At 69.9% G+C, this 41,793-nt stretch carries 32 protein-coding genes, 1 tRNA gene, 2 pseudogenes and 1 riboswitch (1 of these 36 cut by a window edge); of the genes and pseudogenes, 6 read left to right on the forward strand and 29 right to left on the reverse strand.

Going from position 1 to position 41,793, the window contains the following annotated elements:
* The 24 genes from rfbC to metE form a co-directional block, all read right to left on the reverse strand.
* Positions 1-11, reverse strand: partial view of a dTDP-4-dehydrorhamnose 3,5-epimerase gene (gene rfbC, locus ACWCP6_RS28200; protein WP_450935385.1) — the start only. Its footprint begins 541 nt before the window's first position; the window shows 11 of its 552 coding nt (coding positions 1-11); it begins with the start codon at positions 9-11; its stop codon lies off the left edge, out of view.
* Positions 8-1,288, reverse strand: coding sequence for a polysaccharide pyruvyl transferase family protein (locus tag ACWCP6_RS28205; protein WP_450935386.1), 1,281 nt, complete (start codon positions 1,286-1,288; stop codon positions 8-10). The genes rfbC and ACWCP6_RS28205 overlap by 4 nt, the downstream gene beginning before the upstream one ends.
* Positions 1,285-2,232, reverse strand: coding sequence for a glycosyltransferase family 2 protein (locus ACWCP6_RS28210; RefSeq protein WP_450935387.1), 948 nt, complete (start codon positions 2,230-2,232; stop codon positions 1,285-1,287). Before ACWCP6_RS28210 ends, ACWCP6_RS28205 begins: the two co-directional genes overlap by 4 nt.
* Complete coding sequence (locus ACWCP6_RS28215) at positions 2,229-3,518, reverse strand: hypothetical protein (protein ID WP_450935416.1); 1,290 nt, start codon at positions 3,516-3,518, stop codon at positions 2,229-2,231. Before ACWCP6_RS28215 ends, ACWCP6_RS28210 begins: the two co-directional genes overlap by 4 nt.
* A gap of 5 nt (positions 3,519-3,523) precedes the next feature.
* A complete protein-coding gene (locus tag ACWCP6_RS28220; RefSeq protein ID WP_450935388.1) occupies positions 3,524-4,807 on the reverse strand; it encodes a DUF4910 domain-containing protein in 1,284 nt (427 codons plus the stop codon).
* Positions 4,795-5,820 carry an NAD-dependent epimerase/dehydratase family protein gene (locus ACWCP6_RS28225; RefSeq protein ID WP_450935389.1) on the reverse strand — a complete coding sequence of 342 codons (1,026 nt, stop codon included), beginning with the start codon at positions 5,818-5,820 and terminating at the stop codon, positions 4,795-4,797. Before ACWCP6_RS28225 ends, ACWCP6_RS28220 begins: the two co-directional genes overlap by 13 nt.
* A gap of 3 nt (positions 5,821-5,823) precedes the next feature.
* Positions 5,824-6,471 (reverse strand): PIG-L deacetylase family protein, encoded by a 648-nt coding sequence (locus tag ACWCP6_RS28230; protein WP_450935390.1) that lies wholly within the window; start codon positions 6,469-6,471, stop codon positions 5,824-5,826.
* Positions 6,468-7,298, reverse strand: coding sequence for a glucose-1-phosphate cytidylyltransferase (locus ACWCP6_RS28235; RefSeq protein WP_450935391.1), 831 nt, complete (start codon positions 7,296-7,298; stop codon positions 6,468-6,470). The genes ACWCP6_RS28230 and ACWCP6_RS28235 overlap by 4 nt, the downstream gene beginning before the upstream one ends.
* Positions 7,295-8,530, reverse strand: a complete 1,236-nt coding sequence (locus ACWCP6_RS28240; protein WP_450935392.1) for a class I SAM-dependent methyltransferase — start codon at positions 8,528-8,530, stop codon at positions 7,295-7,297. The genes ACWCP6_RS28235 and ACWCP6_RS28240 overlap by 4 nt, the downstream gene beginning before the upstream one ends.
* Positions 8,527-9,768 (reverse strand): glycosyltransferase, encoded by a 1,242-nt coding sequence (locus ACWCP6_RS28245; protein ID WP_450935393.1) that lies wholly within the window; start codon positions 9,766-9,768, stop codon positions 8,527-8,529. The genes ACWCP6_RS28240 and ACWCP6_RS28245 overlap by 4 nt, the downstream gene beginning before the upstream one ends.
* A 2-nt stretch (positions 9,769-9,770) precedes the next feature.
* Positions 9,771-11,003: an O-antigen ligase domain-containing protein gene (locus ACWCP6_RS28250; RefSeq protein ID WP_450935394.1), complete on the reverse strand. Its 1,233-nt coding sequence runs from the start codon at positions 11,001-11,003 to the stop codon at positions 9,771-9,773.
* Between the two features lies 1 nt (position 11,004).
* Entirely contained in the window at positions 11,005-12,525 is a 1,521-nt protein-coding gene (locus ACWCP6_RS28255; RefSeq protein ID WP_450935395.1) for a right-handed parallel beta-helix repeat-containing protein, read from the reverse strand.
* A gap of 9 nt (positions 12,526-12,534) precedes the next feature.
* Entirely contained in the window at positions 12,535-14,511 is a 1,977-nt protein-coding gene (locus tag ACWCP6_RS28260; RefSeq protein ID WP_450935396.1) for an alginate lyase family protein, read from the reverse strand.
* Positions 14,508-16,688: a bi-domain-containing oxidoreductase gene (locus ACWCP6_RS28265; protein WP_450935397.1), complete on the reverse strand. Its 2,181-nt coding sequence runs from the start codon at positions 16,686-16,688 to the stop codon at positions 14,508-14,510. The genes ACWCP6_RS28260 and ACWCP6_RS28265 overlap by 4 nt, the downstream gene beginning before the upstream one ends.
* Positions 16,689-16,713: 25 nt before the next feature.
* Positions 16,714-18,642 carry an asparagine synthase (glutamine-hydrolyzing) gene (gene asnB / locus ACWCP6_RS28270; RefSeq protein WP_450935398.1) on the reverse strand — a complete coding sequence of 643 codons (1,929 nt, stop codon included), beginning with the start codon at positions 18,640-18,642 and terminating at the stop codon, positions 16,714-16,716.
* Positions 18,643-18,644: 2 nt separating this feature from the next.
* Positions 18,645-20,165, reverse strand: coding sequence for a Wzz/FepE/Etk N-terminal domain-containing protein (locus ACWCP6_RS28275; protein ID WP_450935399.1), 1,521 nt, complete (start codon positions 20,163-20,165; stop codon positions 18,645-18,647).
* A complete protein-coding gene (locus ACWCP6_RS28280) occupies positions 20,162-21,559 on the reverse strand; it encodes a Wzz/FepE/Etk N-terminal domain-containing protein (protein WP_450935400.1) in 1,398 nt (465 codons plus the stop codon). Before ACWCP6_RS28280 ends, ACWCP6_RS28275 begins: the two co-directional genes overlap by 4 nt.
* Positions 21,556-22,818, reverse strand: a complete 1,263-nt coding sequence (locus ACWCP6_RS28285) for a glycosyltransferase family 4 protein (RefSeq protein ID WP_450935401.1) — start codon at positions 22,816-22,818, stop codon at positions 21,556-21,558. Before ACWCP6_RS28285 ends, ACWCP6_RS28280 begins: the two co-directional genes overlap by 4 nt.
* The gene (locus tag ACWCP6_RS28290) at positions 22,808-24,133 is read right to left on the reverse strand and encodes a nucleotide sugar dehydrogenase (RefSeq protein WP_450935402.1); all 1,326 of its coding nucleotides are present in this window, start codon (positions 24,131-24,133) and stop codon (positions 22,808-22,810) included. The genes ACWCP6_RS28285 and ACWCP6_RS28290 overlap by 11 nt, the downstream gene beginning before the upstream one ends.
* Positions 24,134-24,206: 73 nt before the next feature.
* On the reverse strand, positions 24,207-25,685 hold the full coding sequence (locus ACWCP6_RS28295; protein WP_450935403.1) for a sugar transferase: 1,479 nt from the start codon (positions 25,683-25,685) through the stop codon (positions 24,207-24,209).
* A gap of 829 nt (positions 25,686-26,514) precedes the next feature.
* Entirely contained in the window at positions 26,515-27,399 is an 885-nt protein-coding gene (locus tag ACWCP6_RS28300) for a restriction endonuclease (protein ID WP_450935404.1), read from the reverse strand.
* Positions 27,400-27,669: 270 nt separating this feature from the next.
* Positions 27,670-28,104 (reverse strand): hypothetical protein, encoded by a 435-nt coding sequence (locus ACWCP6_RS28305; protein ID WP_450935405.1) that lies wholly within the window; start codon positions 28,102-28,104, stop codon positions 27,670-27,672.
* A gap of 117 nt (positions 28,105-28,221) precedes the next feature.
* Entirely contained in the window at positions 28,222-28,401 is a 180-nt protein-coding gene (locus ACWCP6_RS28310; RefSeq protein ID WP_450935406.1) for a hypothetical protein, read from the reverse strand.
* A gap of 345 nt (positions 28,402-28,746) precedes the next feature.
* On the reverse strand, positions 28,747-31,056 hold the full coding sequence (gene metE / locus ACWCP6_RS28315) for a 5-methyltetrahydropteroyltriglutamate--homocysteine S-methyltransferase (protein ID WP_450935407.1): 2,310 nt from the start codon (positions 31,054-31,056) through the stop codon (positions 28,747-28,749).
* 189 nt (positions 31,057-31,245) lie between these two features.
* A riboswitch (cobalamin riboswitch) is annotated at positions 31,246-31,463 on the reverse strand.
* Positions 31,464-31,901: 438 nt separating this feature from the next.
* Here metE and ACWCP6_RS28320 point away from each other — a divergent pair.
* The 4 genes from ACWCP6_RS28320 to ACWCP6_RS28335 all read left to right on the forward strand — a co-directional run bounded on the left by ACWCP6_RS28320 (position 31,902) and on the right by ACWCP6_RS28335 (position 33,484).
* Positions 31,902-32,123, forward strand: a complete 222-nt coding sequence (locus ACWCP6_RS28320; protein WP_450935408.1) for a CbtB domain-containing protein — start codon at positions 31,902-31,904, stop codon at positions 32,121-32,123.
* A 20-nt stretch (positions 32,124-32,143) separates the two neighbouring features.
* Complete coding sequence (locus ACWCP6_RS28325) at positions 32,144-32,902, forward strand: CbtA family protein (RefSeq protein ID WP_450935409.1); 759 nt, start codon at positions 32,144-32,146, stop codon at positions 32,900-32,902.
* A gap of 143 nt (positions 32,903-33,045) precedes the next feature.
* The gene (locus ACWCP6_RS28330; protein WP_450935410.1) at positions 33,046-33,435 is read left to right on the forward strand and encodes a hypothetical protein; all 390 of its coding nucleotides are present in this window, start codon (positions 33,046-33,048) and stop codon (positions 33,433-33,435) included.
* Positions 33,423-33,484, forward strand: a tRNA-Arg gene (locus ACWCP6_RS28335). Before ACWCP6_RS28330 ends, ACWCP6_RS28335 begins: the two co-directional genes overlap by 13 nt.
* A gap of 459 nt (positions 33,485-33,943) precedes the next feature.
* Here ACWCP6_RS28335 and ACWCP6_RS28340 read toward each other — a convergent pair.
* The 4 genes and pseudogenes from ACWCP6_RS28340 to ACWCP6_RS28355 all read right to left on the reverse strand — a co-directional run bounded on the left by ACWCP6_RS28340 (position 33,944) and on the right by ACWCP6_RS28355 (position 37,297).
* A complete protein-coding gene (locus tag ACWCP6_RS28340; RefSeq protein ID WP_450935411.1) occupies positions 33,944-34,120 on the reverse strand; it encodes a hypothetical protein in 177 nt (58 codons plus the stop codon).
* 389 nt (positions 34,121-34,509) lie between these two features.
* Positions 34,510-34,932, reverse strand: a complete 423-nt coding sequence (locus ACWCP6_RS28345; protein WP_450935412.1) for a hypothetical protein — start codon at positions 34,930-34,932, stop codon at positions 34,510-34,512.
* Positions 34,933-35,440: 508 nt separating this feature from the next.
* A pseudogene (locus tag ACWCP6_RS28350) lies at positions 35,441-35,963 on the reverse strand (transposase).
* A gap of 287 nt (positions 35,964-36,250) precedes the next feature.
* Positions 36,251-37,297: an AraC family transcriptional regulator gene (locus ACWCP6_RS28355; protein WP_450935413.1), complete on the reverse strand. Its 1,047-nt coding sequence runs from the start codon at positions 37,295-37,297 to the stop codon at positions 36,251-36,253.
* Between the two features lie 802 nt (positions 37,298-38,099).
* Between ACWCP6_RS28355 and ACWCP6_RS28360 the strand changes: the two genes are divergently transcribed.
* Positions 38,100-39,242, forward strand: a complete 1,143-nt coding sequence (locus ACWCP6_RS28360; RefSeq protein ID WP_450935414.1) for a hypothetical protein — start codon at positions 38,100-38,102, stop codon at positions 39,240-39,242.
* A gap of 843 nt (positions 39,243-40,085) precedes the next feature.
* Here the strand turns inward: ACWCP6_RS28360 and ACWCP6_RS28365 are convergent.
* Positions 40,086-40,676, reverse strand: a complete 591-nt coding sequence (locus tag ACWCP6_RS28365; RefSeq protein WP_450935417.1) for a histidine phosphatase family protein — start codon at positions 40,674-40,676, stop codon at positions 40,086-40,088.
* A 325-nt stretch (positions 40,677-41,001) separates the two neighbouring features.
* Here ACWCP6_RS28365 and ACWCP6_RS28370 point away from each other — a divergent pair.
* A pseudogene (locus ACWCP6_RS28370) lies at positions 41,002-41,793 on the forward strand (Fe-S oxidoreductase); the annotation flags it as partial.

Consider the following 41,793-nt stretch of genomic DNA (forward strand, 5'->3'; position numbering starts at 1 on the left):
GTCGCCTTCATGGAGCCTTCCGCAAGGTGTGGGCGTGGTCGGCCTCAGGGAACAGGGCCGCGGTCAAGGAGGTGAACTGGTGCTCCAGTCGCCGGGCGGCGGCCAGGTTTCGCTCGGTGAGGGTCCCCCGCAGCTCGGCGGAACACTTCTCCAGCGCACGGAACTGTTCGAGCAGCCGGTCGGCGTCGACCTCGCGCGCCGGGTGGCAGTACGCGCCGAGGCCCATCTCCGCCATGAGCGCCTCGCTCTTCGCCGCATAGCAGAGAGCGAGCACCGGCGTAGCGGTCTTCAGCGCGCAGATCAGGTTGTGGTACCGGATCGCCACCACGGTGTCGGCAGCGGCCATCTCCTTCATCAGGTCGGCCAGTGAGGACGGCTCGGCAGCGGTGACCAGAGGCGAGTCCGCCGCGTCGAGGATCGCGGCGACCACCGACGCGTCGCACCCGTCACCGGTGAGCAGCCGGACAGCCCTGCCCTCCTCGACCAGCGCGCGGACGAACCGGATCGTCCCGTCGAGGTAGCGCCGGTATATCTCATCGGCTCGGGCGCGGTCGTCGTTGCCGCCGTGGAAGTCCATGACGCCGACGCAGACCGGGCCCGGCGGGGCCGACGGGTTCGGGGGCGTTTCCCCAAGCTCTCCGACAAGCTCCGAGCGGGGGATACCCCATTCCTGTGGCGTCGGCAGGGCGAAGGCGAGGTCCGGGTAGACCTCGTCGCGCGCGGTGTCCACGCCCATCGCCCGCATCGCGTCGCGGGACTGCGCGTCCCGGTACGACCGGTAGGCGGCCAGCCGCGCCGACCAGCGCACCAGGGCCCGGGTCGGCCGGTTGCCGATCGTCGCGGCGCCGACGCTGACCAGCGCCACCCGGGTGCGCATCAGCCGGCCACTCGCGCAGAGCAGGAACAGCGAGTACGGGAAGCCCCACGGCCGCAGCGGCAGCGTGGCCTCCAGGACGCCCATGCCCGGGACGATCACCACGTCGTGCCGGCGCACCCAGGCAGCGGTGCGGAAGACGTCGACGAGTTTGCCCAGACCCTTCGCCGCGATCGCGCCCGCACGCGACGCGGTCCGGTACTCCCCGCGGTACCAGTGCAGCCGCGTCGCGGGGATCCCGAACCGGGTCGTCACGGCCTCGGGTCCGCCGCACAGCGCGTCCACGACCGCCTCCGGGTGTTCGGCGCGGAGGTACCCGAGCAGGGCTTCGAGCGATCCGTCGTTGCCGAGGTTGCCGGAGCCGAGCAGGCCGAACACCCCGACGCGCACCGGGGTCCTGTCCGCGGTCGTCATGCCCGCCTCCCCTCACGGCCGGCGACGAGGGCGTCGACGGAGACCGTGAGCAGGCCGGGATCGACCGGGGCGCGGTCCTCGACCCGCTCACCGGCGCCCGGCCGGACCCGGCTGGTCATCCACGCGGCCAGGTGTCGGTAGCACGCGCGTCGGTCGGCCGCGGACAACGGCGCCCGCCGGATCGCCGAGACGAAGCCCCACATGTACTCGGCGAGCAGCCGGGGCGTCGGGTGCAGCGGGCCCGCCCGGCGCGGGTCCAGGTTGACGCACCGGGCGCGCTTGCCGGGATTCGCCCGCTCGGCGCGCGTGGGGTGGTCGCGGCGGAAGTACAGCAGCTCCGGCACCTGATGGAAGGGCCCGTGCAGGGTGATCTCGGCGACGAACGTGCGGTCCGCATGGTGGTAGCTGTCGAGCGGCTTCACCCGGCGCAGCATGTCGGCCCGCATCACCCCGTAGAAGTCGTCGCCGCCCGGCTCGAACAACAGACTGCGGAAGCGCTCCGGTGCGTGCGGGGAGTCGGTGGCGAGGCCGTACTCGTAGGGGACCTTCACCTGGCCGTCGCCGTCGATGACCGCCTGGCCGGTGTGCGCGAGGATCACGTCCGGCCGCTCGTCCAGCGCCTCCACGCAGCGCCGCAGCAGGTCCCGGCCGTACAGGTCGTCGTGCGAGGCCCACTTGAACAGTTCGCCGCGGGACTCGGCGAACACATGGTTGTGGTTCGGCGTGGCGCCGATGTTCCGGGGCAGCCGGAGGTACCGGATGCGCGAGTCCCGCGCGACGTACTTGCGGCAGATCTCCTGGGTCCCGTCGGTCGAGGCGTTGTCGGAGATGACCAGCTCGAAGTCCTCGTAGGTCTGGCCGAGCAGGGCGTCGAGCGACTCGGCCAGGTACTCCTCGCCGTTGTACACGGGCAGGCCGATGCTCAGCCTGGGTCGGTCGGTCATGAGGTCCTCACTTCGGGGGTGGGATTGCGGTGGCGCTCGCGCAGGGCGGACCGCAGTTGCAGCCACCACACAGCCGAGCCGCTGACGGTTGCGGCGGCGACGCCCCAGGCCGAGCCGACCGTGCCGGCCACGGCCGCCCCGCCGAGCCCGCCGCCGACATAGCAGGCGGAGGCGAACAGCTGGCAGCGCAGGCTGCGCCGGGCCGCGCCGAGCGCGCGCAGCCCCGCCGCCGCACCGGTGCCGAGGCCTGCGCCCGCGACGCCGAGGGTGATCTGCACGATGAGCTCCGAGGCGGAGTGCCAGACGCCGCCGAGCACGAGCTCGCCGAGCCGGCCGGGCATCAGCAGCAGCGCCGCGCCCCAGAGCAGCGCGCCGGCGGCCTGCCCCCCGCCGAGGAGGATGCAGAACCTGCCCAGTTGATGCGGGGCCTGCCGTAGCACCCGTGCCGCCTCCGGGACGGTGACCAGCGAAAGCCCCATGAGCACCGCCAGGAACGGGCCGAGCAGGAGCTCGGCGCCCCGCACCGCACCCACCGCACCGACCCCGACGATCGCGCCGAGCCCGTACGCCCGCAGCTGGCTCGCGCCACTGAGGCTGACGTTCTCGACCAGGTACCGGTAGCCGAGATCGCGCTGCACGCGAAGCCACCCGCGGGCCTCGGTCATCCGGGGCCGGATGCCGGACTGGAGGTAGCCGTACCCCGCCGCCACCGTGGCGGACGCGCCCCAGGCGAGCACGAAGGCGGCCACGCTGCCCACACGGGCCGCCACCACCATGGCCGGGACGAGCGCGACACCCCACACGACATCGTTGACGAACGCCTTCCGCCCGGTGCCGGCGGCGAAGAACGAGAACCGCCAGGCGTCCTGGAGCAGCAGCCCCGGCAACATGACACCAAGGGCGGCGAAGGCGGGCCCCAGGCGGCCGCCGAGGCCGAGCCCGGCCACCAGACACGCAGCGCCGATGGCCGCACCGACACCGAGTGCGGTACCCGTCGACCGGGCCACCGCCCCGCGCCAGGACGCGTCCGGCACGCCGCTGAAGCGCACCACGAGCGGATCGGTGGCCAGCCCGCGGGAGACGTTCAGCACCACGCCGTACGTCACCCAGGCGAGGCTGAACACGCCGAACGCGGTCACCCCCAGCGAGCGGGCCACGTAGATGCCCACCACGAAGTTGCTCACGCTGGAGGCCGCCTGGTCGGCCAGTCCCCAGGACAGCCGGCCGACGAGGGCCCGCCGGGCGGATCCGGCCGGTGCCGTCGCCTTCTCCCCCTCGGTGGTCATCGGCGTCATGCCTTGATCAATTCGGCGCCGCACAGGGCGTCGGCCGCGGCGGCGACGGTGTCGAACGGCAGCCCGGACCGCTCGGCGACGTCCAGCAGACTGTGCTCGCCGTCGGAGAGGTTGAGCACCCAGAGCATGGCCATCTGGGCCTGCTTGGTGTCGCTGCGACCGCCGAGCGCGTTGTACAACCCGCGCCGGCCCAGCTGTGGTTCGCCGTAGGGGCTGAGGTTGACGTACCGCCGGTTGCGGTCGAGGACGGCGAATGCCTCGCGGCAGACGGCGAGCGTGTCCGCCATCGCGTCGGGGGAGACGAAGTCCAGGTTGTCCGCCGAGGTGTGGTACTCGGGGTAGCCGGCGTACGGGGTCCGGGTGAGCGAGCCCACGCCGAGATCGAACCCGGGCGAGCAGAACTGCCGCTCGTCGTAGCCGTACGGAGTGAACTCGGTGACGTGGTGCGGGCGTTCGGATGCGGCCAGCACATGGCGCATCACCCGGTCGATCTCCGCGTCACCGCGCCTGCTCTGCTTGTACGTCAGTTGACCCGGGTCGCCGGCGCAGGCCAGTACGAGCCCGTGCATGACCCGTTCGATCCGTTCCGCGTTGCGGGCCAGCCAGGTGATCGCCCCGATGGTGCCGGGCGCGAACAGGAACCGGTAGGTGTAGTACGGCTTCTCCTCCGCCAGCGCCCGGGCCAGTAACGTCGCCACCGCGATGCCGGCCAGGTTGTCGTTGGCCAGCGACGGATGGCAGACGTGGCAGGAGACGATCACCTCGTCGGCCACCTGCCCAGGTACCACGTGCTCGGCGTAGGTGAGATGGCCATCGGTGAGCGTGGAGTCGATGCGCACCTCGTACTCGCCGTCCGGCAGCGCGTCCAAGGTCTCCTGGGCCAGGCAGAACCCCCATTCCGGCTTGTAGTAGCTGGTGCGGTACGGCACCCAGGACGGGTGGTCGGGCAGGGTGTGCAGGTGTCCGCGCAGCTCGGCCAGCGGCATGGTCGCCGACACCGGCACGCTGTAGCCGAGGACGTGCAGGCTGGACGCGGCGAAGTCGACGACCCGCCTGCCGGCGGAGTCGGCGACGTACGCGTCCCGGATGTTCCACTCCTGCGGCACCGTCCAGTCGAGCACCTGAGTCCCCGTCGGCACCTCGTGCACCTGCAGCGGGATGTACTCGCCGACGATGTCCAGGGTGGCGCGCACACCGTCGCCGGTGATGCTCCGGCACAGCGGGTACATCCGCTCCACCAGCGCGTACATCTCCTCGCCGACCGCGGTCACCGGCGCCACCGCAGGGTGTCGTCGACGGCGCCGGCGTCGGACGCCGCGCGCAGCACGGCCAGCCGGGTGAAGCGCCGCTCGAAGTCCTCCCGGGTCAGCCCGTATTTCCGGTAGTTGTCGGCGAGTTCGAGCGCGCCCTGCTTCACCGTCCACTCGCAGTCGAAGCCGGGAATCGCGGCGCGGAACCGGGAGAAGTCCACCCGGTACGACCGCGGATCGGCACCCGTCTCTCCGGTGATCACCACCTTCGAGCCGGACACCGCCTCGGCGACCTGCTCGGCGATCTCGGCGACCGTGACGTTGTTGACCTCGCTGCCGATGTTGAACGCCCGGTCGTGCACCGCCTCGCGTGGCGCGGTCAGCGCGGCCGTGAAGGCCCGTGCGATGTCGGCGGCGTGCACCAGCGGGCGCCAGGGGGTGCCGTCGGAGAGCACCAGGACCTCGCCGGACAGGAGCGCGTGGCCCACCAGGTTGTTCAGCACGATGTCGGCGCGCAGCCGGGGTGAGTAGCCGAAGGCGGTGGCGTTGCGCATGAACACCGGGCCGAAGTCGCCGTCGGCCAGCGCGTGCAGGTCGTCCTCCACCCGTACCTTGGACTCCGCGTACGGCGTCACCGGCCGCAGCGGGGCGTCCTCGGTCACCAGGTCGTCACCGCCGGCGGCGCCGTAGACGGAGCAGGTCGACGCGTACAGGAAGCGCCGCACTCCGGCGTCGCGGGCCAGCCGGGCCAGGTGCACGGAGGCCTGGTGGTTGATGTCGTAGGTGAGCTCCGGCGCCAGCGATCCCAGCGGGTCGTTGGAGAGCGCGGCCAGGTGGATCACGGCGTCCATCCCTGCCACGTGTTCGGCCGTGACGTCGCGCAGGTCCACCCGGTGCCCGGACGGGTCCGCGGGCGGCGGGCCGAGGACGCAGTCGGCGAACAGGCCCGCGTCGAGACCGACGACTTCGTGCCCGGCGGCCGTGAGGACCGGGGCCATCACGGTGCCCAGGTAGCCCTGGTGCCCGGTCAGCAGTACGCGCAAGGTTCATTCCCCCAGGTCGAGAGTGAGTTTGGTGACGGCGAACGCCTCGGCGTAGCGCACGTTGCTTTCGATGCCGCGGATCCGCGCCAGCCCGAGGAAGGCCTCGCGGTCGTACCAGGGCCGGTGCCGCTGCGAGGGATAGTGCTCCTGCAGCAGCCGCACCTTCCGTTCGGCGATCTCCGGCGACAGCGGCTGGTACACCGAGGGACGGCCGAGATCGCCGTCCCACTTGACGATCTCGTAGCCGAGCACCAGGTGGTCGCGGAACGCGGTGGTCATCAGCTTCGCCAGACCGCGGTGGTCCTGGTGCGCGTCGTCGGTGCGCGGGGCCAGCACGAGATCGGGCTCGGTCTGCGCCCGCAGCTCCTCGACCGCGGACTTGGCCTCGTCCCAGTGCGCGGGCAGCCGGCCGTCCGGCAGCTTGTGCACGGTCAGCCGCAGGTCGGCGCCCGGGCAGAAGGCGGCGAGCGCGGCCTGCTCCTCCTGCTCCCGCTCGCTGCCACCGCCGGAGAGGACCAGCACGTCGACGCGGACACCCGGCCGCGCGAGGCACATCGTCAGCAGCGTGCCGCCGGCGCCGATGGCGATGTCGTCGCAGTGCGCGCCCACCGCGACGATCCTGTCCAGGCGCCCGGTCCCGAGCCGGATCACGCGGTCCCCGCCCCGGCGCCGGCCCGGCTTCCGGTCGAGCCGGCCCCCGCGCCGCCGTGTTCCCACACGGCCCACGGGCGGTCGCCCCGGGCGTAGGCGTCGTCGAGCGCGGCCCGCTCCTTCACGGTGTCGGTCGGCTTCCAGAAGCCACGGTGCTGGTACGCCATCAGCCGTCCGCTCTTGGCCAGTTGGGCACATCCGTCGGCGACCAGGTCCCCGTTCTCCGGGATGTGGTCGAAGACCTCCTGGCGGAGCACGAAGTAGCCGCCGTTCTCCCACAGCGGCATGTCGCTCACCGCGGTGATGCCCCCCACCAAGCCGTCATCGCCCAGATCCACGCAGTGGAACGAGGACTGCGGCGGCACCACCATCATCGACGCACCGGCGTCGCGCCGGGCGAACCGGTCGATCATCTCCGGCAGCGGGGCATCGGTGAGCACGTCGGCGTAGTTGGCGAGGAACATCTCGTCGCCGTCCAGGTGGTGCCGCACCCGGCGCAGCCGCTCCCCGATCGGTGACTCGATGCCGGTCTGCGCGAACGTGATCGTCCAGGAGGCGATGTCGGTGGACAGCAGCTCGGTCTTCCCGCCCCGCAGCACGAAGTCGTTGGACGTCGTCTCCTCGTAGTTGAGGAAGAAGTCCTTGATGTGGTGAGCCCCGTACCCGAGACACAGGATGAACTCCGTGTGCCCGAAGTGCGCGTAGTAGCGCATTACGTGCCAGATCAGCGGACGCGGGCCGACCATCGCCATCGGCTTGGGCACGTCGTCTGCGGCGCCGCTCCGCATCCGCATCCCGTAACCGCCGCAGAACAGGACGACCTTCATGCCTTGACCTCGACAATGCTCAGTTCCGGGATGGGAAAGACCAGTCGGCCGCCCCATTCGTGCACGAAGGACAGCTGCTCGACCAGCTCGGCCCGCAGGTTCCACGGGAGGACGAGGACGAAGTCGGGTCTGTCGGCGGCTATCCGCTCGGGCGGCAGGATCGGGATACGGGTGCCCGGGGTGAACCTGCCGTGCTTGTAGGGGTTGCGGTCGACCGTGTACGGGAGCAGGTCGGGCCGGATGCCGCAGTGGTTGAGCAGGGTGTTGCCCTTGCCCGGGGCGCCGTAGCCGACGACCGTCTCGCCGCGCTCGGCCGCGTCGATGAGGAACCGCAGCAGGTCCCGGCGCACCTTGGCCACCCGGGCGGAGAACTCGGCGTACCCGGACAGCTCCTGCAGCCCGGCGGCCTTCTCCCGGTCCAGCACGTCGGCCACCTGCCGTGTGGGCTCGCCGGCCACCTCGGCCGGCCGGGCCCACAGCCGGATGGAGCCGCCGTGCGTGGGCAGCAACTCGACGTCCACGAGCGCGAGTCCGCCGCTCGCCAGCGCCCGGATCGCGGACGCGACCGTGTAGTACTGGAAGTGCTCGTGGTAGATCGTGTCGTACTGGTTCTCCTCGATCAGGGTCAGCAGGTGCTGCACCTCGATGGAGACCCAGCCGTCGTCGGCGACCAGGGCGCGCAGCCCCTGCGTGAACCCGACCACGTCGGGGATGTGCGCGTACACGTTGTTGGCCACGACCAGGTCCGCCGGGCCGTGCTCGGCGCGAACGGCGGCGCCGGTGTCCGGGGACAGGAACTCCGTGAGCGTGGGCACACCCGCGTCCCGCGCCGCGGCGCCGACGTTCACCGACGGCTCGATGCCGAGGCAGCGGATCCCCCGGTCCACCACATGCCTCAGCAGGTACCCGTCGTTGCTCGCGACCTCGACCACGAAGGTGTCGGGGCCGAGCCCCACCCGCTGGACGGCGTCGGCGACGAACGTGCGCGCGTGCTCCACCCAGGAGGTCGAGAAGGAGGAGAAGTACGCGTACTCGCTGAACGTCTCCTCCGGCGTGATCAGCGGAGGGATCTGTGCGAGCCAGCAGTCGGTGCAGACCCGCAGGTGCAGCGGGTACGCCGGTTCCGGCTGGTCCAGTTGGTCCGCGGCGAGAAAGCTCTCACATGGTGGCGTCGCCCCGAGATCGACGACGCTCGCCATCGCTTCCGAGCCGCAGAGTCGGCATCGTGTCATCTACTGTCCCCATCCCCCCTGCTCGCGCGGGTGTCCCCGCCGCGAGCCAGTGCTGACCGACCCGCGATCGCGGTGCGGTACCCCTCCACCAGGCGCTCCAGCCCGACGGCCGGGCTGAAGTCCTGCTCGTAACGGCGCCGGGCCGCCTGGCCCATCTCCCGGTTGCGGTCCGACTCGGCCGTGATCCGGCGCAGGCAGGACGCGAGCGAGGCGGGCTCGCCCGGCCGGTGCAGCAGCCCGGTCACCCCGTCCTCGACGAGTTCGACGAAGGCGCCGTGACCGGCGGCGACGGCCGGGACCCCCGCCGCCATCGCCTCCACGACCACCAGGCCGAACGCCTCCAGCCACGTGGAAGGAGCCACCACGGCGACCGACCGCGCGATGGCCTGCCGGCACTCCGTCTGGTCGTACAGGCCGACGTACCGCACGTCGCCCCGGCCCGCCGCCCAGGCGGCCACCTCTCGCTCCAGTGGCCCCGCGCCGGCGACCACGAGCGGTACACCCACACCGCCGTCGGCGGCGATCTCGTCCCACGCGGCCATGAGCAGCCGCACGCCCTTGGCCTCCGCGAGCCGGCCGAGATAGAGCAGATGCTCGCCGGCGCCCGTTCGGCAGGCCCCCGGCTCTGGCACGAAGTTGTGCTTCACCGCCAGCCGCTCGGCCGGCATGCCGGCCCGCACCAGGACGTCGCGCTGCGCCGCGGAGATGCAGAAGAACCGCTCCACGCCGGACCACCACCGACGCCGGTTGACCGACATGCTGACCGCGAGCGGCACCGTCGCCAGCCGGGAGTTCCGGTAGCAGCCGTGCCGGACGGCGGGCAGCGGTGCGGACCCGACGCACTCGGTGCACGGCCGGCCGTCCCGCTGCAGCGTGCCGGGCGGGCAGACCTGGGTGTAGTTGTGCAGCGTGGCGACGGCGGGCACGCCGGCGTCGGCGCAGGCGGCCAGCACCGACGGCGACAGGAGCGGGAAGACGTTGTGGACGTGCACCACGTCCGGCCGCTCGGTGCGAAGCGTGGCCGCGAGCTCCGCGCGGACCGCCGGGTTCCACGGCACCAGCAGCGGTACCGCGGCCTTGCCCAGCAGGGACCGGGCGGCGATGTCGTCGCTGCGCCGCTCGAACACCCCCACCCGGTGGCCTGCCTCGCGCAGCAGCGCCACCTCCTGGTCGACGACCTTGTTCTCCCCGCTCGGCTGGGCCGAGGCGTAGCGGTTGTGCACCACGAGGACCTGCATGCTCAGGTCACCTCCGATCTCTGGGCCCATCGCGGGATGTGTCGTCGAGGGACTTCCGGCGCCGAGAGGGGAGTGGCCGTGGCAGGTGCCACCAGCAGCGAGGCGGCCACGGCCAGATGCAGCAGATACGGCGAGGCATCGCCCAGCCCGGCCTCGGTGTACGACGCGATCGCGCAGTAGCTGATCAGGAAGATCGCGCAGGCCCTCGACAGCGACGGTGGCCGCAGCAACGCCACGCCGCCCAGCACGATGACGATCGCCGCCACCAGGCCGACGCCGGTCATACCCTGCTCGTTGTAGACGGCCAGCCAGCTGTTGTCGATCGGCAGCCCGCCGAACGACTTGTCGCCCAGGCCCGCGCCGAACAGATACTCCGCGGTCGTCCTGGGTGCTGCCAGCAGGGCGTCCCAGACCTTGGCCCGACCGGTGAGGCTGGCGAAGTTCTCCTGGCTCTGTCCGCGCAGGAACCACGCCTGCAGCGCGGAGGCGAACCCCACCGCGGCCACGGCGGTGCACAGCACCGCCCAGGCGAAGAACCGGCGGGCGGCGGCGCTCGTCAGGATGAGCGAGCCGATCGCCAACGACAGCCCGCTGAGCAGGCCGAGCGTGGCCGTGCGGGTATGGGTCAGCGCGAGCAGGACGAGTGACGGCACGATGACCACCGCCGCGCTGGTCCTGTCGGTCCGGCGGCCCAGAACGAGCAGCACGGTGAGACCGATGATCACCGCGGCGTACTGTCCGATCTGCGGTGGGGTGAGCGGCCACAACGCGCCGACCAGCCGCCCGCCGTAGAGTTCGGGCATGGCCGCGCCCGGTGAGACGGCCAGGCCGGCGGCCACCGACCCGAGGACCACGAAGTACAACCGGATGTGATGCCGGACGAACGTCAGGCCGCCGTCCCACCAGCGGCTGAGCAGCCACAGCGTGCCGACGAAGAGAGCCAGCCGGAAGCAGCGGAACAGCGCGCCGAACCCGGACTCCAGGTTCGCGCTGGAGATCACGCTCTCCACCAGCAGCAGGGTGAGCAGGAACAGGAAGGCGCTGGCCCGGATGCGCAGCCGGAGATTGACCGCGAGTGCCAGCGCGAACGCGGCGACCAGCGCGCCCATGGTGACCATCTGGATGAGGGACCGGGGCAGCGGGACGATGGTCTTCGCCCCGGCGGAGCCGAGCGTGTTGAGGATCAGCAGCCCCCAGACCGTCCCGACGATCTTCGGCGTGTGGTCCGCGCCCATCTCAACCACCGTCCCCTGCACGGAAGGTGCTGCCCGCGTCCTGCTGGTACGGCGCGCCCTGCCACTGCCCGGAGTCGAGTATCCGGCTCGGGTCGTGGGCGACGAATTTCCATGGCCCGACGTAGACGTTGTCGTGCCAGCGGTTGTGCTGCTTACCGGTGATCGCCTCGGCCACCCGCTCGCCCTGGTACGGCGACCAGTCCGGATAGGTGCCGTAGTTGGCCAGCACCGCCATGCGGTCGCACTTCACCGTGCAGTCGACGACGGCCTTGTCCAGCACGAAGCGGTTGCCGTGGATGTCCACCCGCTGGGTCTTCCACCGGCAGTCGGCGTAGAGCGGTGCGGTGGCGATCGCCGGCCGTGCGCAGCGGTGGCTGTTCTTCACCAGCAACGTGCAGTCACCGGACGAGGTGTTGGCCGGGCTGTTGCAGAACCGGTCGGCGTTTTCCCACAGGGTGATCCCGGACCAGTTGTTCTCCAGCACGTTCCGGTAGATCTCGATCCTGTCCGTGCGGGCTCGGATCCGTGGTTCGCCGCCGGACTCGGACAGGTAGATGGTCGCGAACGGGAAGTTGTCGCCGCGGTCGGCGTACTTGCGGCCCTCGACCCAGTTGTTCCGCCGGATCGTGTTCCTCCGGATGACCGCGTTGTAGCTGGTCTCGTAGATCAGCGCGGCACCGTCGTTGGCGTCGAGCACGTTGTCCTCGATGCGGAAGTCGTTGTTGTTGGTGTCCGCCCACAACCCGGCTCCGCGGTTGTCGTGCACCCAGTTGCCGCGTACATCGGCACCGTTGACGGCCCAGAACTTGACGCCCCCGGTGCAGCCGCAGCCCGGCCGCCGCCGCTCCCAGTCGTCCCTGTTGTTGCCCACGATCTCGTTGCCCTCGACCACCAGGCCGCTGATACGGCCGTTGGCCTTGTACGCGTTCATGCCGTACTGACCGTTGCCGCGCAGGCAGCTGGCGCGGACCCGCTGGCGGGCACCGGCCATCAGCCCGGCGCCGGAGTTGTTCCGGATCGTCGCGTGCTCGATCACCCACCCGTCGGCCGAGTCATGGTTGACCACGCCCTCGTCGCGCGGGGCGACGAAACCCTGCACGGTCAGATAGCGGATGGTGACGCTGCGGGCGGTGCCGCCGAACGCGTACTGGTTGGTCTTCCGGCCGTCGAGCACCGCGCCCGGCGCGCCGAGGTAGATGTCGCCCTCCTTGGGGACGACCTGGGCGTAGCGGTCCGGTTCGAGCCTGTGCTTGCCCGGTCGGAGCCAGAACGTGGTGTTCGTGGGGTTGCTCCTGGTCTTCGCAGCCAGATCACCGGTCACCGCAGGGTCGACCGTCACCGCGCCCGCCGGCGCCTTCGCCGGCCCGGCCGCGGGCCTGGCGCACACCCGGGCCACGGACGTGGATGGCGCAGCGGTCGGCTTCGGCCGCGCGTCCGGCGTGCCCTCACAGCCGGTCGCCGCCAGCAGGGCCGGCGCCAGCAGTGCCGCCGGCAACGCCCAGTGCCGCCACTTGATCCGCAAGCGTCCTCCCTAGCCGTGGAACCTGAGTACGGTGGTGAACTCCCCCGACAGCGCAGTGCCGTCGGCGAAGCCGGTGCCGACCAGCGTTGTGGTGGGTTCCTTGCGCCCGAAGCCGGCGGAGTACCAGCCCAGCGGCGGGTCACTCTCGCCGCGATGCGCCCGCCAGCACAGCTGCCCGGGCAGGTCGAGCGCCGCGGAGCGGTCCTCGCCGTCCCGGGTCCAGGTGAGCACTGCCCGGTTCCCCACCAGGTCCGCGGCGATCGCCGGGCCGAGGTGGAACGCCAGGCGCACGGACCGGCGCGGGCCGCGCACCTCGTCGACCACCCTCAGTTCCCGGCTCGCGGCCGTCAGCTCCACCCGGCGGCGGTGCACGGAGGGCTGGTAACCGTCGTGCTCGGCGCACCAGCGGGCCGTCACCCCGTCGGATGTGTCGGCGACCAGGACGCGGCTGCGGGCGTGCCGGGTCCACAGGAACGGGCCACCGGAGACGGACTGGTCACCGCCGTCCAGTTGCAGGGTGTTGTGGCCGAGGGTCGACCGGAAGTACTGCCGCCACTCGGGCTGCCCGTGGTAGCAGAACGTCCCCGGGTCGGCGAGCACGTCGACCCCGTCGTGCCGGACCTCCACGGACAGCGCGTCCGCGTGAGCATGCGCGGCGATGGACAGGAATCCGTGCGGACCACCGTCGCAGCGGCACCAGATCTCCGCCGGACCACGCAGGATGGTCATGCCTGCGTCGGCGAAATGGGCCGGTCGGCCTGCCGGGCGGGGCACGGTCGGTGCAGTTCCGTTCTTCGAGTACGGTCGGATGAGCGCGGCCAGCAGTGGGGTGCGCACATCGGTGCCGGTCACCGCCGGCCACCAGGCGAGCCGGCCGAACACGGCGTCCCCGGTGGACAGCAGCGAGGCCCAGCGGTCGGTGCCCGCGCCGTCCACGACCAGACCGTGCCCGTCGTCCGCGTCCCCCTGGCGCGGCGGCCGTAGCCGGTTGTCCACGATGGCCGCGAGCGCGTCGGTCATCCGGAGCAGCACCAGCCGGATCGACGCGGGGACCGGCACGCCGGCGGTATCGGCCTCGGCCAGCGCGGCCAGGCCGAGCTCCAGCACCAGTCCGTGATACTCGGTGGCCAGCTCACGGTTGAGGCCGGAGTCGAAGGTGTTGCTTCGCAGATGCCGCTCCAGCGACCGCAGCGCGTCGGCCCGCCAACGCGCCGAGGAGGGGAACCACCCGAACGCGCAGGCCGCGGCGAACTGCCCGGCGGCCTCGGCGATGACGTGGTTGTTCGCCGAAGACCCCCGGCTGGGGAAGTGGGCCAGCCAGCGCTGGTGGTGCCAGATCTGGCGGAGTGCCACCGGGTTGCCCTCGAACAGCCCGGCCACGCCCGGCCAGCCGTCGAGCAGCCGGCGGATCCACACCCAGGACAGCAGCCGGATCCCCAGCTCGATGCCGCTGGTCCAGTGCACTCCGCGCAGCGGCGCGTTGGCCGCCCACCACAACCGCAGGTGCGCGGCCACTCGCTCGGCGTACCGCTCGTCCCCGGTGATCGCGAAGGCGGCGGCGAGCACGGTGAGGTACTGATGCCGGGACAGCTCCCAGATCTGCTTGATGTCCCCGACCGTCTCCTCGTTCCGGTACGGCACGTCGAAGGCGTAGCCCCACGGAGCCCGGCGCCCGGTCTTCGGGTCGTACCACCAGTCCGGGTCGGCCAGGTCGTCGCGGACCACCCCGAAGAACTCGGCGTACCCGGCCATCAGCCGGTCCGCCTCGGCGATGAGACGTTTCGCGGCGTCCGGTGGCACCGCGGCGATGGTCCCCGCGGGCAGTACCGCGGTGAACCGGGCGCCGGTCACACTCGGGCCGTCCGGCCGCGCCTTCCGCCATCGCCGCCTGCGCACCGTGTCGCCCACCCGGCCGCCGACCTCCCGCGGTCCCATCCGGGACAGCCGCCGCAGGTACCAGCCCGCACTCCCCGAGCTCACAGTCATCGCGCCCCCGCCAGCGTCACCGGCGCGCCCCCGGCCAGGCCGGCCTGTACGGCGAGGGTGGCCGCCGTGGTGGCGACCAGCGACTCCAGCGGCACCGGCATCGGGCCGCCGGTCCGCACGGCCTTGACGAACGCGGCCAGCTCGGCGGACTGGCCCTTGTCCCGGGCCTTGGGCAGCCGCGAACTGACCCACCGCTTGCGGCCGTAGACCGAGGCACGGACGAAGTCGTCGAGCTTCAGCACCCTGCCGTCCGCGACGAGGTCCAGCGTCTCCTTGGGGAACCCCGGCGCGCCGGTGGTGACATAGCTGATGGTGGCGGTGGACCCGTCCGGGTAGTGCAGTACGACCTGAAGGTCCTCGTTGCCGGACGTGGCGACCGCGTACACCGATACCGGGTCGGCCTCGAGCAGCCAGCTCGCCGTGTCGATGAAGTGTCCGCCCTCGCCGGCGAAGCGCGAGCCCTCGGTGCCCTGTTGGAGGTACCAGCTGCCGTGCTGCAGCCGGCCCGCGTTGACCAGGTAGCGCAGGCTCGCCGGACCGGTCCGGGCGCCGAACCGCGTCCTGGCCTCCTGCAACAGCGGCGCGAACCGACGGTTGAAGCCCACCTGCAGCCGGTCGTTGCCGGATTCCTCCACTGCCGCGAGCACGCCGGCCAGCTCTTCCTCGGTGAGTGCCAACGGCTTCTCCACGAACACCGTCTTGCCGGCCAGCAGCGCCCTCCGGGTCAGTTCGGCGTGCGAGCTGTGGCGGGTGACGACGAACACCGCGTCGATGGACTTGTCGCCGAGCACGGCGTCGAGATCGGTGGTCGCCTCGGCGAAGCCGAACTTCCGCTGTGCGTTGGCCGCGGACAGCGCCGTCGTCGTGACGACCGTGGACAACTCGACGCCGTCGCGCTGTGCCAGGTGCGGCAGCAGCATCGATGTCGCATAGTTCCCCGCGCCGACGAACGCCAGCCGCACCGGCGCCTTGGCGGACCGGGCCGGGGCGGACGCTCCGCCGCTGCGCTTCACCGCGGGCACGGCCACCGCCGGGGTCTCCGCTTCCCCCGCGTGTTCGGGGTACCGGAACAGCACGGCCACGGCCTTCAGGTCGCCGTCCTTCAGGCGCTGGTACGTCTCGGCGGCGTCATCGAAGTCGGCCATGTGGGAGACCAAGGGCTCCACGTCGACGCGGCCGCGTGCGAGGAGATCGAGGAAGCACGCCAGGTTGCGGCGCTCGGTCCAGCGCACGTAGCCGATCGGGTAGTCCCGCCCCTCGAGCTCGTACTCCGGGTCGTAGCGCCCGGGACCGTACGAGCGGGAGAACCGGACGTCGAGCTCCTTCTCGTAGTACGCGTTCCACGGCAGGTCCAGGCGGCACTTGCCGATGTCGACGACCCGGCCGCGGTCCCGGCAGAGCCGCGCGGCCAGCTCGACGGGCTGGTTGCTGCCGCCGCCCGCGGCCAGGTACACCTGGTCCACGCCGTGACCGCCGGTGAGTTCGGCGACGGCGGCTTCCACGGCAGCGGACGCAGGATCGCCGCAGGCCGCGGCGCCCAGGCGCTCGGCGAGCTCGCAGCGCACCGGGTCGGGGTCGACCCCGACGACGCGGACCCCCGAGGCGGCCAGCAGCTGCACCACCAACTGCCCGATCAGCCCGAGGCCGATGACCAGCGCCACCTCGCCGAGCTGCGGCTCGCCCTGGCGGACGCCCTGCATCGCGATCGACCCGACGGTGCCGAAGGCCGCGTGCCGCGGCGCGAGGCCGTCCGGTACGGGGGTGTAGAGGTTCTTCGGCACCCAGTTCAGCTCGGCGTGCAGCGCGTGCTCGTTGCCTGCACAGGCCACGAGGTCACCGACCTTCACGTCGTCGATCCCGCTGCCGACCTGCTCGACGACCCCGCACAGCGAGTAGCCCAGCGGTGTGTAGGAGTCCAGCTTGCCCATCACCTTGCGGTACGTGGCGGGCACCCCGTTGGTGGCCACGCTCTGCATGACCTTGGCCACCTGGTCCGGCCGGGAGCGGGCCTTGCCCAGCATCGACATGCCGGCCTCGGACACCTTCATGAGCTCGGTCCCGGTGGATATCAGCGAGTAGGCGGTCCGGACCAGCACACCGCCCGGCTTGCACCTCGGCACCGGCACGTCGAGCACCGCCAGCTCGCCGCTCTTGTAGTTCTGAACAACCTGTTTCACCCGAGCTCCTCATGTTTCAACGCCTTCAGGCCGCTTGGCTCTGGCCGGAGCCAGAGGTCGCGCCGCGATACCAGTACTCGAGGGTCAGCACATGCCACAGATGCTTGGAGAAGTCCCGCTGCCCGGCGGCGTCCTCGGAGACCATGCGGGCCAGCGCGTCGCGGCGCAGGAACCCGGAATTGACGAGCACGCCGTCATGCACCACCTCGCGCACCAGCGGCGCCAGATCCCGGCTCATCCAGGCGCGCAGCGGGGCGCTGAACAGGCCCTTGGGCCGGTACACGATCTCCCGGGGCAGGATCGAGGTGGCCGCCTCCTTGAGGACGGCCTTGCCCTGGCGTCCGACGATCTTGCGATCGCCGGGCACGGCGAACGCCGCCTTGACCACCTCGACGTCCACGTACGGCACCCGCACCTCGGTCGAGGCGGCCATGCTCGACCGGTCCGTGTAGGCGAGGTTCAGGCCAGGCAGGAACATCCGGGCGTCGCCCAGACACATGCGGTTGACGAAGTCGTCGAGGTCGTTGTCCTGGTAGATGTCCGCATGCTCGGTCAGTACGTCCTCGACCGTCCCGGCCAGGTCCGGATCGACCAGGGCGAGCAGCTCGTCCTGGTCGTACATGGTGTAGCTGCGCCGGAACGCGGTCTCCTCCGGCAGATCGGCGAAGGAGAGGAACCGCTTCGCGAAGCGCACCGACCGGTACCCCCGGCGGGCCGTGGCGACCGGCAGCCGGTCCACGGCCGCGGACAGGCCACGCCGCAGGGGCCGCGGGACGCGCTGGTAGCGCAGCGCGAGCAGGTTGGCCAGGTGCTTGCGGTAACCGGCGAACAGCTCGTCGGCACCCATACCCGAGAGCATCACCTTGACCCCGGCCTCCCGGGCGGCCGAGCAGATCAGGAACGTGTTGATCGCGGCGGGGTCGCCGATCGGCTCGTCCAGGTCGTACGTCATCTGCGGCAGCAGGTCGAGCACATTCGGAGCGATCTCGATCTCATGCAGGTCGACGCCGAACCGCTCGGCCACCCGCCGGGCATGGCGCAGGTCGTCCGGCATCGCCTCGAACCTGGCGTCCTCGGGGCGGAACCCGATCGTGTAAGCGGATATCCCGGGTTGGTGGCGGGCCGCGAGCGCGGTCAGGTAGCTGGAGTCGAGACCCCCGGAGAGGAAGGTCGCCACGGGGACGTCGGAGAGCAGGTGCCGCCGAGTCGACTCCTCGACGATGGCCGCCAGGTCCGGCTGTTCGCCGTTCCGTATCCGCTCCCGGCCCTCGGCGGCGACGTCCCTCAGGTGCCAGAACCGGCCGCGCTCCACCCGGCCGTCGGGCCGGCACCGGAGCCAGCTCCCCGGCGGCAGCTTCTCCGCTTCGCGGAACGCGCACCGTGAGTCCGGCACCCAGTAGTACAGCAGCGAGGCCACCAGCGCCGCATGGTCCACCTGCAACGACCCACCGGTCACGGCGGCGAGCGCCTTGAGCTCGGAGGCGAACACCAGACCCTCGCCGCGCCGGAGCAGGAACAGCGGCTTGATGCCGAGCTGGTCGCGGGCGAGCACCAGTTCACCGGTCCGCTCGTCGAAGATTCCGAACGCGAACATGCCGCGCAGCCGGGGCAGGCAGTCCGTGCCCCAGCGCCGCCAGGCCTCCAGCAGCACCTCGGTGTCGGAGGTACCGCGGAAGCGCACCCCGGCGGCTGCCAGCTCGGCACGCAGCTCGGGCGCGTTGTACAGCTCGCCGTTGTACGTCAGGACGAGGCCGCCCGAGGCCATCGGCTGGGCGCCGGTCTCGGACAGGTCGATGGTGGCCAGCCGGCGGTGCCCGAGGTGCACTTCGCCGTCACCTACGGGGTGGTTGTACCGGCCCGACCCGTCCGGACCGCGGTGGGCGAGGGTATCGGTCAGCCGGTCGGCCACGACCTTCCCGTCCGGCCATCGGTAAGTGCCTGCGATGCCACACATGTCTACCGCGCCTCCTGATCGCTGTCCGGGACGCGTGCCGCCCACATCGGCAGCCGCTCGGCCCGCCGCCGGGCCGTCCCGCTCTGTCGGGCCAGCCGCTCGTTCTGGCCGCGCAGCGCGGTGTGCAGCCCGTCCCACAGCGTGCCGTCGGTCCGGTCACGCGGATCGGGGTCGATCAGCACCACACCGATCACCTCAATGCGCTGGTCCGCGAGCTGCCGCGCCACGGTGTGCAGCCATGCGGCGCTGCCGTGCCCGGCACGCACGACGAGCACGGTCCGAGTGCCGAGGTACTGGAGGTCGGTCCACGCCGCGCCGGGCGCCACCGAGCCGACGCCGAGCCGGCGACCCTGATGCGACACGGCCGCGGCACGCTCGCCGCTGACCACGGTCGGATCTCCTGGCCTCGGCCGGCGGTCGGCGAGCTGCAGGCCGGGCAGACCGTCGATGACGACCACTGGCCCCTCCGCCGCCAGTGCCCTGGCGAGGTCCATGGCGATCACGCTCGTGCTGCGCGCACAGCCCAGCTCCAGCAGTGACACCGGTTCCGCGGAGCTGCGCACGGTGCGGACCAGGGAAGCGGTGAGCCGTTCGCGTGCCGCCCGGATCCGTCGGCGCCGCCACAGCCTGCCCGACCGGCGGGGCAGCTCCGCGATGACCGAGGCGCCGAGGTTCGCCGCGATCTCCCGGCGCAGCACGGGGCGGTCCGCCACCACCGTGCCGACCGCGGCCACCGCGAGCCCGAGGACGAGCCCGAGGGCGAGCCCGATCGCGGCGTCGGTGGCAGCGGTCCTGGGCAGGGAGTGCCGCACCGCGCGCGGTGCGTCCACCATCTGTGTGCCGGCGATGAGCCGGGGCGTGCCGATGCGCGCCTCCGCGGCGCGCTGGCCGAAATCGGTGATTCGCGAGGTGAGTTCGGCCCGGCGGGCGAAGAGCGACTCCAGGTCCGCCGACGCCTTGCGCCCGCCCTCCGGCGATCCGCTTCCGATCGCCTTGTTGACCTTGGCGAGTTCGCCCCGCATTCGGTCACGCTGGTCGAGCAGGGCCTTGGACTCGGCGTTCGCGGCTTCCTGTATCCGCCTCACATGGTCCGCGACGAACGCATCGGCCAGCGCCTTGGCGCGGGCCACCGCTTCCGCGTCGCTGTCACCTGTCACAGTGATCTGCAGCAGGTTGTTGGTCAAGCCGATACCCCCGTAGTCCCGCATGAAGTCCTCCGGTTTCTCGGAGGAGTCGAGGGACTTCAGGGCCTTATCGGCGATCCGCGTGGTTTGCAGCAGCCCGACGTCGGTGCGGATCAGCGTTCCGGGGTCGTTCGGCTGGTCCTCCTGATGCGCGACCAGCACCTTGGTCACCGCGGTCGGCGGCGGTGGCAGCAGGACCGCCACCGCCGCGCCGAGGAGCAGCCCCAGCAGCGCCATGGAGCACCAGAGGCGCCGCCGCCTCCGCACCGCCACCACCAGCGCCTGCAGGTCCAGCAGCGGAGCGGCGGCCGACGACTCCGAAGTCGTACTCGTCGTCACCTCGAACCTCCCGTCGCCTCGTCGCCAACCGCGAGCGCCGGCGTGGCGGCATCCCGAGGACGGCCGGCAGACCGCGTCGGACGGGCCCGGACCGTGCCGGCGATGACGATGCCGACGACCTCGTGCTTGGCGTCCGCACACGCCTCGGCGATGCCGGCGAGCTCCCCTGCGGTCCAGCTGCCCGCGCTGAGCACGACCAGGGCACCGGACTCGTCGTCGCGGTCCGGCACCATCGGCTGGGACACCGAAACCCCCACCACCCGCAGCTTGAGGTATCCCCGGCTCGAAGAGCTCGGGGAAGGATCGCTCTCGGCCTCGGCGACGAGCTGCCCGGCGGCCCGGCGGGCGATCTCGTCGCCGTCCGGGACGACAACCAGCAGCCGCCGGGGGGCCGGCAGCTGATCCCGGAGGCGGGCGCACACCCGCCGGTAGCGGATCTGCCTGCCGGCCTCGTCGCCGGACGTCCGCGGGGTCGGTAGGTCCCACCGGATGTCGACGCCCAGCAGCCGGCGGATCCGGGCCCACGGGCCACGGCCTTCCGGCCGGTACGCGGGCCGTTCACCAGGTACGTCGACGGTGCCAAGCAGCGCCGAGCCCAGCGCCGCGGCGATTTCCGGTTGGGTGCGCAGCCGGCGACTCATCCGTGCGGCGGTGAGATGGCCGATGACCGCGAGCAGGAAGAACAGCAGCGCCCCGCCGACGATGAGCTGCATCCTCGTCGGCGGTGCCTCGCCGGTCGGCCGGGACGCCGGTCCCATGACGACCAAGTTGGCCTTCTTGGCAGCCGGGTCGGCCTGGTCCAGCTTGTTCATGGCCTCCTGCAGCGAGGTGCGCAGCTTCTCGAGCTCGGTGCGGGCCTGCACGCTCTCCACGGTCTGCCCCGGATCGGCCGCATCGGCCAGCTCGGTGATGTGGCGGTTGGTCTGCACCACCATCTGCTGCAGTTCCTCGAGCTGCGCCGCCGCTTCGGGGTCGGTGTTGTCGTCCACGATCCGCGCGGCGAATGTGACGAACTGCTGGGCCACCTGGTCGGAGAGTTGCTGTGCGCGCTCCGGGGTTTCGGCCGTGCCCGAGATCTTGATGATGTTCCCGTCGGAGGCCTTGGCGCTCACCCGGTTCCGCAGCTCGCTGCCGCTGACCCCGGTCCAGCCGAGCGTGGCAGCCGCGTGGTCGACCACCACCGAACTGGTCGCGATCTCCGTCTGGGTCAGCAGCTCGCGCTCCTCCCACGCCCCCGGCAGCAGTACCGATGCCGACGTCGTGTAGCGCGGCGGGAACAGCAATGAGGTGCCGTAGCCGACGAGCGCACCCACCACGGCGAGGATCGTGAGAAGCCGCCAGCGCCGACGGATAATCCGCCCGATCGTGACCAGGCGTATCGGGTCATCGCTCAACGGTGCGGCCTCCGCCCTGCCCGGCCCGGGCCGCCCGCCGACACCGGAGCGTTACGGCAGGCAGCGGCGTAGGCGGCGAGCAGCGATTGCTGGGAGTTCCGCCAGGAGAGCGGCCCGCTGATCCGCTCCTGGCCGATCTTGCCCATGTGGGCCCGCCTGTCCGGATCGTCCAGCAGCTGCGCGATGAGCCCGGCGAACTCGGCCTCGTCGTTGCCGGGCGCGTAGACGGCGGCGTCACCGGCGGAGACCCGCGCCTCCCGGAGGTCGAAGGAGACGATCGGCCGGCCCATCACCATGTACTCCAGGACCTTGTTCATGGTCGACACGTCATTGAGCGGATTGTGCGGGTCGGGGGAGAGGCAGATGTCCGCGGTGGACAGGTAGCGCACCAGATCGGCGTCCGGAACGCGCCCGGTGAACTGCACCTGCTCCGAGAGCCCGAGCCGCCGGGACAGCTCCACCATCGCGTCGAAGGTGTCGCCGGCGCCGACGAAGACCGCATGCCAGTCGGTGCGCCCGAGCTCGTCGCGCAGCTTCGCGAGGGCCCGCAAGGCGTAGTCGACGCCGTCCTGCGGGCCCATGACGCCGAGGTAGCACAGCAGATGGGGCTTGCCGCGCTTCAGCGCCGGCTCGGGCGGTACGGGGTGGAACCGGTCGATGTCGGGCGCGCTGCGCACCACGAAAACGTCCGCCGGCCGCCGCCCGCCACGGCGCACCGCGACGTCCCGGTAGCTCTCGTTCGTGGCGAGCACGACGTCCGCGGCCCGGTAGGTCAGCCGTTCCAGCGCGCACACGGCGCGGTAGAGCAGATCTTCGCCGCGGTCGAACCGGGAGAGGTAGAGCTCGGGTACCAGGTCGTGCTGGTCGAAGACGAACCGCGCTCCGCGCCGCTTCAGCCACAGTGCCGGCAGGAACAGCAGGTCGGGCGGGTTGCAGGCGTGGACCACGTCGACCGGGCCGACCTTCCGGGCCAGCCGGACCGTATGCCACAACGCCGACCCGTACTCCCGCAGGTAGCCGGCCGGCCCTCCGGTGGCCGCGCGCAACGGGTAGCGGTGGATCCGCACCCCGTCGATCTCCGCCTCCTGCTCCGTGTCCCGCTTCTCCCCCCGGGGACAGATGACGTGCACCGTCCAGCCCGCGTCGCGCAGCGTCGTGCACTCCTGCCACACCCGCCGGTCGAACGGCACCGACAGGTTCTCCACCAGGATCAGCGCGCGCCGGTCCGGCCGGTCGCCGCTGGTCGCGTTACCAAGCAAGGCCCACGTACCCCGGTTCGGTCCGGCGCGCCTCGGCGTCGGGAAGGCGGATGAGGTCGACGATCACCGGGCCGTCGCCATGGGGCAGCGCCGACAGCACGGCCGGATCCCTGGTCCCGACCAGGCACACCTCGGCGTGCTCGAGCACCTCGCCGACGGAGTCCGCAAGCAGCTGCCCGAGGTGCGGCAGCCGGGTCTCGATGTACTCGCGGTTCGCGCCGAGCAGCCGGGAGAGGCTCACGTTGGCGTCGTAGATCCGCAGGTCGTAACCCTTGCCGAAGAGCCTCTCCGCCAGCTCGACGAGCGGGCTCTCGCGGAGGTCGTCGGTGCCGGGTTTGAAGGACAGCCCGAACAGGCCCACCCGGCGCTTGCCGGTGCGCTCGACCAGCTCCACCGCGCGCTGCAGATGGTCGGAGTTGGAGGGCAGCACGTGGGCGAGGATGGGCACCGAGACGTCGGCCCGCCGCGCCGCGTGGACCAGGCTGCGCAGGTCCTTGGGCAGGCAGGAGCCACCGAAGGCGAAGCCGGGCCGCAGGTACGCGGGGCTGATGTTCAGCTTGCGGTCGGCCAGGAACACGTCCATCACCTGGTGCGAGTCCACCCCGAGCGCCTGGCACACCGCGCCGAGCTCGTTCGCGAAGCCGATCTTGAGGCCGTGGAACGCGTTGTCCGCATATTTGATCGCCTCGGCCGTCGGGACCGGCACCCGGAACACCTCGCCGGGCAAGCCGTCGTAGAGCGCCATCACCGCATCGCCGCTTGCCGGGTCGAGCTCGCCGATGACGGTCTTGGGCGGGTCGAAGAAGTCCCGCACGCTCGTGCCCTCGCGCAGGAACTCCGGGTTGACCGCGACCCCGATGTCCACCCCGGCCGTGCCGCCGACGTACTTCTCCAGGATCGGTACCAGCAGGTTCAGGCAGGTGCCCGGGAGCATGGTGCTGCGGAACACGACGGTGTGCCGGCCCCCCTGCTCGGCCCCCTCGGCCAGCGCGGCGCCGATCTGCTCGGTGACCCGCTCCAAGTACGTGGTGCACAGGCTGCCGTTGGGCTCCGACGGCGTGCCCACGCAGACCAGCGACACCTCGCTGTCCATGATCGCCTCGCGGACGTCGCCGGTGGCGCGTAACGCTCCGGTCCGCACGACCTCGGCGATGAGCTCGCCGATACGCTCCTCGACCACCGGGGCCTTGCCGTCGTTGACCAGGTCGACCTTCACCTGGTTCACGTCCACCCCGATGACCTCGTGACCCATGCTGGCCAGGCACGCGGCCGACACGCAGCCCACGTAGCCGAGCCCGAAAACGCTGACCCTCATGACCCGTTCCTCCCCCAGGCAGGCCCTCTCGGGCCTGCGGTCCGCGCGCCGACCGGACGACGACCCCCGCGCATCAGTAGGCCCCCTGCCCGTAGAGCACCGCACGCAGCGTCTTCCACAAGATCACTGTGTCCAGGGCGAGCGACCAGTCCTCGACGTACCGCAGGTCCAGCCGGACCGCCTCCTCCCACGACAGGTCGCTGCGCCCGCTGATCTGCCACAGGCCGGTGAGCCCGGGCTTGACCAGCAGCCGCCGCCGGATGTCCGGGCCGTACGCAGCGGACTCCTCCGGTAACGGAGGCCGCGGACCGACGAGCGACATCGATCCGGTCAGCACGTTGAAAAGCTGCGGGAGCTCATCGATCGAGTACCGGCGCAGCACTGCTCCCACCCGGGTCACCCGCGGATCCCGGCGGAGCTTGAACAACGGGCCGGCGCCTTCGTTGCGGTCGGCCAGCTCGGCACGTGCCCCGTCGGCCCCGGCGACCATGGTGCGGAACTTGAGAATGGTGAACTCACGGCCGTCCTTGCCGACCCTGCGCTGGCGGTACAACGCCCCACCCCGGCTGTCGACCAGCACGAGCAGCCCGACGAACACCATCAGCGGCGCGAACAGCATCAGCAGAATCGTTGCGCCTAGCCGGTCGACGACCCCTTTGACCGCCCGGCGGCCCCCGGTGAAGGTCGGCATGCTGACCCGCAGCAGCGGGATCCCGAGCACCGCGTCGACGTGCAGCCGCGGGCCGGCCACCTCCATCAGCACGGGGGCCACGACCATTTCGGCGTCGCTGCCTTCGAGGTTCCAAGCCAGCCGCTGCAGCCGGTCCGGTGACCAGTGCGGGTCCGCTGTGACCGCGACGACACGGTAGCCGTCGCGGCGGACATGGTTGGCGACGTCCGTCAGCCGGCCGACGACCGGCACTCCGTCCAGTTGGTCACCTTCGAGCCCGAGACCGTCCGTCGTGCACACCGCATCCACCCGCCAGCCGAGGTGCGGGAACTTGCGGGTTCGGGTGATCAGGTCGCGCACGGTGGCCGGGCTCCCGGCAGCGAGCACCGGTCTCAGGCACCGTCCTTCCTTCCGCTGTTTGTGCAGCCAGAGGCGCAGCAGATATCGCGCGGTCATGGTGACGAGCGCGATCGCGGGGATGGCGACGAAGATCCAGAGCTTGATATTGCGCGAGGTGAGGGCGATCCCGCCGAGTGCCAGTACGACGGTCGCCATGAACAGTGAGCGTCCGAGCCGGCGGAATTCCTCGGCGCCCTGGCCGAGCACGGCCGGAGCCCACGACCGGCTCACCGCAAGTGCCCCCAGCACCAGCAGCTCGGTGCCGAATGCGAGAATTCCCCACTTCTCATGCCAGTTGGCCGCGTCCCGGGCCCCGAAGAAGTTGCCGATCGCCGCCACCACGAAGGCGGTGGCCACGGTATCGCTGGTGATCACGGCACGGCGGTACCGCTGCCCCCAGTCGTTCGCGGGCTGACTGATTGCCCCGTCCGCCAGACGCCCGCGCGCCGACGGAAACGGGCTGACTAATCCCCCTTGCCGCACAGAACCCCCCAGGTCCCCAGTGGTACGACGTGTGCGCCTGACACCGTTCCCCCGCCCGGGAGGCCCCCGCCTCCCGCGCATGACATCACGGCTGTTTCAGAGGTGCTTGAACAACCCACCCTGGCGGCAGCAGATTCGCATGTCCTGCCAGACTTTCGAGGTGCGCTGGAACCGTCGAAACCTCGGGTGCTCCCCGCACCCAAGGCCCCCTCTCGGGCTCCAGGAATCGATCAACCCCACGGCTGGCGCCGGGGACGCGACTGCTGGCTTTCCGTAGCGCCGGACCTATAGATCGTCATTGGTCGCCTCGTGCCCGAACGGCTGAAGCACGGTCAATCTAGACCATCGGGGCCAGGATGAAGAGAGGATGTGTGTAATTTGTGTTCAAGGTTGGAGCCCGGATCCACCGGTCGGTGACCGTCTATGGGCGCCTTCACGCCACCGCGTGCTCAAGCAGTTCGCCCGGCCCCCGGGCGCGGCTTCTGCGCGGTGGTGATCGGCGAGCTGCAGCGGGCCTTCCGCGGCGCCCGGTTCGGCAACGACTTCCCGCCGTTCGTGCACTACGGCGCGCCGCTGTGGGCGCCCGAGGTGGGCAGGGCGATCGACCCGGACAACGAGGCGCATGACTTGATCGTGTCGGTGTTCGGCGGCATGTCCAAGGGCGGGCGCGACCGCCTCACGTTCCGGTGGCCGACTGGGAGATGCGGGCCATCCCTCGCATCGGCGTCCCGAGCTGGATCCGCAGCCGAGGCCGGAGACCTTCCGGTGCGCCTCGGTGAACAGAACTGTCGTCGGCGAAGACACCGTCGCCGGAAGGCCTGCCGGAGTCCTACAAGGACTCCATGCGGGCCCGGTCCCAGGGGCTTGGTCCCGTGCCGTGCCTCCACGCATTCAGGTCCTCCCCGTTCACGCACAGGATTCCGACCTGCTGCGCGTATTCGAGGGCAGGTGCGGTGAAGTCGCCCGTCGTGACGACGGCCGCGATGTCGGCCTCGTGGACGGCGAAGCAGGTCCCTCCGAATCGCTGCATGTCCTGTGAGCCGACCTTGTTGGTCTCGCTGTACTGCTTGCACTGAATGACCACTCGTCGCCCGTCCGCGGTGACCGCGGTGACATCGGCCCCCAGGTCGCCTGCTCCTCCGACCACTTCCACCTCCTGGCAGTCATCGCGTGCGCACAGGTCGGCGATCGCCTGCTCAAAACCGTCGGGATCGAGTTCGGCGTAGTCGGGCACGTCGTCGAGGGGTGCTGTCATCTCTTCGCCGCCGAGGCCGAGCGGCACTGTGAAGGCCGCCGACTCTTCCGGGGCGCGGCAGTCCTCGCGCTCGCCGGCTGTTGACGAGACCTCCCCGGCAGGTGCCTCCGGCATCCGTGCCCTCACGGGGGACGGCAGCATCCGGTCCGCCGACGTGGGGCTGAGGCTGTGGGACGCCGTCTGCGCCGCTTCCTCCAGCGCCCGAGCGGCCCGTCGCGCGCAACGCGCGGCGGAAAGACGCCGCCACCTGGGCCGGAGCATCAGAGCTGACGCGATGCCCAGCACCACCAGCACGCACGCCCAGAGCGGGCGGCGTTCGACGACGCCCACCGCGGTGCGTGCGAGGAACGCCAGCATGCACATGGTGATCGCCAGCAGGAGAAAGAACAGGGTGGTGGTGCGCAGATCGAAGCGACGATCGCGGTCCATGCGTCGTGCAGGGCGCACGGGTATGGTCATGCTGAATTCCTCCTGGACAGGGACGGCGGTTCATCCGTCTACAGATGCCCAAGATCATTGACTTGTTGTCACGGGCATGTCCGGTCGCCCGCTCGGCCACCACTCGTGTCCGTCGCGCGAACCTCCGCGTGCTGGGCAGCTGTTGCCCACGTCGAACGTGCCACGGCCACCGCACGCGGCCGGTGACGGCAGGGCGGCCGTCCGCTCCGAGGACGTGCTCCCGTAGGGGAGGGCCGGTCGGTCAGCCCCGCCGCTCCCGGGGCCGCCGGCTCACTTCGGAAGCCCGCGCCGGCGCCGGTTGTATGTGCTCATCGCGGCCAGGGAGCCGAACACCCAGGCAGCGGACAGGCCCAGGATGAACGCCCAGAACCCGAAACCCCCGTCCTGCTTGTCACGCACCGACCACAGCAGCAGCGCCGCCGGTCCCACGGAGACCAGCGGGCCCAGCAACCACCAGATGAGATAGGTGCGCACGATCTCGCGGACGTCGAGCGGGGTCTCCTCGTGCACGGTGTATCTGGTGACCGATCTGCCGCCGGTCCCGATCGGCGTGTAGACGGTGCTGCCGACGGTCAGACGATGGCGGCGCAGCGGTGCGAGCGGCAGGTCGAGGACGACGGCCCACTCGGTGGCGTAGTGACTGCCGTCGCGGTTGCGGTTTCCGAACCCGAGGTACTTGGTTCCTATTCCGTTCCAGGTCGACACAGTGGGTCCCTCCTCTGCAGGTGGTCGTCCGTGCGCACCCGTCCGAGGCGTTCCGTCGCCCGGGCGCGCGCGGCGTCCGCCGTCGGTACGTCCAGCACCGACGGGCGGACGGTTGCGTCAGCGCTGCTTGCGTCGGGCGATGGTCAGACCGATCACGCCGACGATCGCAACGGGCGGGGCCAGCAGGCCGAGTACGAGGATGTGGCCGATCAGGCCGATGGCGACCCCGAGCGCTCCGACGAGAACCAGCGCTCTCCACAGCCCGAGGCCGCTGCCCGTGTCCTGGGCTTCCGTCATGACGTTCTCTCCCGATTCCGGTCATGCACCGTGCTGCGCCCCACCGCGTCCTGGGGCCCGGACCCGGCACCTCGACGGGGGCCGCTCCCGGGGCGGTGCTCGGACGACAAGCGTCCCAGTCGGTGAGACTTCCGGGCATCCGTGAAAGTACGTACCTCACCTGGCCAAGTCACCCTGCATCGACGCGCGTTGCGACGTACCGGCGCCGGGGTGGCGCGGCGATGCGAGGGAGCGGCCCCGCCCCGGGGTGAGGGCGGCCGTGTGCGCGGCCGGGCCCTTGGCGGGAGGCCGGTGGGGGCCGGTGGGACACGGGACGCGCCCCACCGGCCCCTGGCCCGGGGCGGGTCAGGACCCGGAGATCTCCGCGCGGACCGTCCGGGCCGCAGCCACCAGGTTCTCCAGGGAGGCGTGGGTCTCGGGCCGGCCGCGGGTCTTCAGGCCGCAGTCGGGGTTCACCCACAGGCGCTCGGCCGGGAGGGCCCTCAGACCGGTGCGCAGCAGCGCCGCGACCTCCTGGGTGCTCGGGACGCGCGGCGCGTGGATGTCGTACACGCCGGGCCCGGCTTCGCGCGGGTAGCCGTGGGCGGCCAGTTCCCGGGCGATCTGCATGTGGGAGCGGGCGGCCTCCAGGCTGATCACGTCGGCGTCGAGGTCGTCGATGGCCTGGAGGACGTCCCCGAACTCGGCGTAGCACATGTGGGTGTGGATCTGGGTGTCCGGCCGTACCCCGCCCGTGGTGAGCCGGAACGCCTCGGTGGCCCACTCCAGATAGGCCGGCCGGTCCGCGGCCCGCAGGGGCAGTGTCTCGCGCAGGGCGGGCTCGTCCACCTGGATGACCGGGGTCCCGGCCGCCTCGAGGTCGTCGACCTCGTCCCGCAGGGCGAGGGCGACCTGGCGGGCGGTCTCGGCGAGGGGCTGGTCGTCGCGGACGAAGGACCAGGCGAGCATGGTGACCGGGCCGGTGAGCATGCCCTTGACCGGGCGGCCGGTGAGGGACTGGGCGTACGTCGTCCAGCGCACCGTCATCGGTTCCGGCCGCGAGATGTCGCCGGCCAGGATCGGCGGACGGACGTAGCGGGTGCCGTAGGACTGGACCCAGCCGTGCCGGGTGGCGAGGTAGCCGGTGAGCTGCTCGGCGAAGTACTGGACCATGTCGTTGCGTTCGGGCTCGCCGTGCACCAGGACGTCGAGCCCGGTCTTCTCCTGGAAGGAGACCACCTCCCGGATCTCGTCCTTGATGCGGTCCTCGTAGCCGGCCGGGTCGATGCGGCCCGCACGCAGGTCCGCCCGCGCGGTGCGCAGTTCGTCCCTCTGCGGGAAGGAGCCGATCGTGGTGGTCGGCAGCAGCGGCAGCCCGAGGCGGGCGCGCTGGGCGACGGCCCTTTCGGCATACGGCTGGGACCGGTGTGCGTCGACTTCGGTGACGCTGGCGGTACGGGCCCGCACGGCGGGGTCCCGGGTGATGGGCGACCCGGCACGGGACGCCAGATCGGCGCGGTTGGCCGCGAGTTCGGCGGCGATCGCTCCGGCGCCGTGGGCGAGGCCCCTGGCGAGGGTGACGATCTCGGCGGTCTTCTGGCGGGCGAAGGCGAGCCAGCGCAGGACCTGCGGTTCGATGTGCCGTTCCGCGGCCGCGTCGAGCGGGACGTGGAGCAGCGAGCAGGACGCGGCCACGTCGACCCGGTCGGCGAGGCCGAGCAGCGTGCCGAGCGCGGCGAGCGACGCCTCCAGGTCGGCCACCCAGATGTTCCGTCCGCTCACGACGCCGGCGACCAAACGCTTGCCGGGCAGTCCGCCCACGGCGGCGAGCGCGTCGAGGTTGGCGGACGCGGCCTCCGTGAAGTCCAGGGCGAGCCCGTCCACCGGGGCCTTGGCCAGGACGGGCAGGGCCTCGCCGAGCCGGTCGAAGTAGGAGGCGACGAGCAGCTTCGGCCGGTCCGTGAGCGCGCCGAGTGCCTGGTAGGCGCGCTCGGCGGCCTTCAGCTCCGCGGGCGTACGGTCCTCGACGAGGGCCGGTTCGTCGAGCTGCACCCACTCGGCGCCCGCCGCACGCAGGTCCGCTAGCACCTCGGCGTACACCGGCAGCAGCCGGTCGAGCAGGGTCAGCGGCTCGAAGCCGGCGGCCACACCGGGTGCGGGCTTGGCGAGCAGAAGGTAGGTGACGGGCCCGACGAGGACCGGTCGGGCGGTGAGGCCGAGCCCGATGGCCTCCTTCAGCTCCGCGACCTGCTTGGCCGAGTCGGCCGCGAAGACTGTGTTCGGACCCAACTCCGGCACCAGATAGTGGTAGTTGGTGTCGAACCACTTGGTCATTTCCAGCGGTGCCGCGTCCTGGGTGCCGCGCGCCATGGCGAAGTAGCCGGACAGCGGGTCGGCGTCGACCACGGCCCGGTGGCGTGCGGGGATCGCACCGACCATCACGGTGGTGTCCAGCACATGGTCGTAGTACGAGAAGTCGCCGGTCGGCACCTCGTGGACGCCGGCGTCGGCCAGCTCCCGCCAGGTGGTCCGCCGCAGTCCGGCGGCGGTGGCCCGCAGGCCGTCGGCGGTGACGCGGCCCTTCCAGTAGTCCTCGATCGACTTCTTCAGTTCCCGGTTGCGCCCCTGGCGGGGGTAGCCGTACACGGTGGCCCGGGCTGCCGGTTCTGTTGTCACGGAGATCTCCTTCGCGAGATGAATCCCTGAGATCCCGGCGACGGGACGAGAGCGCGAAGGGGTGACGACCGGACGGTACGACTGCGTGCGCCGCGGCACCGTCGTCCGCCCGGTAGGTACTCCCCGGACGACTGGTCCGGGGTGCCACCGACCTGCCCTCGAGGTCACCGGGATGTCCGCGCACGACCTTCCGTACGCGGGCAGCGGGCAGGTCTTCGGACTCGCGGGCACGTCCTCATGGGGGAGGACACCTACTGGCCGTCGCTTCCCAGGCCCGGCGGGGCCCAGTGCGTATGACGGCGGTCGTTCCCGCTCACCGCTGCGGGGCAGTCCCGGATTTCCACCGGGTTCCCTCTTGCGACGCTCCCGTCCGGCTGACGGGGCGAACCAGCTGCACGGGCCAGCCTAGGGGCCGTGCAGCCTTGCGGGGCGAGCATTCCGCCATGTGGGTCGCGGGGCATGGGCTGCCGCGTCCGCGAACGGCTCGAGCGCCCCCGGCGTGCCGCGCCACCCGTGACGGGTCCCCGGCCCAGGCGGCTTCCGCAGCGGCGGGAAGCACGGCCGCCCCGCGCGGTGGCCCCGCACGGCACAACGGCCGGACCGCCCCCCCGGGAGATGAAGATCACGCCAGATGGTGCGGTCTTGGCCGGGTCGCCTACACGCGGTACGGTCTGTGCGATATCGACGAGGGGTATGGCGGAAGCCGGTGGGAATCCGGCACGGTCGCGCCACTGTGAACGAGACGGACCGCCCGGACGGGCGGGGCGCCTCGTGAGTCAGACCCGCTGCCCGCTCGTTCTGTGCACCACCGAGATGGGACGCGAACTCCCAGAGGAGGCCCTGCCATGGCGCAGCACGTCGCCCAGCCGACTGCCACCACCCCCGTTCTTCCCGCCAAGCTGCCGATCGGCGCGATCGCCCCCTGGGCGGCGTTCTTCGGCATCCTGATGATGGTCCTGCTGTACTTCGTCGGCGCCGAGCAGGGCGCCACCTCCGTGTTCAACGGCGCGGACGTCCACGAGTGGGTGCACGACGCCCGCCACCTGCTCGGCTTCCCCTGCCACTGACGTAGGGAAGCCGCACACCCATGAACTCCGCAACGGTCAGAAACCTGCTCGTTCGGGGCATGCTCGCCGGCCTGGGTGCCGGCGTGCTCGCCCTCCTGGTCGCCTACTTCCTGGGTGAACCGAACGTCGACAGCGCCATCGGCTTCGAAGAGGCCCACGCCCCGGCGCACGAGCACGAGGTCGAACTCGTCTCCCGCACCCTGCAGTCCACCGCCGGCCTTGCCACCGGCGTCCTGGTCTACGGGGTGGCCTTCGGCGGCATCGCCGCGCTCGCCTACTGTTTCGCGCTCGGCCGTGTCGGGCGCTTCTCACCGCGGGCCACCGCGCTGCTGCTGTCCGGCTGTGCACTGCTCGCCGTGTACGTCGTGCCGTTCCTGAAGTACCCCGCCAACCCGCCGTCGGTCGGCGACCCCGGCACCATCGGCAAGCGGACCACCCTGTACTTCCTGATGATGCTGCTCAGCGTGCTCCTCGCGGTCGCCGCCGTGATCCTGGGCAAGCGGCTCGCGCCGCAGTTGGGCACCTGGTACGCCACCCTCGTCGCGGTGGCCGGCTTCGTCCTCGCGATCGGGCTGGCGTACGCCTTCCTGCCCGTCATCAACGAGGTGCCGAAGGACTTCCCCGCCACTTTGCTGTGGCGGTTCCGCCTCTCCGCCCTCGCCATGCAGATCACCCTGTGGGGCGGGTTCGGACTGATCTTCGGCGAGCTGGCACAGCGTCTGCTGTCCCCGCAGCCGGCATCGGCCGCATCCGGCCGGGCGGTCGCCGCCTCGAGCTGAACCACCCGATGCACCAGAGGGCCCGCGGAACCATCCGGGGGCCCTCTCACGTTCTTCCGGCACCGATGGACCCGGACGACGGACGTGCCCCGTCGGGCGGACCGGTCAGCCAGGACGACGGGGGCGAGGAGCGGAGGACCCGAGTGGCCAGACATCCCCAGCCGCGCCGCATCACGCTCGGTGGCCGCGAGGCGGTCGCCCTGACCCCGGAGGAGTACGAGCAACTGATCGCCAGCCGACGGCAGATCGGCGGTCAGAGCGCCCGGGTCAGGGTCCTCGCCCACCAGGTGAAGCGGACCGAGGAACTGCTGCGGGAACTGGAGACCCTCGTCGGCCGCCCGCCGGACGGCTGCGACGGGCCGCGGGGAGCCGCGGCCGACGGGGGCCCGTCGTGCACCCCGGGCGGCCCGGCGGGGAACGCCCCACATGCCTGTCTGCGCTGCGCGGTGGCGGATCTGCTGGACCGTCATCGGCGCCCGGTCGCCGGACGGAACTCCGGCGTCGAGCCTTCTTCCTCGGCGCCGCGCGGATAGCGAACGGCCTCCGGAGCCGTGTGCGCGGGTTCGGATCCTGCCGGGGGCACCCTGCATGAGGTGCCCAAAGACCCCGTCACCAGCGGAAACGCTGCGGTCGGCGTCTTCGCGTATGTGCGAGCGTGTGCCGCTCGGAGCGGGCGTATGTCGCGGTCTGTGGACGAGGCGTGGACGGGATCTTGGTCCATCGCCGCAGGCCAAGCCTGAAAACGAACGCGTACTCCGGGCAAGGACGCGGAGCCTCGGACACAGAGCCGGGTACCGCTGCAACCTCAGCGGCGACCGATGAGTCCTAGCTTCAGCCTGGCCCTGTCGACCCGACAGGCCACCACGCAGTGATGAGACCCGGAAACGATGAAGCCCCTGGACGGGACGCCAGGCACCTCGGACACGGGCAGGCTGCGTTTCACTCGTAGCAGGTCCTCGATGCGCCGGCTGCCGGACAGCAAGTCCCTCACGCCGATGAGTCGCCCACCCTCGCAGGGGGCGACTCATCACGATGCTGTGGTTACAGCGACCGCTCGATCTTCCGCTCCTCGATCTGCTCTTCCGCATTGGTCTTCTCGTCGCGGACGGTGTACCTCGCCTGGGGCGGCTCACCCTGGATACGCCGGATCTCTCCGGTGTGCTTCTGGTTGTCCTGCCCCTGGTACTCCACACGATCGCCCTTGTTGAACTGCGTCACTGTCTCCACCTTCCGAAACTGACTGCACGGGTTCGCCTGTCTGAAGTGCGAGACCCGCCGCGCATCCGCTCTGAGCGCGGGGCGCAGTGTCATGACACCGCGACTGATCCGCCGCAGCGACCGCTATGGGCCGAACGAGTTAACGCGGTCCACGTTTGCCAGCTTGGATTGCTCAAAATGGAACTGCAGCCAGAGCCACTTTCACGAAGCGCCATCACCATGGCCGCGGGCACAAACGGCCCTCCCGAGACGACACTCGGGTCCTCGTTCTGCCCAGCCTCAGCCACAGCACGAAAACGGTCCGCCGACTCTGTCGGCGGACCGTCACGAAACTTCGAGGCTAAACGAATGGGTACGTGTGCGGGCGGATTGCAGCGGCGAAAACGCCGTCAACTCCACCCCTCGGCACCATAAGAACATTCGATTTTTGTCGTGCCCGACATCTTGCAAACATCGACCCAGATCGGCGTTTGCTCCGGAAGGTCACCGGTTTTCCAATCCGTACAATAGGGCGAATCGTGACCGGCGGTGCTGGCGGTGCGAATGACATTGCCAGTGTTTCGATTGTACAGCCACGCCTTTATGGAATACCCATCGGCGTACATGTCGCAGGCTTTCAGTGCGTCACCGGGCAGACTCCCGTCCGGATCCGCATGGAACCACCCGTACCCCGCAGTGGCGCAGTACTCCAATGGGCACCGCAAAACATGGACGGTAACATCTTGACTTGCTTGCGCCGGACCCGCGGCAAACACCACCATCCCCCCAGTCGCTATCGCCGCCGTCAATGCACTCTTCGCGAAGCGAGGCATCCGCATGAGTTTCCCCCTCTATTGATCAAATTGGCAGATGCAGATTAGCGAGGGACCGCCAACGGTACAAGGCTTCGAGCGGGACTTTAAAAGATGTCTCCTGCCCGCCCCCTACACGGACCGCGCGATCGAGACGCCGGATCTGCACTTGATCGAGAATGCCCCAGATGCCGTCCCGTTGTCGTTGTCGATCAGTGCACATTTCGTTCGCAGTGCGTCTACAAGACCCGGGGGTGTGTGCCGGTAGTTCGTTAGTGTCGCGCTTTCACGAGGTGAGGTGTCCGAGGCTTGATCAAATAAGCAGAGAGTGGTCCTGACCTGCAACGATGGGACTTGTGTAGGGTCCTGTTGGCTGCACGGAAAGAAGCACTCTCCAGGTGAAGAAGCGTATGCCTGCCGCCTCATCGACACCCTTGCAGCCTCCGGGAAGAAGGCCCTGCGGGCCATCCGTGCCGCGCGGGCTGAGTAAAAGAGCGTTTTGTCCCGGCGGGGTTGTTTGGTTCGAGGTTCAGGTGTCGCGCCAGTTTGGGGTGGATTCGCGGGTGAGTCGGCGGCTCATGAGGTCGATCATCGCGACGTGGATTATGGCTTCGGAGCGGTGGGGGGTGGGTTTCGTAGTCGCGGGCCAGTCGGCGGTGGTGCATGAGCCATCTGAAGGTTCGCTCGACGACCCAGCGCCGTGGAATCACCTTGGAGCCTTTGACGCCGGCTCGCGTTGGACGACTTCGACGTCGCACCAGGCGACGCAGAAGGCCGTTGAGTTGGTCGAAGACGCCTTCCTTTTGCCAGGCGGCGAAGTAGCCGTAGAGCGTCTCCCACGGTGGGAAGTCGTGCGGCAGGTAACGCCAGGCAATGCCGGTGCGGTCGACGTAGAGGATGGCATCCATCAGGCGGCGCAGGTCGCGCTCGGGCGGTCGGCCGATGTCCAGACCCCTGTCCCTGCGCTCGGCCTGCCACCTGGTGAGGATGGGTCCGATCAGTTCCCAGCGTGCATCGGAGAGGTCGCTGGGATACGGGCGTTGTCGCGTCATGTTTCGGTAGCACCGGCGGCCGGCCCGTCCCTGCAGGGCGCAAGTAGAGCCAAGTGGGGGCGCCCTGGGATCAGACAGGAGCGAACCGGCGGAAACGGACGGCCGAGAAGCGGCCTCTGCCCCATCCACCACATGGAACACCTTCGCCCCAGCAGCCTTCTCAACTCGCCCCGGTGAAGCCTCACCAAACAACCTCACCGGGACAAAACGCTCTTTTGGTCTCTTCTTCATCGGGCTTTCTCCTTCAGCGGGTGAGGTGTCCCCCCGCCGAGACTGCCGGAGCGCCCTCACTCCGTGTTGACACTGCCTCCAGAGGTGGTTGGCGCTGCGTCCACAGCCCCCTCTTTCCGCGCGCCGATCAGGGCCTGAAGCCGGTACTCCTTGGGTGAAAGGCCGTAGGCGGCACGGAAGGAGCGCGTGAGATCGGAAACGCGGGGGATGCCCCAGCGGGCGGCGATCGTGTGGATGGCCGCGGTCCGCTGCGCGGGGTCCGCCAAGTCGCAGCGGACGGCTTCCAGCCTGAGGCGGCGGATTTGGGCTGCGACGGTTTCCCCCCTTGTCTGTTGGCGAAAGATCCGGTGCAGGTAGCTGAGGGAGATGTGATGTGCGGCTGCTATTACCGGTGGCGTCAGGTCCGGGTCCTGCAGGTTTTGCTGGATGAATGCATGAATTTGCCGCACCATAACCTGGTGGCGGGTCTCCGGTGGCAGGGCGGCCTCGGAGTCCAGGACCTGAGCAAGCCAAGCCGATACCAAGTCAATTACGACTGTGCCGAGACGTGGTGCGTCGGATGGTTGGAGGGATTTCGATTCCCGGTCCAGGGCGGTGAGAAAATTCGCCAGCAGGGCGCCCGTTCCTTCCCGCCCCGACAGCCGCACTCCCAACAGCTCCTGCACCCGGTTAGGCGACACAGGCAACAGAACCTTGGGAAACTCTACTCCCACCCCTGTGATGATGCTGCAGTCTTGGTTGTCTAGGGGTCGCACATCGTAAGGCCGGGAAGTGTCGACCACATACAGATCGCTCTGGCGGTGCATATCGGTTTGCCCAGCGTGGTCGACCCCCAATCCGCCGTCGAGCAGCAGTGTTACGTGGTATAGCTCAGGATCGGACTGGCGTACCATCCGTGCACTCCGCCGGAACCGCGCAGGCCGGAACGACGCTGGCCATATGGTCACCGACCCCAGTTCAAGCACTCGCTGATGGGCCCAGAAATCAGCGGCGTACTCGCTGGTCATGTCACTGGGCGCGTGCGTCCGGCTGATCAGTTCCCGCCAGTGGTCGAACCTGTCTTCCACCGACACGTCTTCGCTCCGGAATACTGTACCGATCATTGCATCCCACCCCCGAGAGCTATTGCGAAACGGTCCGTGTAAATTCTCTTGCGCAGTCGGGCGCTGCTTCCCCTGCAGGCCTGACACAAGGCTACTACGACACCCTAGAGTGCCCCGAGATTTTCGAACAGGGGCCCAATAAGGTTGCCTTGATTGGGGTCGATAACAGGCTCGATCGCTGATGCCCAGTCTCCAGGCGCCATGCATGCAGTTTTGCCGCATGCAGATTTCACATATCATTTATTGGCCAGGATTCCCCGTCTCTCTGCACATACTTCCGGTAAATCGGTAGATATCGGTACGAGTGATCCGTCCATAACAGAGGCCCTCCGTAGCGACCCGACAGGCCTTATGGTGACGCGGCAGAAGACTTGATTCGCTTATCAGAAACTCAGTGGCCCTCGGACGACCTCATCAACCTCTGGAGGATCGTGGACTACTCGTGGACTGGTATGCGCTGGGCGGCTGCCCGCGGGACGCTGACCAGCGCCCATGCTGGCTGACGCAAGGCCCTCCGGAGCCGTGTGCGCGGGTTCGGATCCTGCCGGGGGCACTTCGCCTCAACCAGCACGATCATGCGGTTGATCAGGGTAGATGCCTCACGCGAAGAGCGGGACCCAGTCTCATGGAGTCCCGCTCTTTCTCGTAGTTGCGCACTGATCGCGTGTGAGTGCGTGTGAGCCGCACACGGAGGGTGAGGATCGCCTGGGCGAGGGCGGTCATGCGGGTGGTGCGCAGGCGCATCCGCGCCCTCAGCGCACGCCGTAGACGTCACGAGGAATGATTGTCATGCTATTGCGGCATGATGGAGCAGCCAGCAGAGGGTGGCACACGCAACGATTCCATGCGTCACATGAAATGGTGGTTATTGGCCAGCGCACTGCTTGCCAGTCTCGGCCTGTTCACCCAGTTTTATGTGGTCCACAAGCTCGATGCCAAGAATATCAGCCTCTCCCAGCGTGACGTTAAGGTTGGGGCGAATTCTCTTGAGAATCAATGGGCGGCCATGTTTACCCTACCTAAAGGGTATACGGAACTCACCGTCGCATTTGATCTCGGAGGGCAATTAGAATACTGCGTACGCCCACGGGTAGCCATCTATGGTATTTCCGGAACCTCTAGCCGGTTCTCGGCGTTCGCGAATAATTCTTCTTTCGTCTTGGATGTTCCAATTCGAGCATCGGCCACCCGCGTTGAGTTGGCGGTCGCACTGGAGGATGTCCAGGGCAACCCGGAATGCCGGGGCGAACTGCAAGTTGAGCCCTATTCCGTCAGCTCGGAGGATAGCCCGTGGCGGCGACCGGTCGATTGGTCTTCTACTGTACTTTTGTTTCTAAGCCTAGCGTGCATCGTCTTCCCCTACCTATCACGGAGACTATCGGAGGGCGACTGGGAAGCGAGGGAACGCCTCCGTGAGGCGGAACGGGGCCTTGAGGAATCTCTGCGTCAATCCGGCGACACGAACGAGGTGGAGACCGAGAAACGTCTTCTTCTGTCCGATCTTTGGACCGTGACGCATCGAAGGCTCGATCACTATCATGGCATCGCAACCAATCAGGCTTCGAGATCGTTCCGCAATGCTCAAGGCGCCATGGGGACGGGTTTTGTTCTGCTCATCGGCTTTACCTTGTTGGCTATGACTGCACGGACTGCGACTGCCAGTATTGTCGCCGGCACGCTTGGCGTAACCTCGGCCGCACTAGCTGGTTATGTGGGTCGCACTTTCGTTCGATCTCGGGAGGCTTCTGCCAGTCACCTGCGGGCGTACTTCAATCAGCCTCTGGAATTCTCCCGCTATCTGGCAGCAGAGCGGCTCATATCTGAGGCGCAACTGACCAACGAAGCACGTGCAGAAATCCTCGCCAGCCTGGTGCAGGCCATGGTTACGCCACCTCCTGCTCTCGCTGATCCGCCATCGGTAAACGCAGAGGGCCCGCGATCCTAAAGACCTAGAGGTAGCCCCTTTATATGCCGTTAGGTCGCGCTCTTGTGATCGAAAAGGAATCTAGGACTCACGCGCGTCCGGCCCCCAGCAGGACCGAGGTCCAGCTCTCCCTGTATGGGGTCAGGACCGTGACGTATGGGGTCAGGACCGTGACGCCGAATCAGGTCAGCGCGGAGACTGACAGCACGGCGAAGACGGGCAACGGTGACGGGGACATCGCGTTTGGCGTACCGGATCGGATGGAGCACATGACCGGCGACGACCGTCATGTGCGCGCTTGCAGGCGGACCGCTGTGGTGTCGGGCAGGTCTGTGAGTCCTGCCGCCAGTTCCTCGTACTGTGAAGCGTGGAGACCGTGTCCGTACGCCACCAGAGTCTGTGTCCCCACACCCCGATGCCCGTCACGCGCGCGCTCATGGGCGCGGACGATGCACTCTGGGATCAGCTGAGTGAGTGGAGCAGTCAGCTCACCAAAGACGCCCCGCGACCACGACAAGCCCGTACTCGGTTCCCCCATACGTTCCCCCTCGTACTCGTGGCACTGTCAGAGGCAACTGCCGAATCCGACGGTGACTCACGGTGAGACCCGCCGCAAGAGCGCATAGCGGGCACCGCCCGCTTGGATCAGCGGCAAGGCCGAAGTTGCGCCATCGACGTCCTGCGGCGCGGACTTGCGGAAGCACCATTCGGAAGCAGGTGGGTGCCACGAGCGGGGGCGCCGGTCTCTGGACGGCCTGTGGGTCGACGCGGGACAGCTTGACCGGATAGAGCCTCTGACCAGTACGTTACCGATGAGGCGGAACGGTCCTCCGGAGTCCTGTCCGCCGGGCCGGGCGGTCGGTGTCAGTCGTCGGCCTCGCCGTCGGACGAACCGGGGGCTCGGCCGATGCGCAGGTTCCAGCGTCCGGAGCGTCCGCTGATCTCGGTCGCCGCCAGAGGCGCCACGTCGAGTCGCCAGAAGGCCGCCGTGGGTGCCGCGAGGACCGCGACGACCACGGCGCGTACGACCTCCGGCTCCACCACGGCGATCGTCCGGCCGTCGGCCGGCGGCGAGGTGTCCAGCCATCGTGCGACACGCTCGCAGAGGTCCTGCACCGACTCCCCGCCGTGCGGTGCCGCGGTCGGATCGGCCAGCCAGCGGACCACCGCGTCGGGTTCGGCCGCGCTCACCTCGTCGAGTGTCCGGCCGCGCCAACGGCCCACGTCCAGACCGGTCAACTCCGGTACGTCCTCGGCGTCGAGGCCGAGGGCCGACGCCGTTTCGCGGCAGCGCACGGTGGGCGAGGCCAGCACCCGGACGGCCCTGCGCAGGGTGCCGGCGGCCGCGCGGGCCTGCGCCGTGCCGCTCGCGTCGAGCGAGTCGCCGTCGTCGAACCGCGCCGCGCGCAGGGACGGGGTCGTCGCGGGTGAGATCAGGGTGACGCGGCTGGTCAGGGCTCCTCCTTGGTCCGTGCGGTCCCAAAGTATCGCTCCCCGGCGGGTGTTCCGGTGACCGGGGGGGGCGGGGTCCGGCCGGGCGTGAGGCGGCTCTCCCGTCCGTGAGCGCCTCGTCGGCATCGGGCACGCTCACGCCCCCGGACGTCCTGTGCCTGCACCACGACGTCGTGGGCAGAGGGAAGCCGTGGGCAAGGAGCATGCCGACAGGGGTAGTTGGCGCGTTCGGAGCCTTGGGCACCTGGATGGCGGCAGGGGTGACCCAGTAAGTTACTCACCAGTAGTTGTTGGTGTCGCCGCTCTCGGAGGCTTGAGGAGTCCCCTGATGCAACTCACCGCGATCATCGTGTCGCTGGTCCTGACCTTGGCGGGCGCAGCGCTGCTCCTGCGCGCCGTCGGCCAGTTGGTCCGGTACTTCCGCCTGGGCCAGCCGGTGCCGTCCGGCAGCCGGACCGGCGATCCCTACCGGCGCAGCGTGACCGTGCTGCGGGAGTTCCTCGGTCACACCCGTATGAACCGCTGGGGGATCATCGGCGTCGCGCACTGGTTTGTCGCCGTCGGCTTCCTCACCCTGGGCCTGACGATCGTCACCGCCTACGGCCAGCTCTTCAAGGCCGACTGGACGCTGCCCGTGCTCGGCGGCTGGCTGCCGTACGAGGTCTACATCGAGTTCATCGCGACCGGCACGACGCTCGGCATCATCACCCTGATCGTCGTCCGGCTGCTGAGCCTGCCCTCCCGGGCGGGCCGCAAGTCGCGGTTCGCCGGCTCGAAGGCGGGCCAGGCGTACTTCGTCGAGTACGTCATCGTGGTCATCGGCCTGGCGATCATCGTCCTGCGGGGCCTGGAGGGAGCGCTGCACCACGTGGAGGGCTACGAGGCGTCGTACTTCGCCTCGTACCCCCTGGTCGCGCTCTTCAAGGGGCTGAGCGTCCCCACGCTCGAGAACCTCGTGTACCTCGCCGCCGTGATCAAGCTCGGCACCACGATGATCTGGGCGATCACCATCGGTCTGAACACCAACATGGGTGTGGCGTGGCATCGGTTCCTGGCGTTTCCGAATATCTGGTTCAAGCGGGAGGCGGACGGCGGTACGGCGCTGGGTGGGCTGCAGCCG

This window comes from Streptomyces sp. NPDC002004, assembly GCF_053593975.1.

What these genes read in the sequence shown, in the direction of transcription:
- ACWCP6_RS28205 (WP_450935386.1), bottom strand. Translation starts at nt 1,288, where the DNA reads ATGACGACCGCGGACAGGACCCCGGTGCGCGTCGGGGTGTTCGGCCTG.
- ACWCP6_RS28210 (WP_450935387.1), bottom strand. Translation starts at nt 2,232, where the DNA reads ATGACCGACCGACCCAGGCTGAGCATCGGCCTGCCCGTGTACAACGGC.
- ACWCP6_RS28215 (WP_450935416.1), bottom strand. Translation starts at nt 3,518, where the DNA reads ATGACCACCGAGGGGGAGAAGGCGACGGCACCGGCCGGATCCGCCCGG.
- ACWCP6_RS28235 (WP_450935391.1), bottom strand. Translation starts at nt 7,298, where the DNA reads ATGAAGGTCGTCCTGTTCTGCGGCGGTTACGGGATGCGGATGCGGAGC.
- ACWCP6_RS28240 (WP_450935392.1), bottom strand. Translation starts at nt 8,530, where the DNA reads ATGACACGATGCCGACTCTGCGGCTCGGAAGCGATGGCGAGCGTCGTC.
- ACWCP6_RS28245 (WP_450935393.1), bottom strand. Translation starts at nt 9,768, where the DNA reads ATGCAGGTCCTCGTGGTGCACAACCGCTACGCCTCGGCCCAGCCGAGC.
- ACWCP6_RS28250 (WP_450935394.1), bottom strand. Translation starts at nt 11,003, where the DNA reads ATGGGCGCGGACCACACGCCGAAGATCGTCGGGACGGTCTGGGGGCTG.
- ACWCP6_RS28260 (WP_450935396.1), bottom strand. Translation starts at nt 14,511, where the DNA reads ATGACTGTGAGCTCGGGGAGTGCGGGCTGGTACCTGCGGCGGCTGTCC.
- asnB (WP_450935398.1), bottom strand. Translation starts at nt 18,642, where the DNA reads ATGTGTGGCATCGCAGGCACTTACCGATGGCCGGACGGGAAGGTCGTG.
- ACWCP6_RS28290 (WP_450935402.1), bottom strand. Translation starts at nt 24,133, where the DNA reads ATGAGGGTCAGCGTTTTCGGGCTCGGCTACGTGGGCTGCGTGTCGGCC.
- ACWCP6_RS28300 (WP_450935404.1), bottom strand. Translation starts at nt 27,399, where the DNA reads ATGACCATACCCGTGCGCCCTGCACGACGCATGGACCGCGATCGTCGC.
- ACWCP6_RS28310 (WP_450935406.1), bottom strand. Translation starts at nt 28,401, where the DNA reads ATGACGGAAGCCCAGGACACGGGCAGCGGCCTCGGGCTGTGGAGAGCG.
- ACWCP6_RS28320 (WP_450935408.1), top strand. Translation starts at nt 31,902, where the DNA reads ATGGCGCAGCACGTCGCCCAGCCGACTGCCACCACCCCCGTTCTTCCC.
- ACWCP6_RS28325 (WP_450935409.1), top strand. Translation starts at nt 32,144, where the DNA reads ATGAACTCCGCAACGGTCAGAAACCTGCTCGTTCGGGGCATGCTCGCC.
- ACWCP6_RS28345 (WP_450935412.1), bottom strand. Translation starts at nt 34,932, where the DNA reads ATGCCTCGCTTCGCGAAGAGTGCATTGACGGCGGCGATAGCGACTGGG.
- ACWCP6_RS28355 (WP_450935413.1), bottom strand. Translation starts at nt 37,297, where the DNA reads ATGATCGGTACAGTATTCCGGAGCGAAGACGTGTCGGTGGAAGACAGG.
- ACWCP6_RS28360 (WP_450935414.1), top strand. Translation starts at nt 38,100, where the DNA reads ATGATGGAGCAGCCAGCAGAGGGTGGCACACGCAACGATTCCATGCGT.